Origin of the sequence: Methylobacterium nonmethylotrophicum, from assembly GCF_004745635.1 — a bacterium.
Lineage (GTDB): Bacteria > Pseudomonadota > Alphaproteobacteria > Rhizobiales > Beijerinckiaceae > Methylobacterium > Methylobacterium nonmethylotrophicum.
Genome location: NZ_SRLB01000028.1, coordinates 1 through 55,922 on the forward strand (window position 1 = coordinate 1; position 55,922 = coordinate 55,922).

At 70.6% G+C, this 55,922-nt stretch carries 51 protein-coding genes and 3 pseudogenes (1 of these 54 running past the window's edge); 24 read left to right on the plus strand and 30 right to left on the minus strand.

Features of this window, described 5'->3' with window-relative positions; genetic code table 11:
- Positions 1–125 precede the first annotated feature (125 nt).
- Both EU555_RS27420 and EU555_RS27425 read right to left on the minus strand, forming a co-directional pair.
- Positions 126–320 carry a DUF1737 domain-containing protein gene (locus tag EU555_RS27420; protein WP_135418568.1) on the minus strand — a complete coding sequence of 65 codons (195 nt, stop codon included), beginning with the start codon at positions 318–320 and terminating at the stop codon, positions 126–128.
- Positions 321–489: 169 nt separating this feature from the next.
- Positions 490–1,083 carry an LOG family protein gene (locus EU555_RS27425; protein ID WP_135418569.1) on the minus strand — a complete coding sequence of 198 codons (594 nt, stop codon included), beginning with the start codon at positions 1,081–1,083 and terminating at the stop codon, positions 490–492.
- A gap of 234 nt (positions 1,084–1,317) precedes the next feature.
- Between EU555_RS27425 and EU555_RS27430 the strand changes: the two genes are divergently transcribed.
- Positions 1,318–2,664 carry a LysM peptidoglycan-binding domain-containing protein gene (locus EU555_RS27430; RefSeq protein WP_135418570.1) on the plus strand — a complete coding sequence of 449 codons (1,347 nt, stop codon included), beginning with the start codon at positions 1,318–1,320 and terminating at the stop codon, positions 2,662–2,664.
- 43 nt (positions 2,665–2,707) lie between these two features.
- Here the strand turns inward: EU555_RS27430 and EU555_RS27435 are convergent, their stop codons facing one another.
- Positions 2,708–3,628, minus strand: coding sequence for a class I SAM-dependent methyltransferase (locus EU555_RS27435; RefSeq protein WP_167858672.1), 921 nt, complete (start codon positions 3,626–3,628; stop codon positions 2,708–2,710).
- 292 nt (positions 3,629–3,920) lie between these two features.
- On the opposite strand from EU555_RS27435, the gene EU555_RS27440 reads away from it, so the two are divergent.
- The 4 genes from EU555_RS27440 to pssA all read left to right on the plus strand — a co-directional run bounded on the left by EU555_RS27440 (position 3,921) and on the right by pssA (position 9,944).
- Positions 3,921–5,918, plus strand: coding sequence for an ABCB family ABC transporter ATP-binding protein/permease (locus EU555_RS27440; RefSeq protein WP_205821007.1), 1,998 nt, complete (start codon positions 3,921–3,923; stop codon positions 5,916–5,918).
- Between the two features lie 68 nt (positions 5,919–5,986).
- Positions 5,987–8,263, plus strand: a complete 2,277-nt coding sequence (locus EU555_RS27445) for a fused MFS/spermidine synthase (RefSeq protein ID WP_135418572.1) — start codon at positions 5,987–5,989, stop codon at positions 8,261–8,263.
- A gap of 86 nt (positions 8,264–8,349) precedes the next feature.
- Positions 8,350–9,063, plus strand: a complete 714-nt coding sequence (locus tag EU555_RS27450; protein WP_135418573.1) for a phosphatidylserine decarboxylase — start codon at positions 8,350–8,352, stop codon at positions 9,061–9,063.
- Positions 9,064–9,077: 14 nt separating this feature from the next.
- Complete coding sequence (gene pssA, locus EU555_RS27455) at positions 9,078–9,944, plus strand: CDP-diacylglycerol--serine O-phosphatidyltransferase (protein WP_135418574.1); 867 nt, start codon at positions 9,078–9,080, stop codon at positions 9,942–9,944.
- Positions 9,945–10,022: 78 nt separating this feature from the next.
- Here pssA and EU555_RS37750 read toward each other — a convergent pair whose 3' ends face one another.
- A complete protein-coding gene (locus tag EU555_RS37750) occupies positions 10,023–10,721 on the minus strand; it encodes a hypothetical protein (RefSeq protein ID WP_135418575.1) in 699 nt (232 codons plus the stop codon).
- A 422-nt stretch (positions 10,722–11,143) separates the two neighbouring features.
- Here EU555_RS37750 and EU555_RS27465 point away from each other — a divergent pair, with 422 nt between their 5' ends.
- Together EU555_RS27465 and EU555_RS27470 are read left to right on the plus strand one after the other, a co-directional pair.
- Positions 11,144–12,292, plus strand: coding sequence for a DegT/DnrJ/EryC1/StrS family aminotransferase (locus tag EU555_RS27465; protein ID WP_167858673.1), 1,149 nt, complete (start codon positions 11,144–11,146; stop codon positions 12,290–12,292).
- The gene (locus EU555_RS27470; RefSeq protein ID WP_135418577.1) at positions 12,289–13,086 is read left to right on the plus strand and encodes a class I SAM-dependent methyltransferase; all 798 of its coding nucleotides are present in this window, start codon (positions 12,289–12,291) and stop codon (positions 13,084–13,086) included. Before EU555_RS27465 ends, EU555_RS27470 begins: the two co-directional genes overlap by 4 nt.
- A 28-nt stretch (positions 13,087–13,114) precedes the next feature.
- On the opposite strand, the gene EU555_RS27475 is transcribed toward EU555_RS27470, so the two are convergent.
- The 6 genes from EU555_RS27475 to EU555_RS27500 all read right to left on the minus strand — a co-directional run bounded on the left by EU555_RS27475 (position 13,115) and on the right by EU555_RS27500 (position 18,085).
- On the minus strand, positions 13,115–14,257 hold the full coding sequence (locus EU555_RS27475) for a glycosyltransferase family 2 protein (RefSeq protein ID WP_135418578.1): 1,143 nt from the start codon (positions 14,255–14,257) through the stop codon (positions 13,115–13,117).
- Between the two features lie 188 nt (positions 14,258–14,445).
- Positions 14,446–15,219, minus strand: a complete 774-nt coding sequence (gene tam, locus EU555_RS27480) for a trans-aconitate 2-methyltransferase (RefSeq protein ID WP_135418579.1) — start codon at positions 15,217–15,219, stop codon at positions 14,446–14,448.
- Positions 15,220–15,373: 154 nt separating this feature from the next.
- On the minus strand, positions 15,374–15,628 hold the full coding sequence (locus EU555_RS27485; protein ID WP_135418580.1) for a hypothetical protein: 255 nt from the start codon (positions 15,626–15,628) through the stop codon (positions 15,374–15,376).
- 246 nt (positions 15,629–15,874) lie between these two features.
- Positions 15,875–16,285, minus strand: a complete 411-nt coding sequence (locus tag EU555_RS27490; protein WP_135418581.1) for a DUF1236 domain-containing protein — start codon at positions 16,283–16,285, stop codon at positions 15,875–15,877.
- Between the two features lie 140 nt (positions 16,286–16,425).
- Positions 16,426–17,148: a sigma-70 family RNA polymerase sigma factor gene (locus EU555_RS27495; protein WP_135418582.1), complete on the minus strand. Its 723-nt coding sequence runs from the start codon at positions 17,146–17,148 to the stop codon at positions 16,426–16,428.
- Positions 17,149–17,293: 145 nt separating this feature from the next.
- On the minus strand, positions 17,294–18,085 hold the full coding sequence (locus EU555_RS27500) for a class II glutamine amidotransferase (RefSeq protein WP_135418583.1): 792 nt from the start codon (positions 18,083–18,085) through the stop codon (positions 17,294–17,296).
- A gap of 304 nt (positions 18,086–18,389) precedes the next feature.
- Between EU555_RS27500 and EU555_RS27505 the strand changes: the two genes are divergently transcribed.
- Complete coding sequence (locus EU555_RS27505) at positions 18,390–19,328, plus strand: pirin family protein (RefSeq protein WP_135418584.1); 939 nt, start codon at positions 18,390–18,392, stop codon at positions 19,326–19,328.
- Positions 19,329–19,367: 39 nt separating this feature from the next.
- On the opposite strand, the gene EU555_RS27510 is transcribed toward EU555_RS27505, so the two are convergent.
- On the minus strand, positions 19,368–19,976 hold the full coding sequence (locus EU555_RS27510) for an NAD(P)-dependent oxidoreductase (protein WP_135418585.1): 609 nt from the start codon (positions 19,974–19,976) through the stop codon (positions 19,368–19,370).
- A 135-nt stretch (positions 19,977–20,111) separates the two neighbouring features.
- Here EU555_RS27510 and EU555_RS27515 point away from each other — a divergent pair, with 135 nt between their 5' ends.
- Positions 20,112–20,480, plus strand: a complete 369-nt coding sequence (locus EU555_RS27515; RefSeq protein ID WP_135418586.1) for a winged helix-turn-helix transcriptional regulator — start codon at positions 20,112–20,114, stop codon at positions 20,478–20,480.
- Between the two features lie 333 nt (positions 20,481–20,813).
- Here EU555_RS27515 and EU555_RS27520 read toward each other — a convergent pair whose 3' ends face one another.
- The 10 genes from EU555_RS27520 to EU555_RS37230 all read right to left on the minus strand — a co-directional run bounded on the left by EU555_RS27520 (position 20,814) and on the right by EU555_RS37230 (position 29,940).
- Complete coding sequence (locus EU555_RS27520; RefSeq protein ID WP_135418587.1) at positions 20,814–21,110, minus strand: putative quinol monooxygenase; 297 nt, start codon at positions 21,108–21,110, stop codon at positions 20,814–20,816.
- An 8-nt stretch (positions 21,111–21,118) separates the two neighbouring features.
- Positions 21,119–22,633, minus strand: a complete 1,515-nt coding sequence (locus EU555_RS27525; protein WP_135418588.1) for an amidase — start codon at positions 22,631–22,633, stop codon at positions 21,119–21,121.
- 344 nt (positions 22,634–22,977) lie between these two features.
- The gene (locus tag EU555_RS27530) at positions 22,978–23,679 is read right to left on the minus strand and encodes an ABC transporter ATP-binding protein (protein WP_135418589.1); all 702 of its coding nucleotides are present in this window, start codon (positions 23,677–23,679) and stop codon (positions 22,978–22,980) included.
- Positions 23,676–24,404 carry an ATP-binding cassette domain-containing protein gene (locus tag EU555_RS27535; protein WP_135418629.1) on the minus strand — a complete coding sequence of 243 codons (729 nt, stop codon included), beginning with the start codon at positions 24,402–24,404 and terminating at the stop codon, positions 23,676–23,678. The genes EU555_RS27530 and EU555_RS27535 overlap by 4 nt, the downstream gene beginning before the upstream one ends.
- Before the next feature lie 2 nt (positions 24,405–24,406).
- A complete protein-coding gene (locus EU555_RS27540) occupies positions 24,407–25,453 on the minus strand; it encodes an ABC transporter permease subunit (RefSeq protein WP_135418590.1) in 1,047 nt (348 codons plus the stop codon).
- Positions 25,454–26,320, minus strand: a complete 867-nt coding sequence (locus EU555_RS27545) for a branched-chain amino acid ABC transporter permease (RefSeq protein WP_135418591.1) — start codon at positions 26,318–26,320, stop codon at positions 25,454–25,456.
- Between the two features lie 57 nt (positions 26,321–26,377).
- A complete protein-coding gene (locus EU555_RS27550; protein WP_135418592.1) occupies positions 26,378–27,610 on the minus strand; it encodes an urea ABC transporter substrate-binding protein in 1,233 nt (410 codons plus the stop codon).
- A gap of 361 nt (positions 27,611–27,971) precedes the next feature.
- On the minus strand, positions 27,972–28,757 hold the full coding sequence (locus tag EU555_RS37220) for a LysR family transcriptional regulator (protein ID WP_245524527.1): 786 nt from the start codon (positions 28,755–28,757) through the stop codon (positions 27,972–27,974).
- Positions 28,673–29,365: a hypothetical protein gene (locus EU555_RS37225; RefSeq protein WP_167858671.1), complete on the minus strand. Its 693-nt coding sequence runs from the start codon at positions 29,363–29,365 to the stop codon at positions 28,673–28,675. Before EU555_RS37225 ends, EU555_RS37220 begins: the two co-directional genes overlap by 85 nt.
- Before the next feature lie 11 nt (positions 29,366–29,376).
- The gene (locus EU555_RS37230) at positions 29,377–29,940 is read right to left on the minus strand and encodes a transposase (RefSeq protein ID WP_135418593.1); all 564 of its coding nucleotides are present in this window, start codon (positions 29,938–29,940) and stop codon (positions 29,377–29,379) included.
- Positions 29,941–30,165: 225 nt separating this feature from the next.
- Here EU555_RS37230 and EU555_RS27565 point away from each other — a divergent pair.
- A pseudogene (locus EU555_RS27565) lies at positions 30,166–31,004 on the plus strand (IS5 family transposase).
- An 85-nt stretch (positions 31,005–31,089) separates the two neighbouring features.
- Here EU555_RS27565 and EU555_RS27570 read toward each other — a convergent pair.
- Together EU555_RS27570 and EU555_RS27575 are read right to left on the minus strand one after the other, a co-directional pair.
- Complete coding sequence (locus tag EU555_RS27570) at positions 31,090–31,863, minus strand: class I SAM-dependent methyltransferase (protein ID WP_245524530.1); 774 nt, start codon at positions 31,861–31,863, stop codon at positions 31,090–31,092.
- A gap of 284 nt (positions 31,864–32,147) precedes the next feature.
- Complete coding sequence (locus EU555_RS27575) at positions 32,148–32,408, minus strand: hypothetical protein (RefSeq protein WP_135418595.1); 261 nt, start codon at positions 32,406–32,408, stop codon at positions 32,148–32,150.
- Between the two features lie 211 nt (positions 32,409–32,619).
- Between EU555_RS27575 and EU555_RS27580 the strand changes: the two are divergent.
- The 3 genes and pseudogenes from EU555_RS27580 to EU555_RS27585 all read left to right on the plus strand — a co-directional run bounded on the left by EU555_RS27580 (position 32,620) and on the right by EU555_RS27585 (position 34,412).
- Positions 32,620–33,428: pseudogene (locus EU555_RS27580) on the plus strand (IS5 family transposase).
- Between the two features lie 112 nt (positions 33,429–33,540).
- A pseudogene (locus EU555_RS37235) lies at positions 33,541–33,884 on the plus strand (YbfB/YjiJ family MFS transporter); the annotation flags it as partial.
- A complete protein-coding gene (locus EU555_RS27585) occupies positions 33,804–34,412 on the plus strand; it encodes a YbfB/YjiJ family MFS transporter (RefSeq protein ID WP_245524528.1) in 609 nt (202 codons plus the stop codon). The pseudogene EU555_RS37235 and the gene EU555_RS27585, both read left to right, overlap by 81 nt.
- Before the next feature lie 90 nt (positions 34,413–34,502).
- Here the strand turns inward: EU555_RS27585 and rpmF are convergent, their stop codons facing one another.
- Positions 34,503–34,688: a 50S ribosomal protein L32 gene (gene rpmF, locus EU555_RS27590; protein WP_048425702.1), complete on the minus strand. Its 186-nt coding sequence runs from the start codon at positions 34,686–34,688 to the stop codon at positions 34,503–34,505.
- A gap of 249 nt (positions 34,689–34,937) precedes the next feature.
- On the opposite strand from rpmF, the gene EU555_RS27595 reads away from it, so the two are divergent.
- The 7 genes from EU555_RS27595 to EU555_RS27625 all read left to right on the plus strand — a co-directional run bounded on the left by EU555_RS27595 (position 34,938) and on the right by EU555_RS27625 (position 42,678).
- Positions 34,938–35,345: a ComEA family DNA-binding protein gene (locus EU555_RS27595; RefSeq protein ID WP_135418596.1), complete on the plus strand. Its 408-nt coding sequence runs from the start codon at positions 34,938–34,940 to the stop codon at positions 35,343–35,345.
- 83 nt (positions 35,346–35,428) lie between these two features.
- Complete coding sequence (locus EU555_RS27600) at positions 35,429–36,043, plus strand: ribonuclease D (protein ID WP_135418597.1); 615 nt, start codon at positions 35,429–35,431, stop codon at positions 36,041–36,043.
- 143 nt (positions 36,044–36,186) lie between these two features.
- The gene (gene lptC / locus EU555_RS27605; RefSeq protein ID WP_342636501.1) at positions 36,187–36,912 is read left to right on the plus strand and encodes an LPS export ABC transporter periplasmic protein LptC; all 726 of its coding nucleotides are present in this window, start codon (positions 36,187–36,189) and stop codon (positions 36,910–36,912) included.
- Positions 36,913–36,916: 4 nt separating this feature from the next.
- Complete coding sequence (locus tag EU555_RS27610) at positions 36,917–37,750, plus strand: LptA/OstA family protein (RefSeq protein ID WP_135418598.1); 834 nt, start codon at positions 36,917–36,919, stop codon at positions 37,748–37,750.
- 568 nt (positions 37,751–38,318) lie between these two features.
- Complete coding sequence (locus tag EU555_RS27615) at positions 38,319–39,206, plus strand: N-acetylmuramic acid 6-phosphate etherase (RefSeq protein WP_135418599.1); 888 nt, start codon at positions 38,319–38,321, stop codon at positions 39,204–39,206.
- Positions 39,203–40,243, plus strand: a complete 1,041-nt coding sequence (locus EU555_RS27620; RefSeq protein WP_245524529.1) for an SIS domain-containing protein — start codon at positions 39,203–39,205, stop codon at positions 40,241–40,243. The genes EU555_RS27615 and EU555_RS27620 overlap by 4 nt, the downstream gene beginning before the upstream one ends.
- Before the next feature lie 335 nt (positions 40,244–40,578).
- Positions 40,579–42,678, plus strand: coding sequence for a BadF/BadG/BcrA/BcrD ATPase family protein (locus EU555_RS27625; protein ID WP_167858674.1), 2,100 nt, complete (start codon positions 40,579–40,581; stop codon positions 42,676–42,678).
- Here the strand turns inward: EU555_RS27625 and EU555_RS27630 are convergent.
- A complete protein-coding gene (locus tag EU555_RS27630; protein WP_135418601.1) occupies positions 42,581–44,920 on the minus strand; it encodes an NADP-dependent malic enzyme in 2,340 nt (779 codons plus the stop codon). The two genes, EU555_RS27625 and EU555_RS27630, sit on opposite strands and share 98 nt — an antisense overlap.
- A gap of 84 nt (positions 44,921–45,004) precedes the next feature.
- Between EU555_RS27630 and EU555_RS27635 the strand changes: the two genes are divergently transcribed.
- Positions 45,005–45,616 carry a CatB-related O-acetyltransferase gene (locus tag EU555_RS27635; protein WP_135418633.1) on the plus strand — a complete coding sequence of 204 codons (612 nt, stop codon included), beginning with the start codon at positions 45,005–45,007 and terminating at the stop codon, positions 45,614–45,616.
- Here EU555_RS27635 and EU555_RS27640 read toward each other — a convergent pair.
- Entirely contained in the window at positions 45,606–46,946 is a 1,341-nt protein-coding gene (locus tag EU555_RS27640) for an NRAMP family divalent metal transporter (protein WP_135418602.1), read from the minus strand. The genes EU555_RS27635 and EU555_RS27640 overlap by 11 nt on opposite strands.
- A gap of 130 nt (positions 46,947–47,076) precedes the next feature.
- Positions 47,077–49,473, minus strand: coding sequence for an exopolysaccharide transport family protein (locus EU555_RS27645; protein ID WP_135418603.1), 2,397 nt, complete (start codon positions 49,471–49,473; stop codon positions 47,077–47,079).
- A 207-nt stretch (positions 49,474–49,680) separates the two neighbouring features.
- On the opposite strand from EU555_RS27645, the gene EU555_RS27650 reads away from it, so the two are divergent.
- The 3 genes from EU555_RS27650 to EU555_RS27660 all read left to right on the plus strand — a co-directional run bounded on the left by EU555_RS27650 (position 49,681) and on the right by EU555_RS27660 (position 53,312).
- Positions 49,681–50,253: a polysaccharide biosynthesis/export family protein gene (locus EU555_RS27650; RefSeq protein WP_135418604.1), complete on the plus strand. Its 573-nt coding sequence runs from the start codon at positions 49,681–49,683 to the stop codon at positions 50,251–50,253.
- Positions 50,254–50,424: 171 nt separating this feature from the next.
- Positions 50,425–51,639: a glycosyltransferase family 4 protein gene (locus tag EU555_RS27655; RefSeq protein WP_135418605.1), complete on the plus strand. Its 1,215-nt coding sequence runs from the start codon at positions 50,425–50,427 to the stop codon at positions 51,637–51,639.
- Between the two features lie 155 nt (positions 51,640–51,794).
- On the plus strand, positions 51,795–53,312 hold the full coding sequence (locus tag EU555_RS27660) for an undecaprenyl-phosphate glucose phosphotransferase (RefSeq protein WP_135418606.1): 1,518 nt from the start codon (positions 51,795–51,797) through the stop codon (positions 53,310–53,312).
- 88 nt (positions 53,313–53,400) lie between these two features.
- On the opposite strand, the gene EU555_RS27665 is transcribed toward EU555_RS27660, so the two are convergent.
- From EU555_RS27665 to EU555_RS27670, 3 genes are all read right to left on the minus strand, one after another.
- Complete coding sequence (locus EU555_RS27665) at positions 53,401–53,799, minus strand: DoxX family protein (RefSeq protein WP_135418607.1); 399 nt, start codon at positions 53,797–53,799, stop codon at positions 53,401–53,403.
- A 194-nt stretch (positions 53,800–53,993) separates the two neighbouring features.
- Positions 53,994–54,167 carry a hypothetical protein gene (locus EU555_RS36375; RefSeq protein WP_167858675.1) on the minus strand — a complete coding sequence of 58 codons (174 nt, stop codon included), beginning with the start codon at positions 54,165–54,167 and terminating at the stop codon, positions 53,994–53,996.
- Positions 54,168–54,488: 321 nt separating this feature from the next.
- On the minus strand, positions 54,489–55,922 hold the 3' portion of the coding sequence (locus EU555_RS27670) for a serine/threonine-protein kinase (RefSeq protein WP_135418608.1). The gene runs 444 nt beyond the window's last position; 1,434 of the gene's 1,878 nt are visible here — the last part of the coding sequence; its start codon lies beyond the right edge, outside the window; the stop codon is at positions 54,489–54,491.

Consider the following 55,922-nt stretch of genomic DNA (forward strand, 5'->3'; position numbering starts at 1 on the left):
TCCGTCAGCATCGCGTCTCCTCGCTCAAAGCGCGGAAACGCTCACGACCGCAATAGGTTCAAGTGACAACAGGCCCTAGACCGTCTCGGCAGAGCGAGGGGAGCGGACTCGTCCTCGCTCTGCTTCTACTCCTTGACGACCGACGGCCAGACCACCGCCTGCGCCACGATCACGTCCGTGCCGTTGAAGGTGCAGGAGGGCGAGCCGTAGAGCCTGTAACCCAGCGCCAGCGCCTCCGAGACCCGGCGGCAGAACGCGGCATCGTCCTTGCCGGTGATCAGGCGGTAGGGGAGCATGTCGTTCGGGGGCTTCGTGTCCAAGGCGCGTTCCTCGTGATCCGGATGCCGGGATCCATAACCGCGAACGATGCAGAATTCAGCGGAACAGCGACGCCTTGTCACTCCGCGTCAGCGGTCATGGATCCCGGGTTCCGCTTTCGGGGCCCCGGGATGACCCGGACGATGTCAGGTCCAGGAAACCGGGCGAGGCTCAGAACCGCTCCTCGATGAGCGCCTCGGCCTCCGGCCGCGGCTCCGCCCGGCCGATGGCGGCGCGCAGCATCGGCACCACCTGGTCCGGCTCCTCGGCCACGAGGTAGCTGAGGTCGAGGCCCGGGCGGATGAAGCCGGTGCGGCGCATGTGGTCGAGGAGGGCGAGGAACGGCGCCCAGAAATCGGCCACCGAGAGCAGCAGGATCGGCTTGGCGTGCTGGCCGAGCTGCGACCAGGTCATCTGCTCGACCAGCTCCTCGAGGGTGCCGATGCCGCCCGGCAGCGCCACGAAGGCGTCCGAGCGGTCGAACATCAGCTTCTTGCGGGTGTGCATGTCGGAGACGACGATCGTCTCCTGCACGTCGTCGAGCATGCGCTCGCGCGACTTGAGGAAGTCCGGGATGATGCCGGTGACGTGGCCGCCATGGTCGAGCACCGCCCGCGCGACGGTGCCCATCAGCCCGACATTGCCGCCGCCATAGACCAGGGCGATTCCGGCCTCCGCCAGGTTGCGGCCGAGCGACCGCGCCGCCGCCTCGAAGACCGGATCGGACCCGAAACCCGAACCGCAATACACGCACACCGTCCGCATCGAGTCTCCGCACCGTTCGCAGCCGAAACCGGCTTGTCCTACGCAAATTCCCGGCCGAGCCGGCGCGACTCGCACCGCGTGGTCTCGCCCCGTCACTCCTGTTAATATGAGGGCGATGGCGCGGACGTGTCGACCGGAGGCGAAAGGTCGCGCGGCCGCCCGGGACCATCGGCATGAGAGCTGTCGGCCTTTGCGCCGTCGATCTGGGGGACCTGTGACCGGGAGTGTTGCGCCATGACGGTGGAGTTGCGGCGAGGGCTTGCCCTCGCGTCCGTCGGCCTCGTCGCGGGGTTCGTGCTCATCGGCGTCGCGGCGAGCGGCACGCGCCTGTTCTCGCTCGTCTCGCCGGAGACCGCCCCGGCCGAGCCGCCTTCCGCGCCGACCCCGCTGGCCGCCCTCCCGGCGGCGCCCGCGGCGCCCGCCGCCGCGCCGCCCGTTGCCGCAGCTCCCGCGGGGCCGAGCTTCGACGTCATCCGGGTCGAGCCCGACGGCGCGAGCGTCGTCGCCGGGCGCGGCCAGCCCGGAGCGACGGTCGAGATGCTGCGCGGCGGTGTGCCCTTCGCCCGCACCCGGGCCGATTCGGCCGGCAACTTCGCGCTGGTGCCGCCCCTCCTGCCCCCGGGCACCAGCGAGATCACGCTGCGCGCGATCGCACCGGACGGCACCCAGGTGCTCGGCCAGGACAGTGCCGTGGTGGTGGTGGCGCCGGACGGACGCGGCCGCCCCCTCGTCGCCGTGACCGCCCCCGGCAAGCCGACGGCGGTGCTCTCCCGCCCGGACGAGCCGGTGGCCGGCGCCGCCGGGACACCCGCCGGCTCCACGACGGTTGCCACCAAGACCCCGGCCGACAAGGCCCCGGCCAACGCCCCGGCGCCGGCCGCGGCCGCGCCGGTCAAGGTCGTCAGCGTCGATGCCGAGGCGGGCGGGCGGCTCTACGTGACCGCCCAGGGGGCGCCCAAGGCGGCCCTGCGCCTCTACCTCAACGACACGCTGGTCGCCCCCGGGCAGGCCGGACCCGACGGCCGCATCGCCTTCACGATCGGGCGCGGGGTCAAGCCCGGCGACTACCGGGTGCGGATCGATCAGGTCGATCCGGCCTCCGGCGCGGTCAGGACGCGGGCCGAGACCGCCTTCGCGGTGCCGCCGAACCTCGAGCCGCCGCCCGCCATCGGCCGTCCGGTCCCCGGCGCGGCCGCCGAGGCGCCCGGGCGGGTCGCCCCCCAGCCGATGCTGCGCGGCGCTCCGCCCGCGGAGGCGCCCGCCGCCGCGCCGGCGCAGACCGCCGATGCGCCCGCTGCGGCACCCCCGGCGCCCCGGTCCCCGGCGGCCGAGACCGCGCTCGCCGATGCCGGCACGGTGTTCGTGCCCGGCATCGGCACCGCGAAGGTCACCCGCGGCGACAACCTCTGGAGCATCAGCCGCAAGGCCTATGGCAAGGGCTTCCGCTACACCGTGATCTTCGGTGCCAACCAGGGCCAGATCCGCGACCCCAACCGGATCTATCCCGGCCAGGTCTTCGTGCTGCCCGGCGAGGCGCCGCCGGTGCAGGGGCAGGCGCGGGAGCCGGGCAACCGGGGCTGACGGCCCGCATCGTCATCGACCGGCCGGCTCGTGCCGGCCGCACTCAGCCGGCGCGCTGGATCAGCGTGGCGTCGAGCAGGTCGTCGAAGCCCCGCTCCTTGAAGCCGAGCACCAGCGCGTCGGTCCGCTCCTCGACGACCCGCATCAGCCAGGACGGCGCCGCGTAGCTGCCGCCGTAGCTCTGGCCGTAGAGCTTGGTCCAGCTGCGCACCTCGCTGTAGCCGAAGCCGTGCCGGGCGTAGTCGCCCTCCAGCGCCCGCAGCCGGTAGGAGACCTTCGGTCCGCCGAGCCGCGACAGCGCCGCCCGCCACCAGCGCAGAGGCACCAGCCCCTCGTCCCGGTCCTGCCGCTCCGAGAGGGCTGCCCAGTTGCGGCCCGCGGAGGTCAGGACCAGCACGCCGCCGGGGGCGAGGGCGTCGATCATCACGTTGGTCGCCCGGGCGAAGAGCGCCGCGTCGAAATGCGTCACCAGGGAGCCGACGAAGATCAGGTCGTAGGAGCCGGGCAGCGGGGCGGAGAAATCCGGGCTGCTCTCGATCGCGCGCACGCCGAACTGCGCCACCACGTCCGCCACCTTGCGGGCGTCGAGATCGGCGACCGCGATCTCGGCCTCGGGGAAGAACGTGACGAGGTGGCGCGTCACCCGCCCGCCGCCGCAGGGCAGGTCGAGGATCCGCGTCGGGTCGGTGCGCCCGCTCAGCAGCATCGCCTCGGTGATCAGGCGCAGGGCCGAGAGGCCGACGCCCCGGTAATGCGCCCGGCCCTCGGGCGTGTCGACCAGCATGTCGTCATGGGCCGAGACCTCCGGGTCGACGGTCGCCGCCTCGTAACGCCGCCAGCGGGCGAGGCAGCGTTCCAGCACCGCGGCCGTCCCGGCCTCGCCCCAGGACGGGGACCCGTGCACGGGCAGCAGGGCCGGCCCGGTGCGGGGGCGCCGAACATCGCGGGGTGACGGGAGAAGCATGGACGATCCGGACGGTGGGGAGAGGACACGCATCGACCGCCCGGGACGGGACACCGCCCCGGCCGCGAGCGCCGACGGGCCGGGACCGCTCGCGCCGGCGCGGTCGGAACGCCGCCCTTCTAATCGGATTGGCGCTGGCCTGCCAACGCTTCGCCGGTTCGGTCCTCGCGGCGGGAGCGGCGGCCTGCGGCGCCAAGAGCGTCCCGGCCGCAAGGCCGTGCCGCGTCGGGCGCGCTGTCTCGATTCTCCGACTTGGCCTATATGCGGCGCCGATCTCCTCCGGAACCGGCCCGTGCCCAGCAAAAAGACCCAACCGGCCGAGCCCGAGCGGCCCGGCCTCGTCGAGACCTACCGCCGCCTCTGGCCCTATCTCTGGCCCCATGGTCGCCCCGACCTGCAGCGGCGCGTCTTCATCGCCTTCGGCCTCCTGCTCGTCGCCAAGGTGGTCACCCTGGCGATGCCGTTCACCTTCAAGTGGGCGACCGACGCCCTGGTGGCGGTGGTGGGGGGCCAAGGCGGCGGGGTGACGGGCGGCGGGGTGACGGGCGGCGGGGCGAAGGACGGCGCGGTGCCGACCGGGATCTGGGCGGCGCCGGCGCTGATGATCCTGCTCTACGGCGCTACCCGGATCGCCATGTCCCTGCTGACGCAGGTGCGCGACGGCCTCTTCGCGAAGGTCGCCATGCACGCCGTCCGGCGCCTCGCGCTGCAGACCTTCCGGCACATGCACCAACTGTCCCTGCGCTTCCACCTCGAGCGCAAGACCGGCGGCCTGACCCGGGTGCTCGAGCGCGGCCGCAACGGCATCGAGGAATTGTCGCGCCTGATGGTGCTGACCCTGGTGCCGACCATCGTCGAGTTCCTGCTGGTGCTGGGCACGCTGGCCTACGAGTTCGACCTCCTCTACTCGGTCGTGGTCCTCGTCATGGTGGCGGCCTATCTCGGCTACACCTACAAGGCCACGGAATGGCGCATCGCCATCCGCCGGCGGATGAACGATTCCGACACCGACGCCAACACCAAGGCGGTCGATTCGCTCCTCAACTACGAGACGGTCAAGTATTTCGGCGCGGAAGCGCGCGAGACCGCCCGCTACGACCAGTCGATGGCCCGCTACGAGAAGGCCTCGACCCAGACCTACGTCTCCCTCGCGGTGCTCAACGCCGGCCAGGCGGTGATCTTCACGATCGGCATGAGCGTGGTGATGTGGCTGGCCGCCCGCGACATCATGGCCGGGCGGGCGACGATCGGCGGTTTCGTGCTGGTCAACACGATGCTGGTGCAGCTCTCGATGCCGCTCAACTTCATGGGCATGATCTATCGCGAGATCAAGCAGGCGCTGATCGACATCGACGACATGTTCAGGATCCTGCACCGCAACCCGGAGATCGCCGACCGGCCGGGCGCCGCCCCGCTGGCGGTGTCCGACGCGGTGGTGCGCTTCGAGGACGTGCACTTCGCCTACGTGCCCGAGCGGCCGATCCTGCGCGGCATCAGCTTTACGGTGCCGGCCGGGCGCACGGTCGCGATCGTCGGCCCGTCCGGCGCCGGAAAATCCACCCTGTCGCGCCTGCTGTTCCGGTTCTACGAGCCGCAAGGAGGCCGCATCACGATCGATGGCCAGGACATCGCCGGCGTGCAGCAGGATTCCTTGCGCGCCGCCATCGGCATGGTGCCGCAGGACACGGTGCTGTTCAACGACACGATCGGCTACAATGTCCGGTACGGCCGCTGGGAGGCCTCGGAGGAGGAGGTGCGGGAGGCCGCAACCCTCGCCCAGATCGACCGCTTCATCGCCGCCCTGCCGGAGGGCTACGACACGCCGGTCGGCGAGCGCGGCCTGAAGCTCTCCGGCGGCGAGAAGCAGCGCGTCGCCATCGCCCGCACCATCCTGAAGGGCCCGCCGATCCTCGTCCTCGACGAGGCGACCTCGGCGCTCGATTCCTTCACCGAGCGCGAGATCCAGGACGCCCTCGACCGGGTGAGCCGCGGCCGCACCACCCTCGTCATCGCCCACCGCCTCTCGACGGTGGTCGGCGCCGACGAGATCATCGTCCTCGACCAGGGCCGCATCGCCGAGCGCGGCACCCATCTGGCGCTGCTCGCGCAGGGCGGCGTCTACGCGGCGATGTGGAACCGCCAGCGCGAGGCGGAGGCCGCCCGCGAGGCGCTCAAGCGCGCGGAAGCGCAAGAAGCCGAGCACTCGGGCGAGAGCCTGCGCCAGCACCTCGAGCCGGGCGAGATCGCAGGTCCTGTTGCCAAGGCGCCCGAGCCCGCCTCGGTGACGTGAGGCGCCCGCCCTGCACCTCCTCTTAAAGGCGGCCGGCTAGACTGGAGGGGTTCTCGCCGGACCCGCCCATGCCGACCACCACGCTCCGCGACGCGGCCCCCCGCCTCAGCCCGGTCCTCGCCCGTGCACAGATCCCGGCGGCGGCGGCCGCGCTGCTGCTGTCGGCGTTCCTGCTGTTCTCGGTCCAGCCGATGTTCACCAAGCTGGTGCTGCCCCGCCTCGGCGGCAGCCCGGCGACTTGGTCGGTCGCCCTGGTGGTGTTCCAGGCCCTGCTGCTCGGCGGCTACCTCTACGCCCACCTGCTCGCCCGGTGGTTCGGCACCCGGGCGGCGCTCCTCCTGCATCTCGCCCTGATGCTCGTCGCTGGTCTCAGCCTGCCGATCGGCGTGCCGGCGGGCTTCGGCCACCCGCCGGCGGAGGACCAGGCGCTCTGGCTCGTCGGGCTGTTCGCGACGGCGGTCGGGCTGCCGTTCTTCGCCCTCTCGGCGAACGGCCCGCTGCTCCAGGCCTGGTTCGCCCGCTCCGGCCATGCCCGCTCCGGCAACCCCTATTTCCTCTACGCCGCCTCGAATCTCGGCTCGTTTGCGGCCCTCGTCGCCTATCCGGTGCTGATCGAGCCGATCCTGCCACTGCGGCTGCAGGCCGAGGCCTGGTTCGCCGGGTTCGTCGTCCTCGGCGGTCTCATCCTGGCCTCAGGCCTCGCCTCGGGGGCGGGCGGACCGAGCGAGACGGCGGTGGGGGCGGCGGCGCCGGCCTCGGCCGCACCGGGCTGGCGCCGGCGCGGCGCCTGGATCGGGCTCGCGCTCGTGCCCTCCGCCCTCCTGGTCTCGGTCACCGCCCATATCTCGACCGACGTCGCGGCCGCACCCTTCCTGTGGGTCGTCCCGCTCGCGCTCTTCCTCCTCACCTTCGTGGTCGCGTTCCGGGACGGCATGGCTCTGCCCGGCCGCGCGCTGCTCGGTCTCCAGGTCTGGGGCACGGCGCTGGCGCTCGCGAGCACCATCCTCGGCTTCGGGCTCTGGGGCGGGCTCGCGCTCCATCTCGGCCTGTTCGTCGTCAGCGCCCTGATCTGCCACGCCACGCTCTACCACCTGCGCCCGGCCCCGGACCGGCTGACCGAGTTCTACGTCTGCGTCTCCCTCGGCGGCGTGCTCGGCGGCATCGCCTGCGGGCTCGCCGCGCCCCAGGTCTTCTCGCGGGTGGTCGAGTACCCGCTCCTCATCGTCGCCGCCCTGGCCTGCCGGCCGGGCTTCTTTGCCGGCGGCGCCCGCGCCTGGCTTGCCGAGGCCGGGCCGATCGCCCTGGCCGGCTTTGCCGCCGCCGCGATCATGGTGCTCGCCGGACAGGCGCTCGGGGTCGCCGCCCTGCCGCAACTCCTCGTCCTCGCCGGAGCCGGCCTGCTGGCGGCGAGCTGGCGCCAGCCGCACCGCCTGGCGGTGGCGGCCCTGCTCGCGCTTGCGGCCTGCCTGTCCGCGATGCGGGCGGACTCGGCGGTCAGCCTGCGGTCGTTCTTCGGCGTCCACCGGATCGTCGAGACGCCGGACGGGCAGGTGCGCCTGCTCATGCACGGCACCACCGCGCACGGGGCGATGCGCCTCAGGAACCCGGACGGCACGCCCGCCGACGGCACGCCCGAGACCCTCGTCTACTACACGCCGGAGGGGCCGCTCGGCACTGCGATCCGGGCGGCTCGCGCGGCGCGGGGCGGCTCGCTCGGCTCTGTCGCGGTGGTCGGCCTCGGCACCGGCAGCCTCGCCTGCCATCGGGCGGGAGCGGAGGCCTGGCGCTTCTACGAGATCGACCCGGCCGTGGCGCGCATCGCCCGGGATCCCGCGCGGTTCCGCTTCCTCTCGGCCTGCGGCCCCGACATGCCGGTCGTGCTGGGCGATGCCCGCCTGACCCTCGCCGACGCCCCGGGCGGGCCGGGCGGGCTCGGCCTCCTCATGATCGACGCCTTCTCGTCCGACGCGATCCCGGCCCACCTCCTCACCCGCGAGGCCCTGGCGCTCTACCTCGCCAGGCTGGCGCCCGACGGCGTGCTGGTGATGCACATCACCAACCGCCACCTCGATCTCGGCCGCATCGTGGCCCGGGTCGGGGCGGAGTTCGGCCTGTCCACGTACGTTGCCCGGGAAACCTTCGCCTTCGACGCGGTGCGGTTCCGGGCGCCGGCCACGGTCGCGGTGCTGGCCCGCGACCCGGCCCATCTCGGTGCGCTCGCCGCCGATCCGGCCTGGGTGCGGATCGCCCCGGACATGAGCCGGCGGCCCTGGACCGACGATTTCTCCAACATCCTCCAGGCGATGGCCGACAAGCTGGCGCTCCCGCGTCCTTCGAACGATTGACGCCGGGCCACGCGCCTGCCATCCGCGGGCGCTGAACCGGGCGCGTTCGCGCCCGGATCGAGGCCCGAGGATTCACCCGAGGACTTATGACCGACCTGTTCGAGACGATCCGCCGCGTGCTGGTGCCGATCCACAAGGAGGGCTACCCCTTCATCGCGATCGGCATCGTGCTGACGGTGCTGGCCGGCACCTTCGTGCAGTTCCTCGGCTGGATCTTCCTGCTCCTCACCCTCTGGGTCTGCTACTTCTTCCGCGACCCCGAGCGGATCGTGCCGGTGGGCGAGGGGCTGGTGGTCTCGCCGGCGGACGGGCGGGTGAACCTGATCAGCACCGTGCTGCCGCCCTCCGAGCTCGACCTGCCCTCCGAGCCGATGCTGCGCATCTCGGTGTTCATGAACGTGTTCGACTGCCACGTGAACCGGGTGCCGGTCACCGGCCGCATCGACCAGGTCCACTACACGCCGGGCCTCTTCCTCAACGCCGAGCTCGACAAGGCGAGCGAGGACAACGAGCGCAACGGCCTCGTCATCGAGACCCGGCAGGGGGCGGAGACGGTCCGCATCGGCGTGGTGCAGATCGCCGGCCTGGTGGCGCGGCGCATCGTCGACTGGATCAAGCCCGGCGACGACCTCGTGGTCGGCGACCGCTTCGGCCTGATCCGCTTCGGCTCGCGGGTCGACGTCTACCTGCCGGCCGGCACCCGGGTGATGGTCGGCCTCGGCCAGAAGGCGGTGGCGGGCGAGACCGTGCTGGCCGACCTGCGCGGGGCCGGCCCGGTGCGGCAGTTCCGCCGCGTCTGACAGGGAGGGACGGCATGGACGACCTCTTCCCGCCCTTCGCGCCCGAGCCGACGAACGAGCCCAAGTCGGACGATCCGTCGGCCGACGCCAAGCCCAACGAGCCGAGGTCGCGCCGGTTCAAGCCGGTGCCGGTGCGGATGATCATCCCCAACATGATCACCCTGATGGCGGTCTGCCTCGGGCTCACCGCGGTGCGGTTCGGCTTCGAGGGCAAGTTCGAGCCGGCGGTGATCGCGATCGTCGCCGCCGCCGTCCTCGACGGCGTCGACGGGCGGGTGGCGCGGCTGCTCAAGGGCACCTCGCGCTTCGGCGCCGAGCTCGATTCGCTCGCCGACTTCGTCAATTTCGGCTGTGCCCCGGCGCTGATCCTGTACAGCTTCGTCTTGCACAACCTGAAGTCGCTGGGCTGGATCGTCGCGCTCATCTTCGCCATCGCGATGGCGCTGCGGCTTGCCCGCTTCAACGTGATGCTGGACGACCCCAACCGGCCGGAATGGAAGAAGGACTTCTTCGTCGGCATGCCGGCCCCGGCCGGGGCGCTCACGGTGATGCTGCCGCTCTACCTGCACTTCCTCGGCTTCGAGATGGCCCCGAGCCTGGCGCCGGTCGCCCTCGTCTACATGCTGGTGATCGCGCTCCTCGTGATCTCCACGGTGCCGACCTTCTCGGGCAAGACCGTGGGCAAGCGCGTGCCGCGGGAATACGTGCTGCCGATCTTCGTCGTCACGGTGGCGGGGTTCGGGCTGCTGATCAGCTTCCCGTTCGAGGTCCTGGCGCTCCTGAGCCTCGCCTATCTGTGCCTGATCCCGATCGGCGCCAACCAGTACCGCCGCCGGGCCAAGGCGGAGGCCGCGGCCGGCGACGCGGCGCCGGCCGCCTGACAGGCCTGGGGCGGGACCCGGAATCCCGCCTCCCGGGCTGCGCTGCGAGGTTCCGGAAGCCCCCTTCCGGAACCGGTCTCACTGCATCAGGCCCATCAGGTCGCCGATGCGCATGTCGCGGATCGCGTCGAGGGACATGCCGCCGCCGCCCATCCCTCCGCCACCCATGCCGCCGGCCATGCCGGCCATGCCGCCCATCATGCCGCTCAGGCCGCCGAGGCGGTTCATCCAGTACATCGCCTGGCGCATCTCGGAGGAGCGGCCGCCGAATCCGGCGAGGCCCGCCATCTGCCCGGCCCCGCGCCGGTGCCGCACGGCGGCGTACCGGATGGCCCGGTTGCGGACGACCATGCGGCGCGGCTCGTAGACCGGGCGGGCCGTGGCGTAGCGGCGCGCGACCGCGCGCCGGCCGACGACCGGCGTCTCTGCCCGGGCGACCGCGCGGGACCGCACCATCGTGCGCGGAGTCAGCCGCGGCTCGGCGGCCTGGATGGCGGCCCTGGGCGCCGGCGACCGCGGAGAGAGGGTCCTGGGCGCTTCGGCGGTGCGCTGGGCCGGGGCCTCGGCGGCGTCCATCACGGTGCGGCAGGCCGCGCTCAGGCTCGCCTTCTCCCGCCGCAGGCAGGACGCGATCGCCCCGACATTCGGGATGTAGGACGAGCACAGGCGCATGGCGTCCGAGGTGCAGGCGGCCCGCTGCGCCGGCGTGCCTTGCGCGAGGGCGGGCGTGACGGCCAGGAACAGCGCGGCCGCTGCGGCGAGAGAAGGCAGTTTCATCGTCGGGATCTCCTCCATGCGGGAGAGGGTGCCGCTTCGGTGAGGAAGCCGTCCCTCCTGTGCACCCTCGGCCGTACGGCCGCGGTGTGGCGACGCACCCGGTGCTGACCTGGCACCCATTCTCGTCTTGCGGAGATTGGCGCACGGCCCCGCCCGACTGGACAATACTGGTCCCTCCAACGCGCGATGTCGAGGCGCGGCGCCCGGTCCGGATCCGGAGCCGGCAGGACGAGGGCGGCAGCGGAGTCCTCAACTGCAAATCCGCGAGGAAAGCTGGATGACGCTGTTGAATCGCGCTATCGAGCGTCCAGGCGATCCAGCGACCCTAGTCGATACTGTCGGGTTGTCGACATTCCGGTTCCCGCATCTCGATGCAAGCCTGGGGAATAGCTCCCATTCCGGCCGATCCGCCCGAGTCCCGCGTGCCGCGCGGGGACGATCCCGACGCGCCGCTGCGGCTGATCAAGCCCAATCCCCCGCGGCTGAGCGACATCATGGAGATCGTCCGGGAGATCGAGGCCTCCGGCCGCTTCAGCAATTATGGTCCGGTCAACGAGCGCCTCGAGCGGGCGCTGGTGCGGGACCTGTTCGGTGACGTCGGCGCCTGCGTCACGGTGGGCAACGCCACCCTCGGGCTGATGCTGGCGATCCGGCAGGCGGTCGGCGCCGCGGATCCGCGCCGGCGTTACGCCCTGATGCCGGCCTTCACCTTCGCGGCCACCGCCCAGGCCGCGCTCTGGTGCGGTCTCACCCCGCTCCTGTGCGACATCGATCCGGAGACCTGGCTTGCGGCGCCCGGCGCCGAGGACGCCCTCGCCGCGCGATACGGCGAGGAGATCGCCGTGGTGGTGCCCTGCACGACCTTCGGCGCTCCGATCGATGCCGCGCACTACGACCGCCTGTCGCGGACGACCGGGGCCGCCGTCGTGGTCGATGCCGCGGCGGCGGTCGGCAGCCGCGACGAGGCCGGGCTGACGCCCGGAGCCGGGCAGGCCTGGCCGAGCGTCTACTCGATGCACGCCACGAAGCCGTTCGCGACCCTCGAGGGCGGGTTCGTCTATGCGGCGGATCCCGAGCCCATCCGCGCGCTGCGCGCCATGGCCAATTTCGGCTTCGCGGCGGGGCGCTCCGCGTCGTTGCCGGGCCTCAACGCCAAGCTCAACGAGGTGACGGCGGCGATGGGCCTCGTCCAGCTCGACCGCCTGGCCGCGGCCGTGCGGCACCGCGAGGTCCTGGCCGCGTCCTACCGCGCGCTCCTGCCGGACCTGGCGGTCCAGCGCAGCACCGCCGCCGTGCAGGCGCACGTCTTCCTGCCGGCGCTGCTGCCGCGGGGAGGCCGGTCCGAGCGCGACGACGTGATCCGCCGTGCCCTCTCGGCCGGCATCGAGATCGGGACCTATTACGACCCGCATCTCGGCGCGCAGCCCTATTTCCAGCAAACCTGCCGCGCCGGGCCGCTGCCGGTGGCGGAGGATGTCGGCGGCCGGATGCTGTCGCTGCCCCTGCACGACACGATGACGATGGAGGACGTCCACCGCGTCGCGGACGTGCTGCGGGAGATCTGCCGATGAGCCACTCCCCGACCGTCGCCGAGGCGGTTGCGCTCTACGACGCCTTCGCGGCCGCGTACGACCGCAGCTTCGACACCGAGCCGATGCGCAGGGTCTACGAGCGCCTGGCCTGGGAGGGGGTGGCCGCGCTGCTGCCGGCCCGCATCGGCACGGTGGTCGATGTCGGCTGCGGCACCGGGCGCAACGCCGAGCGGCTGCGCACCCTCGGTCACGCCGTCATCGGCATCGAGCCCTCGCCGGAGATGCGCGCGGTGCTGGCGGGCAAGCCCGCGCTCGCCCACGGCTTCACGCTTCTCCCCGACACGATGGAGGAGGCGGTGCTGCCTGAGGCCGCGTCCGACGCGGTCCTGGCGATGGGGTCGCTGCAATACGCCGTCGATCCGCGCGCGGCCATGGCGCGTCTCGTGCACTGGGTCAGGCCCGGCGGCCTCGTCTGCGTCCTCGTCGATTCGCGCATCGCCCTCACCTTCGAGCTCCTGCGCCTCGGCCGGACCGAGGAGGCGCTGACGCGGCTCGACGAGGGCTGCGGCGTCTTCAGCTATGGCGGCCGGCGCTCCGGCGTCCACCTGTTCGATGCCGGCGGCATCGCCGCGCTGATGCGCGAGGCCGGCTTGGGCGCGGTCGAAACCCGCGGCATCCTGGTCTCGGCGAGCGCGCAGGGCCGCGAGGCCTGCAGCGCGGCGATCCAGGCGGACGAGGAGGCTCTGCTCGCCCTCGAGCGCCGCCTGCGGGAGGTCCCGGCCCTAGCGGATGCCGGCAAGCACATCCTCGCCTGGGGCTACCGCGAGGCCTGACGCGATCCCGCCCTCGCGCGGGGCCGCCTCACGCCGAGGGCTCGCCGCCGCTCCTCGCGGCGCGCTCCGTCGCGAGCAGGTGCCCGAGCGGGCTCACGCCCACCGGCAGCCCCTCGGCCGCCCGGTACAACTCGGGGTCGAAATGCGGGGCCGGGAAGCGGCCGAGGCGCTCCCCGGTGAGCACGTAATCGAGCAGCGGGTTCATGTCCTCCGCCACCGAGTCCCGGTAGGTGCGGCGGTACCAGGACGGGCTGAAATGCCGGTTCGGCGACCGGTCTTCCCGCCAGCCGAACGTGCAGAAATGCATCAGCGGCGCGATGCCGGCCGCCGCCACGTCCGGGTTGCGGGCGAGGTAGTCCGCCGCGTCGAACAGGCCCGAGCGGCTCAGCAGGTCGAGCTCGTCCTCGAGGATCGGCTCCGGCGGCGCCCCGTCGAGGCGAAGGCCCGGGACGCGGCGCGCATGGGCCCGGATCGTCTCGAAATCCGCCCGCGTCTCGGCGCGGTTGCGCAGGTAGTGCTCCCCGTGCCTCTCCGCCAGGTCCACCTTCCGCAGGCCTTGGGCCAGGATGTCGTTGCGCTCGCAGACGTGGTCGAGCCCCAGGCTCTTGTAGTGCAGCAGCTTGACCTGGCGCCGCGCCTCGTAGGCGACCCGGCCGCTCGGGGAGGCCCCGTGCCGGCCGTGGCCGTAATTGATCTCGTCGATGGCCTGCGGGTCGAAGATCGCAGGCTTGTCGTAGGCGGTCGCCCGTGCCCCGCGGACGATCTGCTGCCAGAGCGGCCGGGGATCGGTGGGGAAGCGCTCGGCGATCATGTTGTAGCCGACGGTGGTCAGCACGGTGACACCCTCGCGGCGGCAATGTCCGAGATAGGCCGGCAGGTCCGGGTGGTGGAGATGCTCGTCCATCTCCGCCGTCACGATCCAGTCCGCGCTCTCCCGTGACCCCTTCCAGGCGTTGTTCATCAGGGACGTATAGGTGTCGGCGAACGAATCGGCCTGCGTGGCGACCTGCGCGACCGAGATCCTCTCGTCGCCTGCGAGCAGGTCCAGGCTCCGATCCGTGGAGCCGTTGTCGAAGACGTAGAACTTGGTGATGAGATCGCGATAATGCGCCAGAAAATAGGGAATGATCTTCTCTTCGTTCAGGCACATGCAATAGAGGTGGATCTGCATCGACACCGGATGTCCCTGGCGAGCCCTGCCGGTCGCGGATGCGCGGCAGGAGGACCGGTCTAAGCCGGTACTGGCGGGAGTACCATGACTTTCACAGACACATAACAGCAACGTGACGCGGCGTCCGGCCCCCGGCGCGACCGGGCTGTCATTGGTCCGGACGGCGCCGACATTCGCGGCGTCTGACGTCAGGCGCGCCGCGCCACCAGGAACAGCCGCGGGAACGGCAGCAGCACCCGGCCGTCGTCCTGTGCCGGGTAGGCCTGCGCCAGGGCCGCTTCGTAGCGGGCGAGGTAATCGGCCTGCGCCGGGCCGTCGAGAGGCGCGAGGAATGGCCGCAGGCCCGTGCTGCGCACCCATTCGACGATGCCGCGATGGCCCGGGAGCGGATGGACGTAGGTGGTGCGCCACAGGTCGACCGTACAGCCGGCCCGCGACAGCCACGCGTCGTAATCGCGAAAGCTGCCGAGCGTGGTGCGGGCGTCGGCGGCCTCGGCGAGGAGGCTGCGGAACGGCGCGTCCTCCGCCACGTCGCGCATCAGTCGGTGGGACGGCTCGTCGAGGTTGTCCGGCATCTGCACGGCGAGGCAGCCGCCCGGCGCCAGGAAACCGGCGAGGCGCGGCAGCAGCCGCGCGTGGTCCGGCAGCCAGTGCAGCACCGCGTTGGCGAAGATCAGGTCCTGCGGCGCGTCGGGCGCCCAGGCGGCGAGGTCGGCCTCGACGAAGGACAGGCCCGGCAGGGTCCGGCGGGCCTGCGCCAGCATGGCGGGCGAGGAATCGAGGCCGGTGATCGCCGCGGACGGGAAGCGGGCGGCCAGGAGCGCGGTGCTGTTGCCGGGCCCGCAGCCGAGATCGACGACCTGCGCCGCCGTCGCGAGCGGCACCCGCGCCAGCAGGTCCGCCGCGGGCCGCGTCCGCTCGTCGGCGAATTTCAGGTATTGGCCCGCATCCCAATCCGCCATCGCCCGGCTCCCCACCATGGTCGTGCGCGGCGGGACGTGAGGGCGCGCCGTTTCGCACGATCCTGGCGAGGAGACCCGACGCGCGCGCGGAATTCAAGACGGTCGGGCCGGGGCGGACGCCCCTGAGGGCTCCTGCCCCTGAGGGCTCCCCCCCTCAGGCCTTGGGGGGCAGCGCGCCCAGGATGTCCTTCAGGGCGTCCTCCACCGCCTCGCGGCCCGTGTCGTGGGCCTTCAGGCGGCCCTCGAGCCGGCGCAGCTGCGGGGCGAATTCCGGCGGCAGGCCGGGATCGCCGAGGTAGTGCGGCTTCTCGGCCTCGGCGTTGTAGACCGAGCGGAGCTGCTGCCCGAGGTGCTCGCGCACCGGCTCCGGCAGCGCGGCGTCGTGGTTCTCGTGCGGGTCGGAGGGCATGGGGTCCGTGTCGTTTGGGGTCGGCGGGATCAGGCTGAGCGGAGCGGCTGTCGCCCGTCGGATCAGCCCGCCCCTGTCTCGGCCGAAGCAGAACGAGGACCGGGACCGTTTCGTTGCAAGGTTTCCCGTATCGCAGGGGTGACATCACGGTCCCGGACAGCAGAAAGCCCCGGCGCGGGGCCGGGGCTTCCGAAGTCCGGGCCGTGCCGCACGGGGCGGCACGGATCCCCGCTTGGTCGACGACGCTTAGTCGATGACCTGCACGATGCGGCGGGTGCCCGGATCGACCAGCACCACACGGTCGTTGACCACGGTGTAGCGGCGGCCGCGGATGCCGTACTCGGACGGAACCTCGTAGTAGCTCACGCCCGCGGAGGGCAGCACGGTGCCGACCGCCACATCGCCGTCCCAGTTGTAGGAGCGGTGCTGGCGCACGGCGTAGGTGCGGAAGCGGGGACGGTCGTCGACGCCGAGCAGGCCGCCGACTGCACCGGTCGCCGCACCGACGGCGCCGCCGACGATCGCGCCGACCGGGCCGGCGGCGTCCGCACCATCCTCGGCGCCGCGCTGGGCGCCGCCGATCAGGCCCTGGGCATGGGCGGCCATCGGCAGGGAGAGGGCGAGGGCGGCGGCGGCCAGGAAGGTCTTGGTCTTCATCGGATCGGTCTCCGTTTCGGTCCAATCCGCCCCGGTCGAGCGGGGCGGCTCTCGGGGGTGCTAACGTCGCCGTCGGCGAAACGGTTCAATCACTGCGGCCGAAATGTCGCATAAACCTCCCCGGAGTACCTTCCACCGAATCAGGCGTCCTTGGGCATCGCCGACTGGATCAGACGGTCGGTGCCGAGATCTTCCTCGTCGTAGCCGAGAAGCTCCGCCAGCCGGCCGCGGGCGCGGCTGACGCGGCTCTTCACCGTGCCGACCTTGCAGCCCATGATCGCTGCCGCCTCCTCGTAGGAGACGCCCTCGGCGCCGACGAGCACCAGGGCCTCGCGCTGGTCCGGCGGCAGCTTGGCGAGCGCGCTCTGCAGGTCCTCGACGTCCAGGCGGTCGCCCTGGTGCGGCGCCGTGGCGAGCCGCGCCGCGTAGGAGCCGTCCTGGTCCTCGACCTCGCGCACGCGCTTGCGGTGGTCGGAGTAGAAGATGTTGCGCAGGATGGTGAAGAGCCAGGCGTTCAGGTTGGTGCCGGCCTGGAACCGCGCGCGGTGCTGCCAGCCCTTGAGCAGCGTGTCCTGCACCAGGTCGTCGGCCCGGGCCGGATTGCTGGTCAGCGACAGCGCGAAGGCGCGCAAGGACGGCACCGCTTGCAGCAGCCCGTCGCGGAATTCCGGCAGGACGACCTCGCCCTGCACCTTGAGGGCGGCCTCCAGACGCGCCACCAGCTCGGCGAAGCGGTTGTCCGGATCGGCGTTGCCGAGGGACTCGTAGGTCGCCCGGAGCTGCGTGCCGAGATGCGACCGGATGCTGGCCGAGAGGCCGGGACGGGCCTCGGCCGACGGATTCGGGGCGGTGTCTCGCGTCATGGCTCTCGCGTCTGGCTGCCAGAGGAAGATGGGCCCGGGGGCCGCGACAGGAAAGGGCAACCTTAGCGAGAAACAGGCCGGGACCAAGAGGCTGACTCACTCAAGAGGGCGCCTCGCCGCGACGGCTTCGATGAGGCCTCCGCGCTCAGCCGCCGAGGCCAGCCCCGGTCTCGTCGCCGTCCGGGACGCCGAGGCGGAAGGCCAGAACCTCGCCGGGGGCGAGGTCGGTCCAGCTCTCGTCCCGCGTGAGGGGGCGCGTCGCCACGACCGTCACGATGTCGTCGGGCGTGGTCTCATGCGCGAAATCCACCCGCCAATCCTCGTCGACCAGCGTCGCGGTGCCGAACGGCGCCCGGCGGGTCAGGGTGCAGAGCCGCTTGCCGCAATGGGCGTAGAGGGTGCGGCTGTCGGAGAGCAGCATGTTGAACACCCCGAGCCCGTGCAGTTCGGCGCAGAGCTCCCGCACCGCCCCGTCGAGGCGCGTGGGCTTCGGCAGCGCCCCCCAGCGCTCCTCGAGCCGGCCGAGCATCCAGCAGAAGGCGTGCTCGCTGTCGGTGGTGCCGACGGGCCGGAAGCGGCCGAGCTTGAGGCGCTTCACGCCCTTGAGCTGGCCGTTATGCGCGAAGGTGAAGGTGCGGCCCCACAATTCGCGGCTGAACGGGTGGGTGTTTTCCAGCGTCACCCGGCCGCGATTGGCCCGGCGCACATGGGCGATCACGATCCGGCTCTTGATCGGGTATTGCCGCAGGAGCCGGGCGATCTCCGAGCGGGCGCTCGGCTCCGGGTCGTGGAAGCTGCGGCAGCCGCGCCCCTCGTAGAACGCGATGCCCCAGCCATCCTGATGCGGCCCGGTCTCGCCGCCGCGGCGCGCCAGGCCGGCGAAGCTGAAGCGGATGTCGGTCGGGACGTTGGCGCTCATGCCGAGCAGTTCGCACATGGCGACCGTTATAGCGCCGCAGCCGTGAGCGGGGAGTGAACGGGCGCGAATCCCGCGCTCCCCCTGCGCGCGTCGGCCGGCTTGCGACCGCCAGGACGGCGGTCATCCGGTCGGCGCCGGTTCGCAGGCTGCCGAAAATGGAAACGATGCGTTTCGATCGTTTCCATTTCCAAACATGATTTTCGGCTCCAGGGTATTGGTCGTCGCCGCATCCGCGGCGGAGGCTCCGGGCCTCGAGATCCGGCGGTGACGAATGTACCGTCCGTCCCGGGGCGTCGGGGCCGTCGAGAGAAGGAGCAGGGCGATGAGCTGGCACAGTGCCGATGATCCGATCCCGGGCGACCGTTTCAGCTGCGACGCGATCCAGAGCCTGATCGTGCCGCGCTCGCGCGATCTCGGCTCCTTCGCCGTCCGGCGGGCGCTGCCCTCGACCGAGTGCCGGATGGTCGGCCCCTTCATCTTCTTCGACCAGATGGGCCCGTCCGAGTTCCTGCTCGGGCAGGGCATGGACGTGCGGCCCCATCCGCATATCGGGCTGTCCACCGTCACCTACCTGTTCGACGGCGAGATCATGCACCGCGACAGCCTCGGCACTGAGCTGCCGATCCGGCCGGGCGAGCTGAACTGGATGACCGCCGGGCGCGGCATCACCCATTCGGAGCGCACCGGCGCCGCGCTCCGGAAGACCGGCTCGCGGCTGTTCGGCCTCCAGAGCTGGGTCGCCCTGTCGGCGCAGGACGAGGAGACGACCCCGGCCTTCGAGCATTACGACGCCGCCGCGCTGCCGATCGTCTCGGGCGAGGGCAAGACCGTCCGGCTGATCGCCGGCGAGGCCTATGGGGCGCGCTCGCCGGTGCGCACCTCGAGCCCGATGGTCTATGCCGACGTGGCGCTCCAGGCCGGTGCCGTGCTGCCGCTCGACCCCAACTACGACGAGCGGGCGATCTACACGGTCGCGGGCGCGATCGAGATCGCCGATGACGGCTTCGGTCCCGGCCAGCTCCTGGTCTTCCGGCCCGGCGACCGCATCAGCGTGCGGGCGACGCAGGATGCCCGCTTCATGGTGCTGGGCGGCGAGCCGATGGACGGCCCGCGTCACCTGTGGTGGAACTTCGTCTCCTCGCGGCCCGAGCGGATCGCGCAGGCGAAGGAGGATTGGCGCCAGGGCCGGTTCGACACGGTGCCGAACGACGCCGAGTTCATCCCGCTGCCGGAGGATCCCCCGCCGGTCCGCTACCCGTGATCCGGCCGGCGGCCGGGAGCGGCTGCCGGCGCGCCTTCCTCAGTAGCCGACGGTGAAGCGCTGGCGGAGATGGGCCGGGCGCTCGATCTCGTCGACGAGGGCGACGGCGTAATCCTCGTAAGAGATGCGGCTGCCGCCCTCGCCGACGAGGAGGCCGTCGCGGCCGAGGCGGAACCGGCCGGTGCGCGCCCCCGGTTCGATCAGCGCCGAGGGCGACAGGAAGGTCCAGTCGAGGTCGGTCACCGCGCGCAACGCGTCGAGGAACGCCGCGCCGCGCAGCGCCTCGGCCTTGTAGGCCTCGGGAAAGCCGGGCTGGTCGACGAGCCGCTGGCCGGGCGCCACTTCGAGCGAGCCGGCGCCGCCGACCACGAGGTAGCGGGTCACGCCCGATTCGCGGACGGCGCCGATCAGCATCTGCGGGTCGGTGTCGGCGAAGCGCACGGCGCTCACCACGGCATCGTGCCCGGCGAGCAGGCGGCTCAAGCCCGCGGGATCGCGCACGTCGCCGGGGACCGCCTCGGCCTGCGCCGAGGCGACGCCGGCGAGGTTGCGGGCGATCGCGGTGACGCGGTGGCCCCGCTCCACCAGTTCGGTGACGAGACGCGCGCCGACGTTCCCGGTCGCGCCGATGACGGCAACCCTGGCCATGTGGATCTCTTTGTTCGATTCCGCGATCTGGTCTACAATCGAGACCGTGCACAGAGCTAGCTCCCGCTGCCCGGCCGCGCAAGACGTCATCGTCGCGGGACCAGGTCAGCGCGGGATGACCACAGGATGTGACGGATGCTCGATCAGATCAGGCCAGCCGACATCTCCGAGTTTCCTTGCCCGATCCGCGACGTCCTCGACCGCATCGGCGATCAGTGGAGCTTCCTGGTGCTGATCGGGCTGGAGCCGGGGGTGCGGCGCTTCAGCCAGCTCGAGCGCGAGATCGGCGACATCTCGAAGCAGATGCTGTCGAAGACCCTGCGCCGGCTCGAGCAGGACGGCTTCGTGGCGCGCGAGGTCCATGCCGAGGTGCCGCCCCGGGTCGAGTACCGGCTGACGGCCCTCGGGCGCTCGTTCCTCGGCCCGATGCGGGAGCTGATCCGGTGGGCGGAGGTGAACCACGGGGCGATCGTTGCGGCGCGGCGGCAGAAGGGGGCGGGGTGAGGGATTCGGGACCCATGCCCGGTTTCGCCCGACGACGGATCATGCGATTTCCGCCCGATCGCGACGCGCCGACTTGGCGCGGGATCCCCGCTCCCGCCCGGCCCGGTCCATCGCATGCGGCGGATGGGATGATGGAGACGATCATCCCATCCGGCCCTCCGCATCGTCGCGGGGATCGAGGGTTTGCCCCGCTCGCCGCACAGGCCTGGCGGGACGTGGGCGAGGCACAGCCGGCGGAATGAGGCTCAGGCGATCGTGCTGCGCCGACGGGAGCGGGAGGCATGCTCTCCCGTTATCGGAACGGACCCCCGGAGAGACGGTGCATCGACGACGTCACCGGCAGGCGATCTCGTCCGCCGTCACCAGGATGACCTCCCCGTCGAGGATCGGCTGGGCCACGCGGAAGAACCGCGCCACCGCCTCCGAGCCGTTGTGCCGGTCCATCGCCGCCTGATCCGTGAACCGTTCGTAGGTGGTGAAGCGCGCCGGATCGCCGTCGTCCTGCGAGATGAAGAAGCCGACCGTGTCCGGCTCGTTCGCGGCGACGTGCGCCGCCACGTCGAGGAGGGCGGCGCGAAGGGTCTCCTCCGCGCCCGGCTTGGCGCGGAGGATGGCGCTGATCGTCTTCATGGGCCCGCTCAGAAGGTCTTCCAGTCGCCGGCGGCCTCGAAGGCGGCGGCGGCCTGGTAGATCGCGCTCTCGTTCCAGTCCTTCGCGGTCAGCATCAGGCCGACCGGCAGGCCGTCGACGAGGCCGCAGGGGATCGACATCGAGGGGTTGCCGGTCACGTCCATCGGCGAGGTCGAGGCGACCATCTCGAAGGCGCGGACGATGATCTCCTCCAGCGGCGCGCCCTTCTCCGGCAGCTTGGTGGCGGTGCAGGGCAGGGTGGGGCAGAGCAGCAGGTCGTACTGCGCGAAGGTCGCGGCGAAATCCTCCCGCACCTTGCGGGCGAGGTTCTGCGCCTTGGCGTAGTAGCGGCCGCGATAATGGGTCAGGCCCCACTGGCCGATCAGCATCGAGATCTTCAGCGTCTCCGACAGGTCGTCCGCCTTGTCGCGCCAGGCGGAGTGGGCGTCGAACAGGCCGACGTCGTAGGCGCCCTTCCAGTTGAACCCCATGCCGTTGCCGAGCATCATCTGCTGGGTCAGCCCTTCGAGGCCGATCGGCGTCCACACCGAGGCCGCAATCCGGTAGGCCGGCAGCGAGACCTCCTCGACGGTGGCGCCGAGCGCTTCGAACCGCGCCGCCCCGGCCCGGACCTTGTCGGCCACCGCCTCCTGCATGCCCGGCGCCGAGAAGCCTTCGAGCAGCAGCCCGATCTTCAGGCCCTTCGCGCCCTTCTTGAGCGCTTCCGTATACGCCGCGACCTGCGGCGCGTACTGGCGCGGATCGAGGCCGTCGGCCCCGGCCAGGACTTCGAGCAGCAGGGCGTTGTCGGCCACGCTCGCGGTCATCGGGCCGGTATGGTCGATCGTGGTCTCGATCGGCATCACGCCGGTATAGGGCACGAGGCCGTGGGTCGGCTTCATGCCGTAGATCCCGCAATACGAGGCGGGGATGCGGATCGACCCGCCCTGGTCGCCGCCGATCGCGAGATCCACCTCGCCGGCGGCCACCAGCGCGCCGCTGCCCGAGGACGAGCCGCCGGCCGAGTAGCCCATCCGGTGCGGGTTGTGGACCGGCCCCGGATCCGAGGTGTGGCTGCCGCCCGAGAGGCAGAAATGCTCGCACACCGCCTTGCCCAGGATGGTGGCGCCGGCATCCAGCATCCGGGTCACGATGGTGGCGTCGGCCGCCGGCACGAACCCCTCGAGGGTCGAGGCGCCGTTCATCATCGGCACGCCGGCGAGCGCGACGTTGTCCTTGAGCGCGACGGTCTTGCCCTTGAGCTTGCCGGTGTCGGCGCCCTTGACGGTGCTCTTCCAGTACCAGGCCCCGAGGGGGTTCTCCTCCGGGGCCGGCCGGGTGCCCGGGGTGCGGGGATACTTCACCGCGGGGATGTGGTCGGGCAGGGCGTCGACGACGTCGTAGGCGTCGAACGAGGCGTCCATCAGCGCCCGGTAGGCGGCGGCCTCCTCGTGCGAGAGCGACATGTAGAGGCTGGCGGCGAGCTCGCGGACCTGGGCTGCGCTCGGGCGGGTGATGGCCATGGGGCGTCTCCTTGCAGGCTTCAGGTGATTGGTCGTCGGGCGACCAGAGAACCGGCGGTCGCCTGTTTGGTGTCTCTCACGAAACTCCCGATCACCGGCCTTGCCCAGTGTGGCGGCTCCGGCGCAGCGGGAGTTCTGTGAGGTGCACTGATCCCTCCGCGTCATTCCGGGGCTTGCCGAAGGCGAGAGCCCGGGATCCAGAACCGCTGATCTTGCAGAATCGGACGGATTGCGGCCCGCTTTATCCTGGAACATCGGCAGCTCTGGATTCCGGGCTCCGCTGCACGGCCCCGGAATGACCAGGAGGGTGAATCATCTGTCGAGAGAAGTGAACACCGGTTCGATCATGCCGCCGCCATGCCGATCCGCCCGGACAGAAGGTCCTCGCGCGAGACCTCGCCGGTGATGCGGCCCTTCTGGATGCCGAGCACCCGGTCGGAGAGCGAGCTGATGAAGTCGAGGTTCTGCTCGACGATGATCATCGACAGGTCCCAGCGCTTCTTCAAGGCGAGCAGCGTCTCGATGATCTCCTCGATGATCGACGGCTGGATGCCCTCGGTGGGCTCGTCGAGGAGGACGAGCTTCGGCCGGGTGCAGAGGCAGCGGGCGAGCGCCAGCAGCTGCTGCTCGCCGCCCGAGAGGGCGCCGCCGCGCCGGTCGAGCAGGCGCACGAGGCGGGGGAAGTCGGCGAGCACGTCGTCGATGATGCGGGGGTCCTCCTTGCGCGCGCTGGCGAGCCCCATGCGCAGGTTCTCGCGCACGCTGAGGGTGGCGAAGATCTCGCGGCCCTGCGGCACCAGGCCGAGGCCGAAGCGAGCGCGCTGGTGGATCGGCATCCGCGTCACGTCGGTGCCGGCGAAGCGAACCGCGCCGGCGGTGGCCGGGATGTGGCCCATCAGGGTCCGCATCAGCGTGGTCTTGCCCATGCCGTTATGGCCGAGGATGCCGAGATATTCGCCCGGCGCCAGCGTGAAGTCCACGCCCATCAGGATCGGCACCCGGCCGTAGCTCGCCCGCAGGTTCTCGACGTCCAGCAACGCGCTCATGCCGCCACCTTCTTGCCGAGATAGACATCGCGCACCCGCCGGTCGGCCAGCACGGCGTCGATCCCGTCCTCCATCATGATCCGGCCCTGGTGAAACACGGTCACCGTGCGGGCGATCATCCTGATGAACGCCATGTCGTGCTCGACCACGACGATCGCCCGGGTCTTGTTGATCTCGCGGATGATCTCGGCGGTGCGGTGGGTCTCCTCGTCGGTCATGCCGGCGGCCGGCTCGTCCAGGAGGATCAGGTCGGGGTCGCCGGCGAGCACCGTGCCGATCTCGACCCATTGCCGCTGGCCGTGCGAGAGCTGGCCGACCGTGGCCCCGGCGAGATGCGTCAGCCGGATCTTCTCCAGGATCTCGTCGACCAGGGGCCTGGTGAATTTCGGCGTGGTCTTGCGGCGGGCCGAGAGCCAGATGTTCTCGCGCACCGACAACCCGTTGAACACGTTCGGCACCTGCGTCTTGATGCCGATGCCGAGGCGCGCGATCTCATGGCTCTGCAGGCCCGTCAGCGGTTGGCCGCGGAACGCGATCGTGCCGGAGGTCGGGGTGAGCTGCCCGGTCAGCATCTTGAAGAAGGTGCTCTTGCCGGCGCCGTTCGGGCCGATGAGGCAGCGCAGCTCCATCTCGCCCAGGGTGAAGCTGACGTCGTCGTTGGCGACGACGCCGCCGAAGCGCATCGTCAGATGCTCGGTCTTGAGCAGGGGGACGAGGGGATCCACGGTCATTCGGCTCCCGCGATCTGGGTCCGGGCGGCGGTCTCGGGCGCCGGGCGGCGCAGGGTCCGTCGACCGAGCCCGAGGAGCGCGTCGCGGAGCGTCGGCACGATGCCCTTCGGCAGGAGCAGCACGAAGGCGACCAGGATCACGCCGAGCACGAGGTTGGCGTTGAAGGCCTGCTGCGAGCCGATCTTGGCGTTGAGGTACTGGATCAGGAAGCAGCCGACGACCGGGCCGATCAGGGTGCCGAGGCCTCCGACGGTGATCCAGATGATGATCTCGGCGGACAAAGACAGCGAGAAGATCGTCGGGCCCACGAAGGCGCCCCAGTTGACGTAGAGCGCGCCGGCAAGGCCCGCGACCGCGCCGCCCACCATGAACACGCCGAGCTTGATCAGGCGCGGATCGTAGCCGAGCAAAGCCGCCCGGGTCTCGTTCTCGCGCACCGCCACCGCGATGCGGCCGAAGGGGCTCGCCAGGAGCAGCCGCATCAGCACGTAGACGGCGATGAGCGCGGAGCCTGTGACCCACCAGCCGGCTTCGGGCGTGAGCACCGCGTCGGGCGCGTAGGGGGCGTTGAAGGTCGGCACCGACGGGATGCCGTTGAAGCCGCCGAGCCGCGCCTGGCCGATCGTGTAGGCGTCGCCCGCCGTCGAGTTGACGACGTTGAACAGGATCAGGGTGACGGTGAGGGTGATGACCCCGAGATAGACCTCGCTGATCCGGCCGTAGAACACGAAGTAGCCGAGCGCCGCCGCGAACAGGGCGGGGAGGAGGATCGCCAGCAGGATCGCGTTGGTCGAATCGCCGAAATTGATCGCCGCCACCGCGTAGGTGTAGCCGCCGATCCCGAAGAACGCGGTCTGGCCGAAGGACAGGATGCCGCCGAAGCCCCAGATGAAGCCGAGGCTGAGCGCCAGCACGCCCATGGCGGCGAACAGCGTCATCTGCATCAGGGTGAAGAGTTCGAGATAGGTCGGGAGGACGGCCACCAGGGCGATGGCGGCCAGGACGGCGAGGCCCTGGAGCAGGACCTTCAGGGCGTCGGGCATTCAGAGCGTCCCCTTGAAGAAGCGGCCGGAGATGCCCTGCGGCAGCAGGCGGATCAGCAGGATCGCCGAGAGGAACAGGATCACCTCGCCGTAGACCGGTGTGGTGAGGAAGGCGCCGACCTGGTTGACGAAGCCGAACAGGCCGGCGGCCGAGAGCGTGCCCGAGATGATCGCCGCGCCGCCGCCGACCACCGTGATGAAGCACTTGGCGACGAAGGCGGTGCCCATCACCGGCGTGATGCCGGAGACCGGCGCCAGGAGCCCGCCGGCAAGCCCCGTGACCGCGGCGCCGATGCCGAAGGTCGCCATGTAGATCTTCGCCGGGTTGACCCCGAGCGTCGCCGCCATGCCGGGGTTCAGCATCACCGCCCGGGCGACGAGGCCGAAGCGGGTGAAGCGCATCACCCCGTAGACGAGGGCCATCATCAGGACGGCCATGCCGAACAGGAAGATCGTGTACCAGCTCGACCGGTAGGCCCCGATCTGGAAGCCGCCGAGCGGCGTCGGAACGCCGTTGATGGTGTTGCCGAAGATCGTCGTCACGAGGCCGATCAGGCAGAGGCTCAAGCCCCAGGTCGCCAGCATCGAATCGACCAGGCGCCCGTACAGGAACCGGATCAGGCAGCGCTCGATGACGAGCCCGACCAGGCCGACGAAGAGCGGCGCCACCAACAGCATCGCAATCCAGATGTTGAGCCCGGCATTGGCCGAGATCACCGTGGCGTAGGCCCCCAGCATCACGAACTCGCCGTGGGCGAGGTTGATGATCTTCATCATCCCGAAGATGATCGCCAGCCCGAGGCACAGCAGGAACAGGGCGGAGGCCCCGTTCACGACGTCGAGCGCGATGATGAGCGACAGATCCATGCGGTCATCCGGGTGGGGGAGGGGTTGAACCTGATGCCGAAACGGCTGGCCCAACCCTCAGATCGAGATCTCGTACTGCTTGTTGTCTCGTGGGTTCTTGATCAGGTTGCACACCGCCGCGGTGTCCTGGGGCTTGGCGTCCGGGTAGGTCTCGCGCACCACCCATTTCCGGTCCTTCACCGCGGCGAGGTAGGCGTTGCGGGTGACGTGGTGGGTGGCGTGGTCGATCGTGACCTTGCCGGTCGGCCCGTCGAAGGACAGGCCGGTCTCCAGCGCCTCGGTCACCGCCATCCGGTCGATCGAGTTCGCCTTCTTCACCCCCTCGACCCAGAGATAGAATCCCTCGTAGGTCGCCGCCGCCAATTCGCTGATGTAGGGGATGCCCGGCGACTGCTTCTTCAGCTTGGCGACGTAGGCCGTGCTCGCCGGGGTCGTCAGCTCCTCGAAATAGCCGTAGGCGCCCAGCACGTCGTCGCTCTCGGCGGCGTTGAGGGTACTGGGCTCGTTGACGAGGCCGAAGGTGGTCGAGGCGATCGGGATCTGGCCCTTCATCCCGGCGGAGGTCCATTGCCGGTAGAACGCCGTGTGGTTGCCGCCCACCAGCGCCGACAGCAGCAGGTCTGGCTTCGCCGACTGGATCTTCGAGATCGTCGGGCCGAAATTCGTCACGTCGAGCGGGAAGAAGTCGACCGAGACCGTCTCGCCGCCCTGATCCTTGACGTATTTCTGCATCCACTTGGCGGTGATCTGGCCGTAATTGTAGTCGGCGGCGATGATGTAGACCTTCTTCTTGTCCTTGCCCATGGCGTAGGGCACCAGCTTCTCCACCGTCTGGGCCGGGGTGGTGCCGGTGCAGAAGGTGTTGCGGTCGCAGACCCCGCCCTCGTACAGCACGTTGTAGAAGTACAGCACCCGGAAGCGGTTGAAGGTCGGGCGGATCGCCTCGCGCGAGGCCGAGGTGATGCCGCCATGGACCACCGCCACCTTGTCGCGCACGGCGAGCTGCTGCGCGTATTGCGAGTACATCTGGATGTTCGACTGCGTGTCGTAATGCACGAGCTGCAACGGCCGGCCGAGCAGGCCGCCGGCGGCGTTCACCTCCTCGATCCCGAGCTTCAGGCTCTCGACCATCGGCGTGCCGGAGGCGGCGATCGGCCCGGACTGGTCGTGCAGCGAGCCGACCAGGATCGGCGTCTCGCCCCGCGCCGAGCGGAGCAGCGCGGGCGTCGCCAGGGTGGACAGCGGAACGGCGGCGGCCGTGCGGAGGAGGTCACGACGAGAGAGGGCCATCCTGTGTCCAAGCTCCTTGACGGTGCGTGCGGCGTGACGAGAGCCTCGCGAGGTTAGAAGACCGAGGCCGGCCGGCGCTTGCCTGTGCTGACCAAAAAATTGGACTCGCCGTGCCAGGACGGGCGGGACCTGAGGGGCGCGGGTGCCGCGCGACGTCGCGTCGAATGCGTCCTGCCGCCGACGAGGCTCGGTGTCGTCAACGCGGTCTGGGGTTGGAGGCGAGGCTCCGTTTTTCTCCCCGGCGTCGGGTCGCGCCGGGGGCGCGTCGGCGAGGACGAGGAGGCGTCGCATGATGGCGACGTGGGCCATGATGCGCTTCGTCCCGGCACCGGCGAGGCGCTGAGAGACATCCTTCCCCGTCCTACGCCGCCGCCGGCTCCCTCGACCCCGGCAGCAGCCCCATCAGCGACCGCAGCGGCGGGCTGGCCTCGCCCGACCACACCAGGTGGGTGTGGTTGAGACCGAGATGGGCCGGAAGCGGGTGGCGGGCGACCGCGGTGCCGAGCACCGCGTGGTCGAGCACGGAGGCCGGCACGATTGCCGTCCCGGTGCCGGCCGCCACGCAGGCCACGATGGCGTGGTACGAGCTCATCTCCAGGATCCGGTCCGGCGACCCGCCCGACTCGGCGAGCCACTCGACCAGTCGCTGGCGGTAGGAGCAGCCGTGCGGGAACGCCACCTGGGCCTGCCGGCCTGGACCGGCACCGGGCAGGGCGGCACCCTTGGCGGTGATCAGCACCAGCTCCTCCTGGAAGACCGGCACGGCGTTCAGGTCCTGGCGCTCGAACGGCTCGGACACGAAGGCCGCCTCGACCTCGTAGCGCTCCAGCTGGCGCAGCAGCGCGCGCGTGGTGCCGGTCTGCAGCTCGATCGTCACGTCGGGATAGCGCGCGTAGAAAGCGGAGAGGATCGGCGGCAGCCGGGCGCCGGCGGCGCTCTCGAGCGAGCCGAGCCGCAGCACGCCGCGGACGGATCCGCCGCGCATCTCCCGCTCGGCGAGGTCGGCCAGCTGCAGCAGCTTCTCGGCGTGGCCGAGGAGGGTGCGCCCGGCCTCGGTGAGGATCAGGCCGCGGCCCTGGCGCCGGAACAGGGCCGCGCCGACCCGCTCCTCAAGCTGCTTGATCCGGGTCGTGACGTTGGAGGGCACCCGATGCCAGAGCGCGCGGCGCACGCTGGCCAGCGCATCCGAAGAAGGTGGGTCGAGCTTTTGGGTACCAGGCGGGCCTGCGTCGCCTTGCGCTGGCGGGCAGGCAGGCGCGCGGCCAGCAGCGTGACGATCGAGAACAGGGCGAGCAGACAGGGCGTGGTGCGGGCGATCGCCTTGTCCGGCCACCGGCGCTGGGTCGCGACGCCGAGATGGGCGCGGGCCTCCTGGAACGTGACCTCGACGCTCCAGCGCCGCACGAACCAGGTCAGGATCTGCTGGGGATCGCGGGCGAGGTCTGTGTACGGCAGCGTCTGCGGGGTGAAGCGCTCCTCGGGACCGCGGATCAGCACCCAGCGGACCGGCACCACCGGCAGACCCGCGTGCCACCAGACGGCGGTGTCGCTGGCGACCTCGACGGTGCGCGCGCCGGTCCCGTACCAGCCCGGCACGGTGGAGCCGATGCCAGCGTGTGGCCTCCTCGACGAGAACGCGCGCCAGGGTCGGGCGCCGCGCGCCCTTGATGCGTGGACGTCCGATCGTGCCCGGCCGGCGGGGCGGAGCGGTTCGTAGAGGGCTGCGTCGAGGCGCAGGCGGGTAATCACCATCATGCCGCGGCGGCTCAGGGCGGCCAGGAAGGCAAGCGCCGCGAAGCCGCTGTCGGTACCAGCACGAGGTCGCGCCCCGGCAACCAGCGGCGGGCCTGGAGGATGAGCTGGCGCCGGACCTCGCACAGAAGCTTGTGCCGGCGACCCCGCTCGCGGCAAGCGCGCTCGGAGGGGACGAGGGCGGTGAGGAACGGCAGCGCCCAGACCCGCTGGGCAAAGGGGATCGGGGCCAGCAGCATCAGGCTGAGCCAGCGCAGGCCGCTGGTCTTGACGGAGTGGCTGTCGGAGGAGCGTACCGGATCGCGGTAGATGCCGCGGGCCGTGATGCGCCTGCCCCAGCGCCGCTCGATCGTGTCGTCGAGGCCCAGCACCACCGGGCCGCGCGGCGCGAACGCCGTGATCGGGTGCCCGAGCAGGAGGCAGGCGCTGGCCCGAGGCGACCAGACGGCACGGTTGAGGACGCGGTGGATGTTGACGAAGCGGCGGTCGTGGGCGCGGCCCATGATGCGCAGCAGACCGGCAACCGTGCGCCGGCCTGGGGCCAAGATGGCGCCCAGGAGCAGGAGGCGTGGCACCACGAACGGTGGACGAAGAGCGGCGCGAAGGCCAGGATGATCCCGGCGAAGCGGGCGGGCAGGTCCGGCATGGCGGTGTCTCTTGGTCGAAACAGCGCCGGCCTGCCCGTCATGTCCGCTCCGTCACCCCCGCTCCACGCAGGCCGCCGACACGCCAAAAATGGCCAAAGTCGAGCTAAGTGCACCTGACAGAACAGGACGATTGGGGTGGTTGGGCGTTGGGCAGGCATGGCTCGCCCGCTCCTTGCCGACGATCTCTGGGCTGCAATCGCCCCGCTTCTGCCGCCGCACCCGCCTCGCCCGAAGGGCGGGCGTCCCCGGGTGGACGATCGGGCTGCCCTGGCCGGCATCCTGTTCGTGCTGCGCTCGGGCATTCCCTGGGAGATGCTGACGGCCGAGATGAACTGCGGCTGCGGGTTGATCTGCTGGCGCCGGCTGCGCGACTGGCAGGCGGCGGGCGTGTGGCGGCGCCTGCATCAGATCCTGCTTGAACGCCTGCATGCGGCGGGCGAGATCGACTGGAGCCGGGCGAGCCTCGACAGCGCGAGCGTGCCGGCGAAAAAGGGGGTCTGCCACCGGCCCGAACCCGAGGGACCGGGGCAAGGCGGGGACCAAGCGCCACCTCGTCACCGACGCGCGCGGTACGCCCCTCATGGTGAGCCTGTCGAACCATCGGCCTCGTCCTGACCGGTGCCAACTGCCGCGACAGCCCGCTGATGGTCCCGACGCTGGACGCGATCCCGCCCTTGCGCAGCGGGCGGCGGAGACGCCCGCGCCGGCGCCCCGACAAGCTGCACGCCGACAGGTCCACGATGCCAGAGCGCGGCGGCAGGAGTGTCGGGCGCGCGGAAGCAGGCTGCGGATTGCCCGGCGTGGCATCGAGAGGAGCGACAGGCTCGTGCGGCATCGCTGGGTGGTCGATGCTTCGACAGGCTCAGGATGAGGGCAGCCACGCCTGGTTCAATTGCGCTCGCCGCCTGCCCGTCCGCTACGAACGACGCCCCGACATCGACGAGGCCTTCACGTTCCTCCAGGCCAGCATCATCACACTCGAGCGGAAAACGTGAAACCAGAGAGTCTTCGCTTTAAGCATTTTTCAGAAATCCTATGTTTTTCATGTAGGTAAGATAAATCAAATTCTCCTGTGATTGCTTATTTAATGAATGATACTTGTGAGCCAGTAATCATGAGATCAGAAAAGCTGGTACTTCTTGGCGCTTCCGTTAGTTCAGTTTCATATGAAAGAAGTTGCCAGTTGTGCCTTGAAAAACCTACAGAGCAGAAATCACGATAGAAATCTTCTGCGCTGTACCCATTCAGCGACTCATACTCATTCCACATATGTCGAGTTACTAGATCACGAGAATCTGGATGCTGTATTGCATATTCCTCTAGTTTTTCCCTTATCCAGTCTTTATTTCTCTTAAGATGAAAAAACGGCTCTGAAATATAATCCGATAAGTGACTTCCGTAGTATGACGTAAACCATGGAAAAACGCTGATCATTCCTCTGCGATGAGGCTTAAGTACGCGGCGCATTTCTGACAAGACAGCAACGACATCAGAAACATGCTCGAATGCGCCCCAGGAATAGACTGCATCAAAGTGATCATCAGGATAGGGAAAGTTCACTCCATCGTAACACTTATAAGACAAACGCTCAATATAATCAGACGGTACGGCAAAACCAGCTGCCTTGAGCCTATTTGCTGTCTCGTGAATTCGATCAATATCACTTGGTATGATTTCAAGGCCTGTAATATTTGCAGCGCCTCGATTGAGAAGGCCAAATTCAATCAGCATGTCCCCGCATCCAACGCTAAGCATTTTACTGTCATGGATATCACAAATTGCCTGACAGATCTTATCCGGTGCCGTGTTGTAATGTGCTTCTAGCCATTCTCTATCATTCGGAATAAAAGACATTACCTTCAACTTCTTATCTATCCTTACCTAGAGTCTAGAATCACTGAATACATATAAAACGCACAAGAGTCAACTTCTTGCAATTATGCTCATGACGAAAATTTTTCACCTCAGTGGCGATTCGAGAAATCAGGCGCTGACGCGCGCGACTAATTTATATGTTAGCTCTTTTCGGCCTGCCGTTGTCTAACATCTGTTTACACTCGGCCTGCTCCACCCTGAAGTGGTAATAGCTACGCAGGATAGTATAAGAAATACATGTCAAGTAATGTAAAACAAATCAGTTATCTAATAGGATGAACTAAAATAGCTGCTCGAACAGCGAGACGCTTCTGCTGCATTGTTGCGTCGTTATCGCCGAGTATCGCACGAGCATGGCGTTGTGCCATGACGGCAGCGGCGACGTCAATACGCTTTCCTCCCATTTCTATGACGGCTCGCAACGATGGATCAGCGAGGTAGACCGACACCAGGGCGTCCAGTTCAGCGTCTGTCCACGCCAAGCGATTGAAATCCGCACACATGGCCGATCTATGCTTGTTCATGTCATGCTCCTAAAGAACGCTTATCATATCTATCTCTAGGTAAAATACCAAGCTCCAAAAAGGAGTCCAGACGAGAGGGGGCGCACCGCTCCCGCACCCGGCACCAGCAGAACTGCCGTCTTGGATCTCCAAACAGAACAGGACGATTGGGGTGGTTGGGCGTTGGGCAGGCATGGCTCGCCCGCTCCTTGCCGACGATCTCTGAGCTGCAATCGCCCGGCTTCTGCCGCCGCACCCGCCTCGCCCGAGGGGCGGGCGTCCCCGGGTGGACGATCGGGCTGCCCTGGCCGGCATCCTGTTCGTGCTGGGCTCGGGCATCCCCTGGGAGATGCTGCCGGCCGAGATGAACTGCGGCTGCGGGTTGATCTGCTGGCGCCGGCTGCGCGACTGGCAGGCGGCGGGCGTGTGGCGGCGCCTGCATCAGATCCTGCTTGAACGCCTGCATGCGGCGGGCGAGATCGACTGGAGCCGGGCGAGCCTCGACAGCGCGAGCGTGCCGGCGAAAAAGGGGGTCTGCCACCGGCCCGAACCCGAGGGACCGGGGCAAGGCGGGGACCAAGCGCCACCTCGTCACCGACGCGCGCGGTACGCCCCTCATGGTGAGCCTGTCGAACCATCGGCCTCGTCCTGACCGGTGCCAACTGCCGCGACAGCCCGCTGATGGTCCCGACGCTGGACGCGATCCCGCCCTTGCGCAGCGGGCGGCGGAGACGCCCGCGCCGGCGCCCCGACAAGCTGCACGCCGACAGGTCCACGATGCCAGAGCGCGGCGGCAGGAGTGTCGGGCGCGCGGAAGCAGGCTGCGGATTGCCCGGCGTGGCATCGAGAGGAGCGACAGGCTCGTGCGGCATCGCTGGGTGGTCGATGCTTCGACAGGCTCAGGATGAGGGCAGCCACGCCTGGTTCAATTGCGCTCGCCGCCTGCCCGTCCGCTACGAACGACGCCCCGACATCGACGAGGCCTTCACGTTCCTCCAGGCCAGCCTCATCACCCTCAACCAGATCCATCGGTTCTGTTAGACGCTCTAACTGGTTGGTGGCGGAACGTTGTTGGGATGCAGCGCTGGGCAGTTGAGGAGCATGCCTGGCGCTTCGAGCGAGCACACCGCTCCTCCTCCCGGAGGGCGCGCTGATGCTGCTCGACGGCGCCCTGAGCGGCGGCGCCGGCGCCGAGTGGGCGGCGGCGAACTACGTCGGCTACCTCGCCGGTGCGCTCACGGCGGGCCGGTTCTCGCGCGATCCGGCCCGCGGGCTGCTCCCGAGCCTCGTCGGCGTGGCGCTGACGACCCTGGCGATGGCGGTGGCCGGCGGCCCGGCGCCGCCCCTCCTCGGAGCGTCCTTGCGCGCGGCGGCCGGGGTGTTCAGCGCCTGGGCGCTCGTCTGCGCCCGCGGCTGGTGCCTCGCCGAACTCGCCCGCCGGCTGGCGCCGCGGCGCGGCGCCTGGATCTATACCGGCGTCGGCCTCGGCATCGCGCTCGCGGGTGCGCTCGCCTGGCTCGGCGGGCGCCAGCCGGCGGCCCATCTCTGGCTCGGGCGCGCGACCTGGCGCCCGACCCCCTGGTCTTCGGCCTGGCCTGGCCGCTCTTCGGCCTCGCGGCGATCCTCTCGGTCGCCGCAGCGGCGCGCTACCTCGCGGCGGTGCCGCGCCGGCGGCTCTGGGCGGCGGCGCAAGGGATCATGGCGCTCGGCACCGCGCTGCCGCTCCTCGTCCACGCCCTCTGGGCGGTAGCGGCGTCGGCGGTGCTGGTCGGCGGCACCTTCATGGTCGCCACGATGGCGGGGCTGCAGCTGGCTCGCGAGGCCCGGCCGGACGACCCGACGCCGCTCCTCGCCCGGATGACCGCCGCCTTTGCGGCCGGGCAGATCGCCGGCCCGCTCCTGGTGCGCGCCCTCGGCTCCGGCCTCGCCGGCTGGGACGCGCTGAGCCTCACCGGCGCGGTCGCGACGCTGCTCCTGGTGCTCACCGCCCTGTGGCTGTGGCGGGCCGGCCGCGTTCCGGTCTGATCCCCGTCCCGCAATCGAGAACGGCGCCCGCGGAGGGGCGCCGTCATCCCGTGCCGGTCATCGGCGGCGCGCAGGCGCCGCCACGCCGGATCACGCGTCGGACTTGACCTTCAGGACCTGACGGCCACGGTACATGCCGGTCTTCAGGTCGATGTGGTGGGGGCGGCGCAGCTCGCCGGAATCCTTGTCCTCGACATAGGTCGGGGCCTTGAGGGCGTCGGCGGAACGGCGCATGCCGCGCCGCGACGGAGAGGTCTTTCGCTTCGGAACGGCCATAACAACTTCCCGTGCAACAAGACAGGCGCGTGGAAGCCCCGGGGCGGAGCCGCCGCGCACCTCGCGATCCTGATCGGAGCGGGGTCTATAGAGGAGGCGCGCCGTCCTGGCTAGGGGAGGGCTTGAGAAAACCGCGGCCGGAGCCTCAATCCATGGGGCGGTGCCTCCATTAAGCCGCCGTTCAACGGCGACGGTCGCATGATGGGCCTGCCGCTCCCGACTACGGGCGGCACGATCGGAGCTTCCCCGATGACGCGTCTCTCCCGCCTGACCCGCGCCCTGGCCTTCGCCGCCCCCTTCGCCGCCCTCGTGGGCGCCGGCCCTGCCCTGGCGCAGACCCCCGCGCCCGCGACCCCGGCGACGAGGCCTGCGCCGACCGCACCCGCTCCCGCGGCGCCGGCCCCCGCGGCGCCAGCCGCCACGAAGGCGCCCGAGGCCCCGAAGGCGGCCCCCGCCGCCAAGGCCGCCCTCATAGACCTCAACAGCGCCACCAAGGAGGAGCTCGAGACCCTGTCGGGCATCGGCGCCGCGCGGTCCGAGGCGATCATCAAGGGGCGGCCCTATCGCGGCAAGGACGAGCTGCTGTCGAAGAAGATCGTCCCGTCGAACGTCTACGAGGGCATCAAGGACAAGGTCATCGCCCGCCAGAAGAGCTGACGACCTCCGCGCTTGCCGGTCCGGAGGCCGGATGATAGGCGCCGGGGCAGCATCGATCACGCGCCGTCCCGGACACCTCCGCCATGCCCCACCGCCTGCACCGCGGCGACCTGCCCGACGACTACGTGCCGGGCCCGGCCATCGCGGTCGACACCGAGACCCTCGGCCTCCAGCCCCATCGCGACCGGCTCTGCGTGGTGCAGATCTCCCGCGGCGACGGGGAGGCCGACCTGGTGCAGATCCCGCGCGGCGGCCCCGAGCCGGTGGTGCTCAAGCGGGTGCTGGCCGATCCCGCCGTCACCAAGATCTTCCACTACGCCCGCTTCGACCTCGCGGTGCTGTTCCACCGCCTCGGCGTGATGCCAGGCCCGGTCTACTGCACCAAGATCGCCTCGCGGCTCGCCCGCACCTACACCGACCGGCACGGCCTGAAGGACCTGGTGCGCGAGCTTCTCGGCGTCGACCTGTCGAAGCAGCAGCAATCCTCGGACTGGGGCGCCGAGACCTTGAGCCAGGCGCAGATCGACTACGCCGCCTCGGACGTGCTCCACCTCCACGCCCTGCGCGAGCGGCTCGACGCGATGCTCGCCCGCGAGGAACGCAGCGCCATGGCGCAGGCCTGCTTCGACTTCCTGCCGACGCGGGCCCGCCTCGACCTGCTCGAATGGGACGAGACGGACATCTTCGCGCATAGCTGACAGCGGGTAAGGCCGAGACGAAGCCCGGCCGTTCTGCTACCCTGCCGGCCACAACTTCGACACCGGGCCGGGTTACGGCTTCGGTGGCACGCCGGCCTCGCGCATTCCGCGCCGGGCCGGTGCCCGATGCAGGTGGCCCACCCTTGCTGCAAGCGTCCTCGCTCGAACCGGTCCCGTCCGCGGTCCTCGATCCCCGGCGCCTGCGCGCGCATGCGAGGGCGCGCCGGCACAGCGCCCAGGTGCGCTGGCTGCGCCGCGCGATCCCGCTCGGCGCGGGCGCGGCGGGGCTCGCCCTCCTGGTCGGCACCTGGCTCAACCCCTTCGCCGATCTCGGCGTCTCGGTCAGCCTCGGGTCGATCGGCGTCTCGGGCTCCAAGGTGACGATGGAGAGCCCGCGCCTCTCTGGCTACCGCTCGAAGGACAACCGGCCCTACGTCGTCACCGCCAAGGCGGCGCTCCAGGACGTGCGCAAGCCCTTCGTGATCGAGCTGCAGAGCATGCTCGGACGCCTCACCACCGACGAATCGGGCGGGCTCGCCCATATCGAGGCCACGGCCGGCATCTTCGACACCCAGAAGGAGGCGCTGGACCTGAGCCAGCACATCCGCCTCTGGACCGACAAGGGCCAGGAGGCGCGCCTGACCTCGGCCCATGTCGACTTCAAGGCCGGCACGATGTCCTCGCGCGAGACCGTCACCGTCACGATGCCGACCGGGTCGATCAGGGCCGACGGTCTCGACGTGACCGAGAACGGCAAGACCATCTCCTTCGTCGGCAACGTGAAGGCGGTCTTCTCCAGCCACGCCCCCCAGGATTCCTCGGACGCGCCGCAGCTGCGGACCTCCGAGGCCCAGATCAAGGACGATTGAGCCCGTGCGTCCCCGTCTCCCGGCCCTCGCGGCGCTCGGCTGCCTCACCCTCGGCGCCCTCGCCCTCCCGTCCGTCCCGCGGGCCGAGACCCCGGCCGCGCCCGCGGTCAAGAAGAAGGAGGCCGGCTCCGGCTTCGGCGCCTTCGGCAGCGGCGGCGGCAAGGAGCCGATCAAGATCGACGCCGACCGCCTCGACGTGTTCGACCGCGAGAACAAGGCGGTCTTCGCCGGCAACGTCGTGGCGGTGCAGGGCGAGAGCACGATCCGCTGCTCCAGCATGACCGTGCACTACCAGCGCAAGGAGAAGGACCCGAAGGGCAAGGACGCCGAGGCCAAGGGCACCGAGCCGAAGGTCGACGCGAAGGCGTCCATCGCCCAGCCGGCGGAGGCCAAGTCCACCGACGGCAAGCCCGTCGAGAAGGCCGTGAAGATCGAGGCGAAGCCGGAGCCCAAGGTCGAGGCCAAGGCCGAGAAATCCTCCGACCCGACCGACGGCAGCGCGATCCGGCAGGTGGTCTGCGCCGGCCCGGTCACGGTGGTGTCGAAGGACCAGGTCGCGAGCGGCGACAACGCGGTGTTCGACCGGGTGGCCAACCGCGTGGTGCTGACCGGCAACGTGGTCCTGAGCCAGTGCCAGAACGTCACCCGCGGCTCGCGCCTCGTCTACGACATGAATACCGGCCGGGCGAACATGGACCCGGTGGCGGGCGGGCGCGTCTCGGCGATGTTCGTGCCCGGCGGCAAGGACGACAACGCCAAGGGCAAGCAGGCGGGGTGCGCGCAGCCGGCGCAGGCCGGCAAGGCGGCGCCGAAGCCGCGGGCGCAGGCGGGGAATTGAGGGCGATCGACCTTGCGGCGGGGGCCTTCGGCCCTGAATCCGACCGGCTCGGCAGCGCGCCTGGCTGCCGAGGGTGGAGGGCCGGTTCCCACGCTTGAGCATCAACGTGAACCTCGGTGTCACGCCGCTCGGCAAGGACTGTCCGGTCGGATGCTTCCGCTTATTCGGTACTGGTCTGCCTGCCCATCGGCGTCGAGCGGTGGATCTTGAATGATCAGCAGACCGCGTCGGTGCCGGCATCCGATCAGGATGTACGGACAACCCTGAAAACCCGGTTTCCGTGCATCGCATCGATCCGACAGGGTTTATCGCGCATTTCCTGCGGCCGTGGCCCGGAGGACGCGGTGCGAAGGCCAAGTTGGCTCGGTACCCTGCCGCCAGACACATGGTTTCCGCACACCCGAGCCTGAGATGCGGAATGACCGCTTGGGGGGAGCAGGAGGCCTGTGCGGTCTGCGACGGCAGCCGAGCGCATGGGATCGTTTCCACCCACAATCCACAGTCGCCGGAGCGTTCGTCCGCGTCCGCCGTTCTTTAACGACGAGACCTTGCGGAGGAACACCCACGGATGAGCACGGAGAGGGCGAGCCCCCGTTTCACCGATCTTGACGTCTGGGGCAGCGCCGACATCCTGCAGGCGCTCTGGGAGGGACAACTCGCGGCGGTCGCCGCCATCGGTCCGGCACTACCGGCCATCGCCGCGGCCGCGGAGGCCGCCGAGCCCGGCCTGCGCCGGAATGGACGCCTCCTCTATGTAGGGGCTGGCACCTCGGCACGGATCGGCGTGCAAGACGGGGCTGAACTACCGCCGACTTTCGACTGGCCCGAGGAGCGCCTGGGCTTCGCCGTCGCGGGCGGCGAGGGTGCATTGGTCCAGGCGGTCGAGGGGGCTGAGGATTCGACGCAGGATGCGGCGCTCTGGGCTGAGCGAGTCGAGATCCGGCCGGACGACGTCGTCATCGGTCTGTCCGCGAGCGGGATCACGCCCTTTACGCTTGCGGCTCTTCGGAGCGCTCAAGCCCGGAGCGCCATCACCATCGGCATCGCGAACAATCCCGACACGCCGATCCTACGCGACTGCACCCATCCGATCCTCGTGGCGACCGGCGCGGAAGCGGTCGCTGGCTCCACTCGGATGAAGGCGGGAACCGCGCAGAAGATCGTTCTCAACCTGCTCTCGACGTTGATCATGATCCGGCTGGGCCGGGTGTACCGTGGCCGCATGGTCGCGATGCGGGCCACGAACACCAAGCTACGCCGGCGAGGCGTCACGATGGTCGCGCAGATTGCCGGCTGCGACGCCGAGGCGGCAGCCAGCGCCCTCACCGCCTCGGAGGGAGATATCCCACGCGCGGTGCTCGTCGCCCTGGGGATCGACCGCGAGGAGGCGGCTCGCCTCCTGGCGCGCAGCGGCGGCAACCTGCGCGCGGCGCTGGCCGAAGCAGGGCCGGCATGAGCGGCCCCGAGCCGGGGCCCGGCACATCAGAGACCTTCATGGCCCGCGAGGTTGCCGAAGTGCCCGACGTCGCCGGCCCGCTCTGTGCCGGCTGGACCGAAGCGGAGCGCGTCGCCTCCGTCCTGAAGGCGCGCAGCTTTCCCTTTGCGGTCATATGCGGGCGAGGAAGCTCGGGTCATGCGGGCGTTTACCTGCGCTACCTGATCGAGACCCGGTGCGGGCTCGCCGTCTCGGCCTCTGCCCCGTCCGTCGTCACGGGCTACGGCCGGTCACCCCGAATGGACGGCGCGCTCTTCATCACCATCTCGCAATCTGGTCGCTCGCCGGATCTCGTCGCGGCCACGCGCGCCGCGCGCCAGGGCGGGGCGCTCACGCTCGCGATCGTCAATGATGCGGCCTCACCCGCTGCGGTCGCCGCGGACCTTGTCCTGCCGATAGAAGCCGGGCCGGAACGGGCGGTCGCGGCGACGAAGACGGTGGTGAACTCCCTGGTCGCGAGCGCCGCGCTCATCGCTGCCTGGTCCGGCGACGGAGCGCTGACCCGTGGCCTCGCTGCCCTGCCGCTTCGCCTCGCCGCGGCCTACGACCTTGACTGGAGCGCCTGGGCCACCGACCTCGCGGACGCGCCGGCCGCCTTCGTCACGGGCCGGGGATACGGGCTGGGGCCGGTGCGGGAGATCGCACTGAAGCTCTGCGAGACCCTGCGCCTGCCGGCTCTGGGCTACAGCGCCGCGGAACTACGGCACGGGCCGCGCGCGGCAATCCAGCCCAGGATGCCGGTGCTGGCGCTGCGCCAGAACGATCAGGTTGCCGAGGGGATCGACGCGCTTGTGCTGGAACTCCGGCGCGCGAATTTGCGCGTGCATGCGTGCGGGGGGCCGGACGGGACCTTGCCATGGCTTGCGCCCGATCACGCCGCTTGTGACCCAATCGCCATGCTGGTGCCCGCCTATCGCGCGATCGAGCGCGAGGCCCGCCGCCGAGGCTTTGATCCGGACGCGCCGGCCGGCCTCTCCAAGGTCACGGAGACCCTGTGAGCGCACCCGATGTCGTGATCGCTGCCGGGCGCCTGGATGCGCCGCCCGCGGGTAGGGTCACGGGACGACACGTCGACGGCGCGGGACGACCTCGAGGCAGGTTCGTTCGTTCATAGGCCAGGACCACATGCACCAACCCGTGCAGGACGTCCCTCGCTCATGGCTCGCCCGGAGGGGATGGTGCGGATTATGAAGTCCTTGTCGAAACGATGCCAGGAGCTGGGTCCTGCGCCTCCTCACCGAGGCTTGGGAACCGGGCGCTGGTTCCCTCGGGTCTCATGATCATGAAGGCTCCACACCTTGTGCTCTCCGAGCAGGGGAACGGGATCCGGCTGTTGGCCATCGATGCGGGAGCCAGCAAGACGGTCGCGGTTCTGGCAGAAGCGAACGGCGCCGAGCTGGCGCGGGTGCGGGGTGCGGGTGCGCATGTCGGCCTTCTCGGCGCAGGGGTCTGGGATGTGATCCTGCCGACCGCCGCTGCTGCCCTCGCCGAGGTTGGCGCAGCGCTCGTGCCCGAGCAACTGCATTGCTGTTTGGCCATCGCAGGGGGCGAGCATGTGGCCGCGCTCGCCGCGGCCCGCGCGGCTTCGCCCCGGTTCGGGTGTCTCCAGATCATATCGGATGGCCTCGCCGCCCTGAGCGGCTGCCTCGGCGCAACGGAAGCGGGTGTGATGGTCGCCGCGGGCACCGGCACCGTCGCCTGGGCCAGATCTCGGCACGGCGAGATTACGAAAGCGGGCGGGCACGGGTTCCCAGCAGGAGACGAGGGCGGGGGAGCCTGGATCGGCCTGCAACTGATCCGTCACACGCTGCGCAGGGCCGATGCTGCAGGGCTCGACCCACTTGCCGACGCCGTTCTCGACCGCTTCGGCAGGGACATCGCGCGACTGCACGCATGGCTGACGATCGCGTCTCCCGCCGATTACGCGACCCTGGCGCCGATCGCCTTCGACCTCGCCGTGAGCAGCGGATCGGCATCTGCCATCTTGCGCTCGGCGGCGAGCGAGCTTGTGCATCTTGCCGAGCGAGCAGACCCCAGCGGCGAGCTCCCACTGATTGTGACGGGCGGTCTCGCAGCGCCTCTGCGGCCCTGGCTCGACGAGACGACGCGCCGGCCCATACGGACTACCGCTGACGCAGTGATACGCGGAGCCCTCTCCTTTGCACGGGGAGCGGACGTTCCCATCGGCGCTCCAGCGCTCTTGTCCGGCTGTACAAGCATCACTGGCCGGATCGTCACGCCCGCGGGTGTGGTGACGGGCGAACTCCGCTTCCGCCGGAGTATCGAAGAGGTTCGTCCCGGGCCGGTGGATGAGGATGCGCCGCTGATCCTGCCGGGCTTCGTTGACCTGCAGGTGAATGGCGGCGGCGGGCACGACATCATGGTGGGCGATCCGGACGCGGTGCGCGACACTGGGCGCTTCCATCGCACAAGGGGTGTGACAACCTGGCTGCCCACCGTCATCACCGAGGCGGCCGACGAGCTGGAGCGCGTCACCCGATCAGTGGCCGCAGCACGTGCCGACCGTCGGCCCGGTGAGCCGGACATGGCGGGTCTGCATCTCGAAGGCCCGTTTATCAGTGCCAAGCGGCGAGGCACGCACGGCCCCCACACGGCCGCGCCGAGTTGGGACCTCGTCAGCCGCCTCCATGCCATCGTGCCGTTGCGCGTCCTTACCTTGGCTGCAGAGCTCCCAGGCGCAATTCGCCTGACCACTCTGGCGAGGGAGGCCGGCATCCGGGTGCAGCTCGGCCACTCGGACGCGACCTACGACGAGGCTGTTGCCTTTTTCGCCGCGGGCGGCTCGGGCGTGACCCATCTCTACAATGCGATGAGCCCGCTGCAGGGCCGGGAGCCGGGGGTGGTCGGTGCCGCTCTGGCCCATGCGCCGAGCGCGCAGATCATCGCCGATTTCATCCACGTGCACCCGGGCGCCCTGCGCGCCGCCTTGCGGACCATCCCCGACCTCTTCTGCGTCTCAGATGCGGTGGCGGCTGCCGGTATGCCGGATGGGGATTACAGCCTCGGCGGAATTCACATTCGCAAGCAGGGGGACAGGGTCAGCAATACAGCAGGCGCACTGGCCGGCTCAGCCGTGCCGCTCGACGTCGCGTGGCACAACTTGCGAGCACTAGGACTGACAGTCGCGGACGCGACGCGTCGTGTCTCGACACTCCCGGCTCAGTATCTTGGCCTGACGGACCGTGGGGCGCTTCAATCCGGGCTGCGCGCTGACATTGTGGTCATGGACGACGCAGGCGCGGTGAACCGTGTGTACGTGGAAGGGGAGGAGGATCATGGCCCGGCGACCATCTCGCCGGGCCGCCACGCCTCGATTACGCCGACACCAGCGGCGTCCCGGCCTCCGCCGTGCTGTCAGCATCGGTCGCGACACCCTCCTGACCCTGCGCCTCGACCACGGCGGCGGCCGTGATGTTGACGATACCCCGCGCCGTCACGGAGGGAGTGAGGATGTGCGCCGGCTTGGCCGGGCCGAGCAGCAGCGGGCCGACCGGCAGCGCGTCGGCGAGCATCTTGGAGAACTGGAACGCGATGTTGGCGGCGTCCAGGTTCGGCATGATCAGCACGTTGGCCTCGCCCTTGAGGCGCGAGCCGGGCAGCACCCTGTCGCGGATCGCCTGCGACAGGGCGGTGTCGGCGGCCATCTCGCCGTCGACCTCGAGGGCGGGGGCGCGCTCGCGCAGGATGTTGAGGGCCTGGCGCATCTTGCGGGCGGAGGACGTGTCGAACGAGCCGAAATCGGCATGGCTGACGAGCGCGATCTTCGGCGACAGGCCGAAGCGGCGGGCGGTGTCGCCGCAGGCGATGGCGACGTCGGCGATCTCTTCCGCGCTGGGCTCGGGCCGCACATGGGTGTCGGCCAGGAAATAGGCACCCTTCGAGGTGACGATGAGGCTGAGCGCCGCGAAGTCCCGGGCGCCGGGCGCGAGCCCGATGATGTCGCGGATCACCCGGAGCTTGCTCTCGAACCGGCCTTCGAGGCCGCAGATCAGCGCGTCGGCCTCGCCGCGGCGCACGGCGAGCGCCCCGATCACCGCATTGTTGGTGCGCACCAGCGTGCGGGCGCCGTCCGGCGTGATGCCGCGCCGCCCGGCCAGCTCGATATAGGTCTGAACGTAGGTGCGGTAGCGCGGATCGTCGTCCGGATTGATCAGCTCGAACTCGCGGCCGGGCTGAATCGCGAGGCCGAAGCGCTTCAGGCGGGTCTCGATCACGTTCGGGCGGCCGATCAGGATGGGCTTGGCCAGCCCCTCCTCGACGATCGCCTGGACGGCGCGCAGCACCCGCTCGTCCTCGCCCTCGGCGTAGATGACCCGGCGGGGATCCTGCTTGGCCTTCGTGAAGACCGGCTTCATGATGAAGCCGGAGCGGTGCACGAACCGGTCGAGGGACTCGGCATAGGCCTGCACGTCCGGCAGCGGACGCTTGGCGACGCCGGATTCCATCGCCGCCAGCGCGACCGCCGGGGCGATGCGCAGGATGAGGCGCGGGTCGAACGGGCTCGGGATCAGGGAGTGGGGCCCGAAGGGCCGCGCCTCGCCGCCATAGGCCCGGGCGACGACGTCGGACGGGGTCTCGCGGGCGAGCCCGGCGATCGCCTTCACGGCCGCCGCCTTCATCGCCTCGTTGATCGTGGTCGCGCCGACGTCCAGCGCGCCCCGGAAGATGTAGGGGAAACACAGGACGTTGTTGACCTGGTTCGGGAAGTCCGACCGCCCGGTGCAGATCATCGCGTCCGGCCGCTTCTCCTCGGCGAGGTTCGGCATGATCTCCGGGTACGGGTTGGCGAGCGCCATGATCAGCGGCTTCTCGGCCATCCGCTCGAGCATCTCGGGCTTCAGCACCCCGCCGGCCGAGAGGCCGAGGAAGACGTCCGCGCCCGGGATGATCTCGGCGAGCGTCCGGGCCGGGGTGTCCTGCGCGTAGACCGACTTCCAGCGGTCCATGAGCTTGTCACGGCCCTTGTAGACGACGCCCTCGATGTCGGTGACGTAGATGTTCTCGCGTCGCGCCCCGAGGGAGACCAGCTGGTTGAGGCAGGCGAGCGCGGCGGCGCCGGCGCCCGAGGTCACGATCTTGACGTCCTGGATCCGCTTGCCGGCGAATTCGAGGCCGTTGAGCACGGCGGCCGCCACGATGATCGCGGTGCCGTGCTGGTCGTCGTGGAAGACCGGGATGTTCATCCGGGCCCGGCAGCGCTCCTCGACCTCGAAGCATTCCGGCGCCTTGATGTCCTCGAGGTTGATGCCGCCGAAGGTCGGCTCCAGCGCCGCCACCACGTCGACGAGCTTGTCGACGTTCTTCTCGTTGAGCTCGATGTCGAAGACGTCGATGCCGGCGAACTTCTTGAACAGGACCGCCTTGCCCTCCATCACGGGCTTGGAGGCGAGCGGGCCGATATCGCCCAGCCCCAGCACCGCGGTGCCGTTCGAGACCACCGCGACGAGGTTCTGGCGTGCGGTGAGCGTCGCGGCCTCGTCCGGATCCGCGGCGATGGCCTCGCAGGCGGCGGCGACGCCCGGCGAATAGGCCAGCGCCAGGTCGCGCTGGTTGCCCAAGGGCTTGGTCGGCTGGATCTCCAGCTTCCCGGGCCTCGGATTGCGGTGATAGAACAGCGCGCCGCTCTTCAGATCGTCCGAAATGTTGCTGCTCACCGCGTTCTCTCCCCGGATCGCCCCGCTGGTCGGGTCCGCCGCCCCGCCCGCGCCGCTCGCGAGCGCCCGCGGGTGAGGGATTTCCTGCACCGCCTGCGGCAGGGGCGCAACCCTCACAACGAGACCCGCCTGCACCTGGCGAAGCTCGCGGCGCGACACGGCTTCCGGATCGGCCCGTTCTCCTACGGCAGGCCGAAGGTCCGCTTCCCCGAATCCGGCGCGAGACTGTCGATCGGCCCCTACTGCTCGATCGCCGACAAGGTCGAGATCCTGCTCGGCGGCAACCACCGGACCGACTGGGTCTCGACCTACCCGTTCGCGGCGATGCGCGGCCTGTGGCCGGGCCTCGACGCGCCGGACGACTACCACGCCTCCCGGGGCGACGTGGCGATCGGCGCCGATGTCTGGCTCGGTTCCGGCTGCCTGATCCTGTCGGGGGTCACGGTCGGCCCCGGCGCGGTGGTGGCGGCCCGCGCGGTCGTGACCCGCGACGTGCCGGCCTATGCCATCGTCGCCGGCAACCCGGCCCGGGTGATCCGCCACCGCTTTCCGCCCGAGACCGTGGCGGCGCTCGTCGCGACCGCCTGGTGGGACCTGCCGCCGGAGCGGGTGCGGGCCCTCGTGCCGCTGCTCCAGAGCGGCGAGGCCGAGGCGCTGGTGCGGGCGATCCGGCAGCCCGACCCGGTCACCCGATGATCCAGGTGGCGACGAGGCAGGCGGTCGCCGCGAAGGTCACCGCCACGGTCGCCCAGCCGAGCACGTTGACGAGCCGGCCGTTGACCCGCTCGCCCATCACCGCCCGGTCGTTGGTCATCAGCATCATCAGGAGGAGGAGCGGGGGCACCGAGAAGCCCTGCACCACGCCCGACCAGACCAGCGCCCGCATCGGGTTGAAGCCGAGGAAGTTCAGCCCCACCGCCACCACGGTCACAGCCGCGATGGTGCCGTAGAAGAGCTTCGCCTCGGAGGGCCTGGCATGCAGGCTCCCTTTCGCCCCGATGCCCTGGACGAGGTCGTAGGCCGCCCCCGTCGTCATCACCGGCACGGCCAGGAAGCCGACGCCGACCACGCCGAGGGCGAACAGGATTTTTGCACCGGAGCCGGCCAGGGGTTCGAGGGCCGACGCCGCCTGCGCCGCGCTGTCGATCGCGGTCTGCCCGACCGGGTGCAGGGTCGTGCCGGTCGACAGGATGATGAAGTAGAGGATCAGGTTGGAAAAGAGCATCCCGGCGATCACCTCGCGCCGGGTGCGCTGCAACTCCGCGTCGGTCGCGCCCTTGCGCTGGCGGACCGTATGGCGGCCCTGGCCGATCTCCTCCTCCACCTCCTGGTTCGACTGCCAGGTGTAGATGTAGGCCGAGAGCGAGGTGCCGATGCAGGCGACGATCATCGCGAGCGCCTCGCTGTCGAGGGTCAGGCGCGGCACGAATGTCCGGTACAAGACCTCGGCCGGGTCCGGCCGGGCCATCACGGCGGCGGCGACGTAGGCGAAGAGCGCCAGCGCCAGCCAGCGGAAGAGGCGGCGCAGCAGCGCGTAGGAGCCGAGGATCTGGAAGGCGAGGATCACGGCCGCCGCCCCGGTGACGATCAGCGGCACCGGCAGGGGCACCAGCAGGTTGAGCGCGGCGCCGATGCCGCCGAGATTGGCCGCCGCCTCGATGACGTTCCCGGTGAAGGCGCCGAGCACCGCCGGATAGAGCACCCAGCGCGGGTAGTGGTCGCGCAATGCCGCGAACAGCCCCTTGCCGTAGACCTGGCCGAGCTTGGCCGAGACGTAGACCACCACCACCATCATCGGCAGCAGGACCGGGGCGATCCACAGGAACCCGAGGCCGAACTTCGCACCGGCGCTGGCATAGGTGCCGATCGCCGACGGGTCGTCGTCCGCCGCCCCGGTGATCACCCCGCCGCCGACGAGGCGCAGGAGGCCGGACGTCTTGTGTCGCGGCTCGGCCTCGGGCGCGCGCGGCGCCGGCTCCGTCGCGTCGTCAGCCCGCGGGCGGGAGCGGGATCCGGGTTCCGACATGCTCCCTCGGAGTATCTATGACCACCGAGGACACAACCGGCCAAGCCTTGCCGGGTTCGCCAGGGCCGCGAACCGGCGGTTCGCCAGGATCGCGAACCGTACGGGAGGGACCTCCGCGCGGGGCCTGCGGTCAGGCCGATCGACGCAGCGGATAGGCCGGCATCGCCACCGCGGCCGGGGCGCGGTCCTGGGCCACGATGACCTCCGGCACGCCGGCGCTCTCGGCGGTCTCGAACAGGCCGACGAGGCGCGGATCGTCGGCCGCGGCGTTCGAGGCGATCACGACGGCGTCCATCCAGGCCGAGAGCGCGCTCACCAGCGGCCAGGTCGAGGCCGAGAAGCCGTCGCCGAGGCAGACGATCACCCAGTCATAGGCTTCGCCGAGGGCGTCGAAGGTGAGCCCGAGGGCGTCGCGTCCGGCGATCAGGGCCTCGGCCTCGCCCCGGCCATGGCCGATCAGGTGCAGGCGCGGGCCGGCATCGGGCTGGATCGCGGTGGTGAAGTCGACGCGGCCCGCCACGAGATCGGTCAGTCCCGGCTGCGCGCCGCGTGGGCCGTCGAGGCGCACCATCAGGGCGTGCCCGTTGAGGGAGGCGGCTCGGCCGAGGCTGCGCGCGAGGCCGTCGAGGTCGGTCTCGTCTCCGGTGCCGACGAGGAGCACCCGCCGTCCGCCGCCCGCGGTCTCGATGGCGTCGAGGCGTGCCACCAGCAGGTCGAGGTCGTAGCGGGCCTCGAACGGCAGCCGGGCGGCCGGGACCGGCATCGCGACGGGCGCCCCCGTGGCGACGGCCGGGGCCACGGGCTCGACGGGAGCGGCGGGGAGCACCGGCTCGGTCGCCTGGGCGCCGGGCGGACGGGCGTCGCCCGTCCGGGCCGTCGCCGAGGGCGCATCGTCGAGATGGGCCGCGGAGGCCGCCGCGGGGATCGGCGCCACCGCGACCGGGGCGGCGGCCAGCGGCTCGGACTCGGGGTGCCGGGCCGGCGGGCGGCCGCGGCCCCGGCCGGGCGGGTCGCCGGCGATGAGCGCCTTGGCCACCACGCCGCCGACCGCGAACAGGAAGGCGATGACGGTCGCGAAGATGACGATCGGCAGCTTCTTGGGAAAGGAGGGGAGGTCGGGCACGACCGCGCGGGAGACCACGCGGGCATCGGCCGGCGCGGCGCTCGCCGCGTCCCGGGCCGCCGCCTCGCGGAAGCGGCCGAGATAGGATTCGAGCTGCTCGCGCTGGGCCTTCGCCTCGCGCTCGAGGGCGCGCAGCGCGACCTCGTCGCCGTTGGCCTTGGCGACGACCGTGCGCTGGGCCTCCACCGCCGCCTGCAGGGTCTCGACGCGGCTGCCGGCGATCTTGGCGTCGTTCTCGAGCGCCCGCGACGTCCGGTCGGCGGCGGCGCGGATCTGCGCCTCCAGGCCCTCGAGCTGGGCGCTCAGCTCCTTCATGCGCGGGTGCTGCGGCAGGAGCGTGCGGGCCTCGAGGGCGAGCTGCGCCTTCAACCCGATGCGCTGCTCCACCAGGCGCCGGATCAGCTCGTTGTTGGCGACGTCCGGGATCTCGAAGCCGCGGCCGTCGCGGAGCATCTCGCGGATCAGCTTGGCCTTGGCGCCGGAATCGGCCTGGGCGGCCCGGGCCTGGGTAAGCTGGGTCGAGAGCTCGGCGAGCTGCTGGGCGGCGAGCGGCTGGTTGGTGGCCCCGCCGCTGCTGATCAGCCCGTTGCGGGCCCGGAACGCCTCGACCTTCGCCTCGGCCTCCGAGACGCGGGTGCGCAGGGTCTCGATGTTCGAGCCGAGCCAGGTCGAGGCGTAGCGCGCGGTGTCGACCTTGGCGGCGGCGAGCGAGGAGAGGTAGAGGTCCGAGATGGTGTTGGCGGCCCGGGCGGCCAGTTCCGGGTCCTTCGAGCGGAACTCGACCGTCAGGATGCGCGACTTGCCGGCGGAGTAGACGAGCAGCCGTTCGAAGTACTTCTCGAGCACCCGGTCGACCGGCTCGCGGTCGAGCGGGTTCTGCGCCAGCCCGAGCATCACCAGCACCTGCTGGAAGCCGTTGATGCCGTTGACCATCGGGTCGAATTCGGGATTGCCGACGAGGCCGAGGCTCTTGATCGCCTCGCGGGCGATGTCGCGCGACATCACCACCTGGACCTGGCTCGCCACCGCCTGCTCGTCGATCGGCTGGGGCAGCTCGCCCCGGTCCTGCTGCAGCCGCGTCAGCGCGCTGTCGCGGCTCTCGAGCAGCAGCTTGGATTCGGCGGTGTAGCGCGGCGGCACCACCTGCACGAAGGTCACGGCGAGGCCGAAGGCCGCGAGCGTCGGCAACAGGATGACGAACCAGCGCCGGCGCAGCAGGCGCCCGACATCGCCGATCGCCAGGCCGTCCTCGGGCCCAGGCTCGGGCTCTCGGCGCTCGGGTTCCTGGCGCGCCGTGTCGGGGCGGGGTGCCTTGAGCCTGTCTGGGCCCTTGCGGCCCTTGCCGGCGAGGCGATCGGGCAGGCGGCCCAGCGGCCGCTCGGCGAAGGGGAAGACGCGGGGCATTGCGGACCGTCGGTCAGAAGGCGAGGAGCCGGCCCGAGCCGGGCCTTGGCGCGAGAACATCCGATTAAGGTTGCGGGTGAGTTAAAGACCTCACGACGCTGACGAACCGGGCCGGCACGGCCGGGCCCGCGTCAGACTTCATTAACCATGACGCCCTAGACCTTCGGGACGAGACCTCGCCGACACGACTTGGATTGGCCGGAAGCGATGAACCGACGCGCTCTTCTCGCAGGTTTGGCGACCACGCTCGCGCTCGGCGGCTGCCTGCGACCGGAATACCGGACCGCCCTGCTCGACGAGACCGGCACCGGCTCGATCGGACCCGCCTACTCGCTCGCCGCTGGCGACAAGCTGCGGGTGATCGTGTTCGGGCAGGACAACCTCTCGAACATTTACGCCGTGGACGGGGCCGGGCGCATCGCCCTGCCGCTGATCGGCCCGATCAAGGTCGCCGGCGGCAGCACCGCCCAGGCCGCCCGCGCCATCGAAGCGCGCCTGCGCGACGGCTACGTGCGCGAGCCGCACGTGACCGTCGAGGTCGACATCTACCGGCCGTTCTTTATCCTGGGCGAGGTCACGACGTCGGGCCAGTACCCCTACGTGAGCGGCATGACGGTGGAGACCGCGGTGGCGATCGCGGCGGGCTTCGGCCCTCGCGCCGCCAGGGACTACGCCGTGCTCACCCGCGAGGGACCGACCGGCCTCGTCTCCGGCATCGTGCCGATGACCTATCCGGTGCGGCCCGGCGACACGATCGTCGTCAAGGAGCGCTGGTTCTGAGACGAGCCGCAATCGGTCGAGCTGTCGACCTTGCGCTGACCACCGGTTAACCACGCCCTCTTCGGCCGCGGCCCGGACTGGACTTCCGTTAGGCCTCTTAACCGGCCGGCCACGGGGCTTGAGCGAGATGGGAGCTGCCGCGCGCAGCGGTGCCGTCATCCGCCGGAGGACATGCCCGTGGCCGCTTCCCAGCTCCGCATCGCCGCAGACCTTGCTCCGTCGGAGCCGGCGCACCGGCCCGCCTCCGCCCCGCGGGAGCGGATCCTCCACGTCTTCCGGGCGCCGGTCGGCGGCCTGTTTCGGCACGTCCTCGACGTGACGCGGCTGCAGGTGGCGGCGGGCCACGCGGTCGGCCTCTTCTGCGATGCGAGCACCGGGGGCAGCCGGGCCGAGGCGGCCCTCGAGGAACTGGCACCGGACCTCGCCCTCGGCCTCACCCGGCTGCCGATGCGCCGCAACCCGCATCCGAGCGACGTCGCGGCGCTCATGGCGCTCTCCGGCCTCGTGCGCCGCGCCGCGCCCACCGTGCTGCACGGCCACGGCTCCAAGGGCGGCCTGTTCGCCCGCCTGGCGCTCGCCGGACCGCAGGCGCGGCCGGTGCGGGCCTACACGCCCCATGGCGGCAGCTTCAACTACCGGCCCGGCACGCCCCTGCACCGCCTCTACATGGCGGCGGAGGGCCTGCTCACCCGCCGCACCGACGTTTTCCTGTTCGAGAGCGACTACATCGCCGGGCGCTACCGGGCCTATGTCGGGCCGACCGACCGGCTGGTGCGGGTGGTGCATAACGGCATCGGGGCGGAGGAATTCGCTCCCATCGTGCCGGCCCCGGATCCGTTCGACCTCGTCTATATCGGCGAATTGCGCGAGGCGAAGGGGGTGCCGGTGCTGTTCGAGGCGCTGGCGCGCCTGCGCCGGGAGCAGGGGCGGACCCTGAACCTGCTGGTCGTCGGCTCGGGGCCGGACGACGTCGCCCTGCGCAACCGGGTCGCCGATCTCGGCCTCGCGCAGCATGTGCAGTTCGAGCCGCCGCAGCCGATCCGCGCCGCCCTGAGCCGCGCCACCGTGATGGTGGTGCCCTCCCTGGCCGAATCGCTGCCCTACGTCGTCCTCGAGGCCGCCGCTGCGGCGCAGCCCCTCGTCTCGACCGATGTCGGGGGCATCCCGGAGATCTTCGGTCCTGCCGCCCCGGCCCTGGTGCCGCCCCGCGACGCCGCCGCCCTGGCGGGCGCGATCCTGCGCAAGATCGACCAGGATCCCGAGCAGCGCCGCGGCGAGGCGGCGGCGCTCAGCGCCTTCGTGCGCTGCCGCTTCTCGATGAACCGGATGGCCGAGGACGGGCTCGCCGGATACGCCGCCGCCCGTGCCCGGCGCGACCGCGGCTGACGGGGGAGGGGCCCGGCGCCCGGTTCCCGTTCGATTTTCCACAAACCCCTCGCGGTCGTCTTAAGCCTTCCCTCAGGGCTGCGCGGCAGGGTCGAACGCATCACCATCGATCGACGCGGGTCATCTCCGCCACACAGCGTTACCGGAACCCCCCCATGAGCGCGTTCGACGTTCGCGACATCCTCAAGACCGCGGTGGCCCAGCAGGCCGGCCAGGGCCGCGAGGCCGTGCCCCCCGCCGAGACCATCGCCCCGGTGCGGCCGGAGCCGGTCGTCTCGCCGGTGGTCTTCACCGGCTGCGTCCGGGCCGTCGAGTTCGGCCTCGTCGCGCTGGCGGGCCTCTGTGCCCAGCGCTGGCTGCTCGCCGGGACGGTGCCGCTCCATCTCGGCTACGTGGGGGCGATCCTCGGCCTCGCGACCCTCAACGTGCTGGTGCTGCAGGCGCTTGGCGCCTACGGCATCCGGGCGTTCCGGGCCTTCTTCAGCGTCGGCGCCCGGGTGGTGCTCGGCTGGTCGCTGGTGATGCTGCTCGCCGCCACCATGCTGTTCTTCGCCAAGCTCGGCGACCAGTATTCGCGGCTGTGGCTGATGAGCGTCTATGGCGGCGGCCTGGCGCTGCTGGTGGTCGAGCGCCTGGCGCTCTCCCTGGTGGTGAGCGCGCAGATGCGCCGCGGCCGCTTCGACCGGCGCGTCGCCATCGTGGGCGGCGGCGAGGCGGCCGAGGCGCTGATCCGGGCGATCGAGGCGCAGAGCGATTCCGGCCTCAAGGTCGTGGGGCTGTTCGACGACCGCAGCGACGGCCGCTCGGCCGACGTGGTGGCGGGCTACCCGAAGCTCGGCACCGTCAGCGACCTCGTCGCCTTCGCCCGGCGCACCAAGGTCGACCTGATCGTGTTCACGCTGCCGATCTCGGCCGAGGCGCGCATCCTGCAGATGCTGGCCAAGCTCTGGGTCCTGCCGGTCGACATCCGCCTCTCGGCCCATGCTTCGAAGCTCCGCTTGCGCCCGCGCAGCTACTCCTATCTCGGTTCGGTGCCGGTGCTCGACGTGTTCGACCGCCCGATCGCCGACTGGGACGTGGTGGTCAAGGGCGTGTTCGACCGCGTGGTCGGTGCGGTGCTGCTGCTCATGCTCTCGCCCGTGATGCTGGCGGTCGGGCTCGCCGTGAAGCTGACCTCGCCGGGCCCGGTCTTCTTCCGCCAGAAGCGCCACGGCTTCAACAACGAGATCATCGACGTCTACAAGTTCCGCTCGATGTATGTCGACCAGTGCGACTACACCGCCGCCAAGGTCGTGACCAAGGGCGACCCACGGGTGACCCCGGTCGGCCGCTTCATCCGCAAGAGCTCGCTCGACGAGCTGCCCCAGCTGATCAACGTTGTGAAGGGTGACCTCTCGCTCGTTGGCCCGCGCCCGCACGCCCTTCAGGCCAAGGCCGCCAACACCCTCTACGACCAGGTCGTCGACGGCTACTTCGCCCGCCACAAGGTGAAGCCCGGCATCACCGGCTGGGCCCAGATCAACGGCTGGCGCGGCGAGACCGACACCAACGAGAAGATCCAGCGCCGGGTCGAGCACGACCTCTACTACATCGAGAACTGGTCGGTGTTCTTCGACCTGCAGATCCTGGCGATGACCCCGCTGGCGCTGTTCAAGACGGAGAACGCGTATTGAGGGCGGAGGCCGGGGGACCGGTGTAGGGCCGGCGGGATCGCGCGATCCCGCACGCCCTTCGATCGACCGCGGCAGGGACGATCCCGCCTCAGGCCCGCTGGGCCGCGATCCACCGCAGCGAGAGCGTGACGTCGTCGCGGTGCCGGTAGGCCAGGCCGGCGAGCAGGATGAGCAGCACCAGCGCCGGCAGCGCCAGGGCGACCGGGTCGCCGGCCCGCAGGTGGCTGACGGCCGCCCCCACCATGATGACCATGAGCAGGAGGGCGCCGAAGGCCGTGCCGCCCCGCACCCAGAGCAGCACCGCACCGTAGAGCTGGGCGGCGCCCACCACGTACATGAACCACAACGGATAGCCGAAGCGCGCGAAGACCGCGACCTCGAACGGCACGGCCGCGAACTTCATCCCGGCCGCGATCACGAACAAAGCCGTGATCAGGACGCGCAGCAGCAGCGCGGCGAGGCTGGGCCAGGTGCGGGTGGAGGTCATGGCATTCTCCTGCGGCAGGCTTGGATCAGGTGCGAGATTGAGCCCGATGGGTCGGGGTCCGGCCGCCCGGCCTCTGCGCTGCCGCTCTCAGCGGCTCACGGCCAGCAGGAAGGCGATGTTGCAGGCGAGCAGCAGGGCGAGGCCGGCGAGCACGGTGGAGGCGAGCATGGTGGAGGCCGAGTATCTTGACGGCATCAGCCGATGTAAGGCCACGCCCGCAACGGGCAGGTGGACTCGGACGCCGAGGCGCGGTCCGGAGCGCCGCTCGCCTGGTCGATCGGCACGATATGCGCCGATCCGGCCGGGGTCAGCGCGCCCGCGCCGGCCAGGATCGCGGCCGCGGTCAGGATTCGAAGAATGGTCCGCATCGCAAAGTCCCGTCTCGGCCTCGTCGGGCCGTCGATGACAGGGCGTTTACGGCTTGACCATTGCGGCGCGATTGCGTGGCGTGTTGCGTGCCAAGTCGTTCAGACGCTCCCGCGGCGCGCGGTGATCTGGTTCATGCGATGTCCGCCTGATGCGTTCGTAGAACAATGGAACGCGTCTCCCCTCTCCGGTGTGGGAGAGGGGATCCCGCGCCTTGGTCTTGTCGGTATCGCTCAAGGGGAGACCCGGTTCACGACCGGGTTCTGCGCTCGCGCCAAGCCCCGCGGCGCCGGCGATCAGCGCCCGTCGCGGGCCGCTCGTCGTCACTCCGCCTTGGCGTCCACCGTCAGGCGGTCGAAGATCTTGCCCGGGCTGGCGGCGGTGCTGAAATCGACGAGGCCGAGCCCGCCCGGATCCTTGGCGGCGGCGCTGACCGAGAGCCGGCCGGGCTTGACCACGAAGCGGGACACCGCCTGGCCGAGCGCCTTGGCGGAGGGCGAGTTGCCGAGCACCGCCGGGATGCCGAGCATCGCCGCGGTGCCGTATTCGCGCTGCAGCTCCTCGGGCTTGAGGCTCTGGGCCTTGGCCTGCTGGGCGACGAAGCGCTGGAACAGGCCGCCATTCTCGAGGGTCAGGGCGAGGGACTTGGCGCTGGCGCCGAGGAGCGCCATCGACGAGACCATCGGCTCGGGGTCGAACACCTCCTTGCCGATGCCGCCGATCGTGCCGGTGATCCGGACGGTGCCCATGTCCTTGCCCGACAGCGTCACGTCCCGCAGGCTCACCTCCCGGGCGGCCTCGTCCCAGCGGGCATCGACCAGGCCCGAGAGGTCGAGGGCGGTGTAGCCGAGGCCTGCGAGGTCGGAGAGCACCGGGGCCGCCGTGCCGGGCGGGACCGCGCAGGTGAATCCGTCGAAGGCGAAGCGCGAGGCGGTCGGGACGCCGTCGCGCGGCTCGCTCGCGTCGAGGCTGGCGCTGCGCAGGGCGAAGCGCATCGGTCCCGACGCGGCGAGCGGGTCCTTGGCCGAGTCCTGCGCCGGCAGGTCGACGTCGAGGCTCTCCAGGGCGAGGCGGCCGAGGGACGGGGCGTAGCGGCGCAGCTCGGCCCGGTCGAGGGGCTTGCCGGCGGCCTGGCGCATGACATCCAGCACCGGCTTGAGCGAGAGGCCGGAGAGGGTCAGGCCCTTGAGGGTGAAGCGCCCGGCGGGCGCCTCGACCGACAGGCCCTCGGCCCGCATCTGGCCGGGCCTCGTCTCACCTTGCTTGGCGTCGCCGGCCCCGCCCTCGGGCCCGAAAATGAGACGGGCGAGGCTCGCCTGGACCGCGGCCGGACGCCCGCCGGGCTCGCCGGGGGCGGCCAGGGTAATGCCGCTGATCTCGATCCCGCCGAAGCTGACCCCGTCGAGCAGGTCGGCGGCGAGGCCCATGAGGCGGGTGCGCTCCACCCCGTCCGCCTTGTCCGCCCCCTCGGCCAGGGTCCGGGCGGTCTCGCCCCAGGGCCTCGCGGTAGGCCGGCCGGCGAGGTCGCGGGCGTCGATGCGGGCGATCCGGAAGGCCGCCCCGTCCGGGCCGGTGAGCGCGATGTCCTCGGCGGTGACGCCGGCATAGATCCGCACCGGCGCGGCACCCGGGCCGCCGGCCTCGGTGAGGAAGCGCGCCAAGCCCGCCAGGTCGACCTCGCGGGCGTTCAACCGGCCGTAGGCGCCGGCGGCGTCGGGGCCCGGCCCCTCGACCGTGAGGGTGGCGCCGCCGGCCTC

What these genes read in the sequence shown, in the direction of transcription:
- EU555_RS27425 (WP_135418569.1), bottom strand. Translation starts at nt 1,083, where the DNA reads ATGCGGACGGTGTGCGTGTATTGCGGTTCGGGTTTCGGGTCCGATCCG.
- EU555_RS27430 (WP_135418570.1), top strand. Translation starts at nt 1,318, where the DNA reads ATGACGGTGGAGTTGCGGCGAGGGCTTGCCCTCGCGTCCGTCGGCCTC.
- EU555_RS27435 (WP_167858672.1), bottom strand. Translation starts at nt 3,628, where the DNA reads ATGCTTCTCCCGTCACCCCGCGATGTTCGGCGCCCCCGCACCGGGCCG.
- EU555_RS27445 (WP_135418572.1), top strand. Translation starts at nt 5,987, where the DNA reads ATGCCGACCACCACGCTCCGCGACGCGGCCCCCCGCCTCAGCCCGGTC.
- EU555_RS27450 (WP_135418573.1), top strand. Translation starts at nt 8,350, where the DNA reads ATGACCGACCTGTTCGAGACGATCCGCCGCGTGCTGGTGCCGATCCAC.
- pssA (WP_135418574.1), top strand. Translation starts at nt 9,078, where the DNA reads ATGGACGACCTCTTCCCGCCCTTCGCGCCCGAGCCGACGAACGAGCCC.
- EU555_RS37750 (WP_135418575.1), bottom strand. Translation starts at nt 10,721, where the DNA reads ATGAAACTGCCTTCTCTCGCCGCAGCGGCCGCGCTGTTCCTGGCCGTC.
- EU555_RS27470 (WP_135418577.1), top strand. Translation starts at nt 12,289, where the DNA reads ATGAGCCACTCCCCGACCGTCGCCGAGGCGGTTGCGCTCTACGACGCC.
- EU555_RS27475 (WP_135418578.1), bottom strand. Translation starts at nt 14,257, where the DNA reads ATGCAGATCCACCTCTATTGCATGTGCCTGAACGAAGAGAAGATCATT.
- tam (WP_135418579.1), bottom strand. Translation starts at nt 15,219, where the DNA reads ATGGCGGATTGGGATGCGGGCCAATACCTGAAATTCGCCGACGAGCGG.
- EU555_RS27485 (WP_135418580.1), bottom strand. Translation starts at nt 15,628, where the DNA reads ATGCCCTCCGACCCGCACGAGAACCACGACGCCGCGCTGCCGGAGCCG.
- EU555_RS27490 (WP_135418581.1), bottom strand. Translation starts at nt 16,285, where the DNA reads ATGAAGACCAAGACCTTCCTGGCCGCCGCCGCCCTCGCCCTCTCCCTG.
- EU555_RS27495 (WP_135418582.1), bottom strand. Translation starts at nt 17,148, where the DNA reads ATGACGCGAGACACCGCCCCGAATCCGTCGGCCGAGGCCCGTCCCGGC.
- EU555_RS27500 (WP_135418583.1), bottom strand. Translation starts at nt 18,085, where the DNA reads ATGTGCGAACTGCTCGGCATGAGCGCCAACGTCCCGACCGACATCCGC.
- EU555_RS27505 (WP_135418584.1), top strand. Translation starts at nt 18,390, where the DNA reads ATGAGCTGGCACAGTGCCGATGATCCGATCCCGGGCGACCGTTTCAGC.
- EU555_RS27510 (WP_135418585.1), bottom strand. Translation starts at nt 19,976, where the DNA reads ATGGCCAGGGTTGCCGTCATCGGCGCGACCGGGAACGTCGGCGCGCGT.
- EU555_RS27515 (WP_135418586.1), top strand. Translation starts at nt 20,112, where the DNA reads ATGCTCGATCAGATCAGGCCAGCCGACATCTCCGAGTTTCCTTGCCCG.
- EU555_RS27520 (WP_135418587.1), bottom strand. Translation starts at nt 21,110, where the DNA reads ATGAAGACGATCAGCGCCATCCTCCGCGCCAAGCCGGGCGCGGAGGAG.
- EU555_RS27525 (WP_135418588.1), bottom strand. Translation starts at nt 22,633, where the DNA reads ATGGCCATCACCCGCCCGAGCGCAGCCCAGGTCCGCGAGCTCGCCGCC.
- EU555_RS27530 (WP_135418589.1), bottom strand. Translation starts at nt 23,679, where the DNA reads ATGAGCGCGTTGCTGGACGTCGAGAACCTGCGGGCGAGCTACGGCCGG.
- EU555_RS27540 (WP_135418590.1), bottom strand. Translation starts at nt 25,453, where the DNA reads ATGCCCGACGCCCTGAAGGTCCTGCTCCAGGGCCTCGCCGTCCTGGCC.
- EU555_RS27545 (WP_135418591.1), bottom strand. Translation starts at nt 26,320, where the DNA reads ATGGATCTGTCGCTCATCATCGCGCTCGACGTCGTGAACGGGGCCTCC.
- EU555_RS27550 (WP_135418592.1), bottom strand. Translation starts at nt 27,610, where the DNA reads ATGGCCCTCTCTCGTCGTGACCTCCTCCGCACGGCCGCCGCCGTTCCG.
- EU555_RS37225 (WP_167858671.1), bottom strand. Translation starts at nt 29,365, where the DNA reads ATGATGGTGATTACCCGCCTGCGCCTCGACGCAGCCCTCTACGAACCG.
- EU555_RS27570 (WP_245524530.1), bottom strand. Translation starts at nt 31,863, where the DNA reads ATGTCTTTTATTCCGAATGATAGAGAATGGCTAGAAGCACATTACAAC.
- EU555_RS27575 (WP_135418595.1), bottom strand. Translation starts at nt 32,408, where the DNA reads ATGAACAAGCATAGATCGGCCATGTGTGCGGATTTCAATCGCTTGGCG.
- rpmF (WP_048425702.1), bottom strand. Translation starts at nt 34,688, where the DNA reads ATGGCCGTTCCGAAGCGAAAGACCTCTCCGTCGCGGCGCGGCATGCGC.
- EU555_RS27595 (WP_135418596.1), top strand. Translation starts at nt 34,938, where the DNA reads ATGACGCGTCTCTCCCGCCTGACCCGCGCCCTGGCCTTCGCCGCCCCC.
- EU555_RS27600 (WP_135418597.1), top strand. Translation starts at nt 35,429, where the DNA reads ATGCCCCACCGCCTGCACCGCGGCGACCTGCCCGACGACTACGTGCCG.
- EU555_RS27615 (WP_135418599.1), top strand. Translation starts at nt 38,319, where the DNA reads ATGAGCACGGAGAGGGCGAGCCCCCGTTTCACCGATCTTGACGTCTGG.
- EU555_RS27620 (WP_245524529.1), top strand. Translation starts at nt 39,203, where the DNA reads ATGAGCGGCCCCGAGCCGGGGCCCGGCACATCAGAGACCTTCATGGCC.
- EU555_RS27640 (WP_135418602.1), bottom strand. Translation starts at nt 46,946, where the DNA reads ATGTCGGAACCCGGATCCCGCTCCCGCCCGCGGGCTGACGACGCGACG.
- EU555_RS27645 (WP_135418603.1), bottom strand. Translation starts at nt 49,473, where the DNA reads ATGCCCCGCGTCTTCCCCTTCGCCGAGCGGCCGCTGGGCCGCCTGCCC.
- EU555_RS27650 (WP_135418604.1), top strand. Translation starts at nt 49,681, where the DNA reads ATGAACCGACGCGCTCTTCTCGCAGGTTTGGCGACCACGCTCGCGCTC.
- EU555_RS27655 (WP_135418605.1), top strand. Translation starts at nt 50,425, where the DNA reads ATGCCCGTGGCCGCTTCCCAGCTCCGCATCGCCGCAGACCTTGCTCCG.
- EU555_RS27660 (WP_135418606.1), top strand. Translation starts at nt 51,795, where the DNA reads ATGAGCGCGTTCGACGTTCGCGACATCCTCAAGACCGCGGTGGCCCAG.
- EU555_RS27665 (WP_135418607.1), bottom strand. Translation starts at nt 53,799, where the DNA reads ATGACCTCCACCCGCACCTGGCCCAGCCTCGCCGCGCTGCTGCTGCGC.
- EU555_RS36375 (WP_167858675.1), bottom strand. Translation starts at nt 54,167, where the DNA reads ATGCGGACCATTCTTCGAATCCTGACCGCGGCCGCGATCCTGGCCGGC.